The 48,302-nt window shown below is 63.2% G+C and carries 48 protein-coding genes, 6 pseudogenes and 1 other annotated feature; of the genes and pseudogenes, 33 read left to right on the top strand and 21 right to left on the bottom strand.

The genetic code is table 11. From position 1 onward, the window contains the following. Both N826_RS44490 and N826_RS32575 read left to right on the top strand, forming a co-directional pair. A partial coding sequence (locus N826_RS44490; protein ID WP_044435950.1) for a hypothetical protein occupies positions 1-251 on the top strand: 251 nt, incomplete at its 5' end. 194 nt (positions 252-445) lie between these two features. Continuing rightward, a complete protein-coding gene (locus tag N826_RS32575; RefSeq protein ID WP_044435949.1) occupies positions 446-1,873 on the top strand; it encodes a DUF7986 domain-containing protein in 1,428 nt (475 codons plus the stop codon). A gap of 52 nt (positions 1,874-1,925) precedes the next feature. Here N826_RS32575 and N826_RS32570 read toward each other — a convergent pair whose 3' ends face one another. The 7 genes from N826_RS32570 to N826_RS46075 form a co-directional block, all read right to left on the bottom strand. After that, positions 1,926-2,393, bottom strand: coding sequence for a Ros/MucR family transcriptional regulator (locus N826_RS32570; RefSeq protein WP_044435947.1), 468 nt, complete (start codon positions 2,391-2,393; stop codon positions 1,926-1,928). 76 nt (positions 2,394-2,469) lie between these two features. Next, complete coding sequence (locus N826_RS32565) at positions 2,470-2,970, bottom strand: hypothetical protein (RefSeq protein WP_044435945.1); 501 nt, start codon at positions 2,968-2,970, stop codon at positions 2,470-2,472. Positions 2,971-3,284: 314 nt separating this feature from the next. Further along, on the bottom strand, positions 3,285-3,563 hold the full coding sequence (locus tag N826_RS32560; protein WP_044435943.1) for an HU family DNA-binding protein: 279 nt from the start codon (positions 3,561-3,563) through the stop codon (positions 3,285-3,287). A gap of 404 nt (positions 3,564-3,967) precedes the next feature. Next, positions 3,968-4,273: a DUF4167 domain-containing protein gene (locus N826_RS43640; protein WP_147041191.1), complete on the bottom strand. Its 306-nt coding sequence runs from the start codon at positions 4,271-4,273 to the stop codon at positions 3,968-3,970. Positions 4,274-4,722: 449 nt separating this feature from the next. Further along, positions 4,723-5,136 (bottom strand): hypothetical protein, encoded by a 414-nt coding sequence (locus N826_RS32555; RefSeq protein ID WP_044435941.1) that lies wholly within the window; start codon positions 5,134-5,136, stop codon positions 4,723-4,725. 139 nt (positions 5,137-5,275) lie between these two features. Next, positions 5,276-7,255 carry an SF1B family DNA helicase RecD2 gene (gene recD2 / locus N826_RS32550; protein WP_373866652.1) on the bottom strand — a complete coding sequence of 660 codons (1,980 nt, stop codon included), beginning with the start codon at positions 7,253-7,255 and terminating at the stop codon, positions 5,276-5,278. Between the two features lie 24 nt (positions 7,256-7,279). Then, positions 7,280-7,480, bottom strand: coding sequence for a YrrC family ATP-dependent DNA helicase (locus tag N826_RS46075; RefSeq protein WP_373866651.1), 201 nt, complete (start codon positions 7,478-7,480; stop codon positions 7,280-7,282). Between the two features lie 975 nt (positions 7,481-8,455). Between N826_RS46075 and N826_RS32545 the strand changes: the two genes are divergently transcribed. The 7 genes from N826_RS32545 (at position 8,456) to N826_RS32515 (ending at position 12,883) form a co-directional block, all read left to right on the top strand. Continuing rightward, the gene (locus N826_RS32545) at positions 8,456-9,421 is read left to right on the top strand and encodes a hypothetical protein (RefSeq protein WP_044435940.1); all 966 of its coding nucleotides are present in this window, start codon (positions 8,456-8,458) and stop codon (positions 9,419-9,421) included. A 284-nt stretch (positions 9,422-9,705) separates the two neighbouring features. Continuing rightward, a complete protein-coding gene (locus N826_RS32540; protein ID WP_044435938.1) occupies positions 9,706-10,221 on the top strand; it encodes a hypothetical protein in 516 nt (171 codons plus the stop codon). A gap of 143 nt (positions 10,222-10,364) precedes the next feature. After that, entirely contained in the window at positions 10,365-11,414 is a 1,050-nt protein-coding gene (locus tag N826_RS32530; RefSeq protein WP_052832450.1) for an ArdC family protein, read from the top strand. 97 nt (positions 11,415-11,511) lie between these two features. Beyond that, the gene (locus tag N826_RS44485; RefSeq protein WP_169789452.1) at positions 11,512-11,661 is read left to right on the top strand and encodes a hypothetical protein; all 150 of its coding nucleotides are present in this window, start codon (positions 11,512-11,514) and stop codon (positions 11,659-11,661) included. Further along, complete coding sequence (locus N826_RS32525) at positions 11,624-11,974, top strand: hypothetical protein (RefSeq protein WP_147041190.1); 351 nt, start codon at positions 11,624-11,626, stop codon at positions 11,972-11,974. Before N826_RS44485 ends, N826_RS32525 begins: the two co-directional genes overlap by 38 nt. Positions 11,975-12,035: 61 nt before the next feature. Further along, a complete protein-coding gene (locus N826_RS32520; protein WP_044435931.1) occupies positions 12,036-12,533 on the top strand; it encodes a hypothetical protein in 498 nt (165 codons plus the stop codon). A gap of 170 nt (positions 12,534-12,703) precedes the next feature. Continuing rightward, a complete protein-coding gene (locus tag N826_RS32515; protein ID WP_044435929.1) occupies positions 12,704-12,883 on the top strand; it encodes a hypothetical protein in 180 nt (59 codons plus the stop codon). Positions 12,884-13,218: 335 nt separating this feature from the next. Here N826_RS32515 and N826_RS32510 read toward each other — a convergent pair whose 3' ends face one another. From N826_RS32510 to N826_RS32490, 5 genes are all read right to left on the bottom strand, one after another. Beyond that, the gene (locus tag N826_RS32510) at positions 13,219-14,217 is read right to left on the bottom strand and encodes an Rpn family recombination-promoting nuclease/putative transposase (protein WP_169789451.1); all 999 of its coding nucleotides are present in this window, start codon (positions 14,215-14,217) and stop codon (positions 13,219-13,221) included. 598 nt (positions 14,218-14,815) lie between these two features. Then, the gene (locus N826_RS32505) at positions 14,816-15,142 is read right to left on the bottom strand and encodes a hypothetical protein (RefSeq protein ID WP_044435925.1); all 327 of its coding nucleotides are present in this window, start codon (positions 15,140-15,142) and stop codon (positions 14,816-14,818) included. A gap of 207 nt (positions 15,143-15,349) precedes the next feature. Then, positions 15,350-15,826 (bottom strand): hypothetical protein, encoded by a 477-nt coding sequence (locus N826_RS32500; protein WP_044435923.1) that lies wholly within the window; start codon positions 15,824-15,826, stop codon positions 15,350-15,352. Further along, positions 15,823-16,581: a hypothetical protein gene (locus N826_RS32495; RefSeq protein ID WP_147041188.1), complete on the bottom strand. Its 759-nt coding sequence runs from the start codon at positions 16,579-16,581 to the stop codon at positions 15,823-15,825. Before N826_RS32495 ends, N826_RS32500 begins: the two co-directional genes overlap by 4 nt. Next, entirely contained in the window at positions 16,578-16,997 is a 420-nt protein-coding gene (locus N826_RS32490) for a hypothetical protein (protein ID WP_044435920.1), read from the bottom strand. The genes N826_RS32495 and N826_RS32490 overlap by 4 nt, the downstream gene beginning before the upstream one ends. A 570-nt stretch (positions 16,998-17,567) precedes the next feature. On the opposite strand from N826_RS32490, the gene N826_RS32485 reads away from it, so the two are divergent. The 16 genes from N826_RS32485 to N826_RS32415 all read left to right on the top strand — a co-directional run bounded on the left by N826_RS32485 (position 17,568) and on the right by N826_RS32415 (position 31,414). Continuing rightward, on the top strand, positions 17,568-18,446 hold the full coding sequence (locus N826_RS32485; RefSeq protein ID WP_147041187.1) for a hypothetical protein: 879 nt from the start codon (positions 17,568-17,570) through the stop codon (positions 18,444-18,446). Next, the gene (locus tag N826_RS32480; protein WP_044435917.1) at positions 18,443-18,832 is read left to right on the top strand and encodes a hypothetical protein; all 390 of its coding nucleotides are present in this window, start codon (positions 18,443-18,445) and stop codon (positions 18,830-18,832) included. Before N826_RS32485 ends, N826_RS32480 begins: the two co-directional genes overlap by 4 nt. Further along, on the top strand, positions 18,832-19,323 hold the full coding sequence (locus N826_RS32475) for a S26 family signal peptidase (protein WP_044435916.1): 492 nt from the start codon (positions 18,832-18,834) through the stop codon (positions 19,321-19,323). The genes N826_RS32480 and N826_RS32475 overlap by 1 nt, the downstream gene beginning before the upstream one ends. Next, positions 19,320-21,185 carry a type IV secretory system conjugative DNA transfer family protein gene (locus tag N826_RS32470; RefSeq protein ID WP_044435915.1) on the top strand — a complete coding sequence of 622 codons (1,866 nt, stop codon included), beginning with the start codon at positions 19,320-19,322 and terminating at the stop codon, positions 21,183-21,185. Before N826_RS32475 ends, N826_RS32470 begins: the two co-directional genes overlap by 4 nt. Then, on the top strand, positions 21,182-22,147 hold the full coding sequence (locus tag N826_RS32465; RefSeq protein WP_052832448.1) for an ATPase, T2SS/T4P/T4SS family: 966 nt from the start codon (positions 21,182-21,184) through the stop codon (positions 22,145-22,147). The genes N826_RS32470 and N826_RS32465 overlap by 4 nt, the downstream gene beginning before the upstream one ends. Positions 22,148-22,223: 76 nt before the next feature. Then, entirely contained in the window at positions 22,224-22,538 is a 315-nt protein-coding gene (locus N826_RS32460) for a TrbC/VirB2 family protein (protein WP_044435913.1), read from the top strand. Beyond that, on the top strand, positions 22,535-22,804 hold the full coding sequence (locus N826_RS43630; protein ID WP_147041186.1) for a VirB3 family type IV secretion system protein: 270 nt from the start codon (positions 22,535-22,537) through the stop codon (positions 22,802-22,804). The genes N826_RS32460 and N826_RS43630 overlap by 4 nt, the downstream gene beginning before the upstream one ends. A gap of 52 nt (positions 22,805-22,856) precedes the next feature. Continuing rightward, positions 22,857-25,349, top strand: a complete 2,493-nt coding sequence (locus N826_RS32455; protein WP_044435911.1) for a TraG/VirB4 family ATPase — start codon at positions 22,857-22,859, stop codon at positions 25,347-25,349. A gap of 55 nt (positions 25,350-25,404) precedes the next feature. Next, positions 25,405-25,869 carry a hypothetical protein gene (locus N826_RS32450; protein WP_044435909.1) on the top strand — a complete coding sequence of 155 codons (465 nt, stop codon included), beginning with the start codon at positions 25,405-25,407 and terminating at the stop codon, positions 25,867-25,869. Between the two features lie 98 nt (positions 25,870-25,967). Further along, complete coding sequence (locus N826_RS40800) at positions 25,968-26,564, top strand: hypothetical protein (protein WP_147041185.1); 597 nt, start codon at positions 25,968-25,970, stop codon at positions 26,562-26,564. Positions 26,565-26,566: 2 nt separating this feature from the next. Further along, entirely contained in the window at positions 26,567-26,851 is a 285-nt protein-coding gene (locus N826_RS32440; protein ID WP_044435907.1) for a hypothetical protein, read from the top strand. A 3-nt stretch (positions 26,852-26,854) separates the two neighbouring features. Continuing rightward, complete coding sequence (locus N826_RS32435; RefSeq protein ID WP_044435905.1) at positions 26,855-28,084, top strand: type IV secretion system protein; 1,230 nt, start codon at positions 26,855-26,857, stop codon at positions 28,082-28,084. Between the two features lie 9 nt (positions 28,085-28,093). Continuing rightward, positions 28,094-28,840 (top strand): VirB8 family type IV secretion system protein, encoded by a 747-nt coding sequence (locus tag N826_RS32430; protein ID WP_044435903.1) that lies wholly within the window; start codon positions 28,094-28,096, stop codon positions 28,838-28,840. Between the two features lie 65 nt (positions 28,841-28,905). Beyond that, positions 28,906-29,838 (top strand): TrbG/VirB9 family P-type conjugative transfer protein, encoded by a 933-nt coding sequence (locus tag N826_RS32425; protein WP_044435901.1) that lies wholly within the window; start codon positions 28,906-28,908, stop codon positions 29,836-29,838. Continuing rightward, positions 29,835-30,947 carry a TrbI/VirB10 family protein gene (locus tag N826_RS40795; RefSeq protein WP_052832445.1) on the top strand — a complete coding sequence of 371 codons (1,113 nt, stop codon included), beginning with the start codon at positions 29,835-29,837 and terminating at the stop codon, positions 30,945-30,947. Before N826_RS32425 ends, N826_RS40795 begins: the two co-directional genes overlap by 4 nt. A 53-nt stretch (positions 30,948-31,000) precedes the next feature. Continuing rightward, positions 31,001-31,414 (top strand): hypothetical protein, encoded by a 414-nt coding sequence (locus N826_RS32415; RefSeq protein WP_044435900.1) that lies wholly within the window; start codon positions 31,001-31,003, stop codon positions 31,412-31,414. Positions 31,415-32,236: 822 nt separating this feature from the next. Here N826_RS32415 and N826_RS32410 read toward each other — a convergent pair. Together N826_RS32410 and N826_RS43625 are read right to left on the bottom strand one after the other, a co-directional pair. Continuing rightward, a complete protein-coding gene (locus N826_RS32410; RefSeq protein WP_044435898.1) occupies positions 32,237-32,506 on the bottom strand; it encodes a hypothetical protein in 270 nt (89 codons plus the stop codon). Between the two features lie 712 nt (positions 32,507-33,218). Further along, a complete protein-coding gene (locus tag N826_RS43625) occupies positions 33,219-33,488 on the bottom strand; it encodes a hypothetical protein (RefSeq protein WP_147041184.1) in 270 nt (89 codons plus the stop codon). Between the two features lie 90 nt (positions 33,489-33,578). Here N826_RS43625 and N826_RS32400 point away from each other — a divergent pair, with 90 nt between their 5' ends. Then, positions 33,579-33,794 carry a hypothetical protein gene (locus tag N826_RS32400; protein WP_044435894.1) on the top strand — a complete coding sequence of 72 codons (216 nt, stop codon included), beginning with the start codon at positions 33,579-33,581 and terminating at the stop codon, positions 33,792-33,794. Positions 33,795-33,829: 35 nt separating this feature from the next. On the opposite strand, the gene N826_RS43620 is transcribed toward N826_RS32400, so the two are convergent. The 3 genes and pseudogenes from N826_RS43620 to N826_RS32395 form a co-directional block, all read right to left on the bottom strand. Then, complete coding sequence (locus tag N826_RS43620; protein WP_147041183.1) at positions 33,830-34,024, bottom strand: hypothetical protein; 195 nt, start codon at positions 34,022-34,024, stop codon at positions 33,830-33,832. A gap of 44 nt (positions 34,025-34,068) precedes the next feature. Continuing rightward, positions 34,069-34,386 (bottom strand): annotated as a pseudogene (locus tag N826_RS42230) (transposase family protein); the annotation flags it as partial. A gap of 321 nt (positions 34,387-34,707) precedes the next feature. Further along, entirely contained in the window at positions 34,708-35,619 is a 912-nt protein-coding gene (locus N826_RS32395; RefSeq protein WP_044435892.1) for a replication initiator protein A, read from the bottom strand. Positions 35,620-36,202: 583 nt separating this feature from the next. On the opposite strand from N826_RS32395, the pseudogene N826_RS42225 reads away from it, so the two are divergent. The 5 genes and pseudogenes from N826_RS42225 to N826_RS32375 all read left to right on the top strand — a co-directional run. Beyond that, positions 36,203-36,721: pseudogene (locus tag N826_RS42225) on the top strand (transposase); the annotation flags it as partial. Further along, positions 36,488-36,604, top strand: a sequence feature (AL1L pseudoknot). (Overlaps the previous pseudogene by 117 nt.) A 47-nt stretch (positions 36,722-36,768) precedes the next feature. Next, a pseudogene (locus tag N826_RS32385) lies at positions 36,769-38,179 on the top strand (IS30 family transposase). A gap of 10 nt (positions 38,180-38,189) precedes the next feature. Next, positions 38,190-38,522: pseudogene (locus N826_RS42220) on the top strand (integrase core domain-containing protein); the annotation flags it as partial. 390 nt (positions 38,523-38,912) lie between these two features. Further along, positions 38,913-40,130 carry a plasmid partitioning protein RepA gene (gene repA, locus N826_RS32380; RefSeq protein WP_052832444.1) on the top strand — a complete coding sequence of 406 codons (1,218 nt, stop codon included), beginning with the start codon at positions 38,913-38,915 and terminating at the stop codon, positions 40,128-40,130. Next, on the top strand, positions 40,127-41,263 hold the full coding sequence (locus tag N826_RS32375; RefSeq protein WP_044435889.1) for a ParB/RepB/Spo0J family partition protein: 1,137 nt from the start codon (positions 40,127-40,129) through the stop codon (positions 41,261-41,263). The genes repA and N826_RS32375 overlap by 4 nt, the downstream gene beginning before the upstream one ends. A gap of 721 nt (positions 41,264-41,984) precedes the next feature. Here the strand turns inward: N826_RS32375 and N826_RS46070 are convergent. From N826_RS46070 to N826_RS32370, 3 genes and pseudogenes are all read right to left on the bottom strand, one after another. Next, positions 41,985-42,151: pseudogene (locus tag N826_RS46070) on the bottom strand (IS256 family transposase); the annotation flags it as partial. A gap of 604 nt (positions 42,152-42,755) precedes the next feature. Then, positions 42,756-42,914 (bottom strand): hypothetical protein, encoded by a 159-nt coding sequence (locus N826_RS43615; protein ID WP_157599387.1) that lies wholly within the window; start codon positions 42,912-42,914, stop codon positions 42,756-42,758. A gap of 4 nt (positions 42,915-42,918) precedes the next feature. After that, positions 42,919-44,130 carry an IS4 family transposase gene (locus tag N826_RS32370; RefSeq protein WP_044435887.1) on the bottom strand — a complete coding sequence of 404 codons (1,212 nt, stop codon included), beginning with the start codon at positions 44,128-44,130 and terminating at the stop codon, positions 42,919-42,921. 409 nt (positions 44,131-44,539) lie between these two features. Between N826_RS32370 and N826_RS32365 the strand changes: the two genes are divergently transcribed. Together N826_RS32365 and N826_RS42215 are read left to right on the top strand one after the other, a co-directional pair. Continuing rightward, positions 44,540-44,923, top strand: coding sequence for a helix-turn-helix domain-containing protein (locus tag N826_RS32365; RefSeq protein WP_211099442.1), 384 nt, complete (start codon positions 44,540-44,542; stop codon positions 44,921-44,923). A 363-nt stretch (positions 44,924-45,286) separates the two neighbouring features. Beyond that, entirely contained in the window at positions 45,287-45,565 is a 279-nt protein-coding gene (locus N826_RS42215; RefSeq protein WP_084721368.1) for a hypothetical protein, read from the top strand. A 1,065-nt stretch (positions 45,566-46,630) separates the two neighbouring features. Here N826_RS42215 and N826_RS41330 read toward each other — a convergent pair. Continuing rightward, positions 46,631-47,776: pseudogene (locus tag N826_RS41330) on the bottom strand (ISL3 family transposase); the annotation flags it as partial. Between the last annotated feature and the right edge of the window lie 526 nt (positions 47,777-48,302).

The raw sequence follows: 48,302 nt of genomic DNA, 5'->3' as shown, positions 1-48,302 counted from the left end.
CCGGAAAGCGCCGCCGGCATGCCGCCGGACAGGGTGAGCCGCCGCCCGGCGCGCCGATGCGCTGGCGGCCGATCGAGACGGCGCCCCGGAACGGCCGGCGCGTCCTGGTCTGGGCCGGGCATCCGGTGATGGCCAGCCACGGCCGCATCGCCGGTCACGACGCGCCGGCGTGGCACGACGGACGCCGGATCCTGCGGCCGTCGCACTGGCTGCCGATAGCACCGCCGTCCAGCACCGGGAAGGGCGGGTGAGACGGCGGGGTTCAGGAGAGCGTCGAGCGGCCGCCGATGGCCGCGCCCGCAGTCCCCTGACAGAGCAGCTCAACGGCAGCTCCGGCCAAATCGTCGTCCCGCAGATACCTTGCCCTCAACTCTCCAGACACCTTTGCCGGACGGCTGTGGGTTCGCTACTGTTTCACCCGATGACCAATCGGCCAGGGGGAGACATGCGGATTTCAGCTCACGACAAGGCGATCGCCGCCGTCATGAAGTGGGCGCAGCGGGAGGAATGGCGTGACCGTCTCGATGCCATCGTTGCGGAGCACCTCGAACCGGCCTTCGACGAATTCGACCTCGAGCCGGACGAATTATTCGATCTGCTCGGACAGGGCGGTTATGCCCAGCTCATCGGCTGCGCCTTCGAGGACTTCGTGACCTGCGATTTCGAGCCCGACGGCCGGAACGTCATCGCCGATTATCTCAACCGTCGCGGCTGGAAGGAACCGGCGCCGGTCAGGCGCTACCTGGAAGCCCTGCGCCGCTCGGTCATGAGCCTCTACGAGGTGGTCGGCACAGCGCCAGGCCGACACTTCATGGCCCGGGATCTGATCCGCGGCGGTGAGCCGATCGAAGTCACGGACAAGCTGGCCTCCCAAAGCCTTGCCCATTGGGACCATATAGCTGCCCGGATGCTGCCGGTCGGCTCTGAAATGCACATGGCCGGCGGCGTTGTGCCGCTGACGTTCGAGGACAGCCGGGCCCTGCTCGACGAATTCGCCCGGGCCCGGAAAAGCTTTGTTCGCAGCGTTAAGCGGCGGGCCGAACAGCTAGGCGTTCCAGGCGGCGACGTCGATCACTATCCGGTGGAAGACGCCGTTCTCGGCGAGATGGCGCCGCTGTTCACCCAGGCCTGGCTGGCCAGGTCCCTGCGCAGCGTCCTGGGCCGGTCGATGCCCAATCTCGTCAACTTCGACGGTGACAGCCTGATCTTTTCGGAAACGCGATTTCCAGTTCAGGATCCCGCTCGGGCCGGCGAGATCGAGCGCCGCCTCGACGGCTTGCCGGATCTGGTCCGGGATGAGGGCGAGCCGCCGGCCTGGACGTGGCTGACCGACGCACCTCCGACCGGCGCTGTGCCGGGAGCCTCATCCGGTGCGGTGATGATCAAGACCTACGACGTGCAGGGTGGGCGGGTTCTCGGCTCGGTTCGGTTGGATCGGGCTGCCGTGGTGCTGCAGACCAACTCGGTCGAGCGGGCCGAACGGGGCCGAAGCTGGCTGGCCGAGGCGCTCGGCCCGCTGGTGACGGCGCCGCTGACCGCGCTGCAGACGCCCGAGCAGGCGATGGCCGAACGGGCAGCAGAAGGAAACGATCATCCCCCGCCCGAACTACCGCTGCCGCCGGAGGAAATGGCGGCGCTGCTGCGCGAGGTAGAGGACCGTCACTACCGCGAGATCCTGTCGCAGCCGATCCCGATGCTGGACGGCAAGAGCCCGAAGCAGGCCGCCCGGTCGAAGGCGGGACGTCGCAAGGTGGTGGAGTGGCTGAAGGTCCTGGAGAACGGCGCCGCGCGCCGCAGCCTGGCCCAGGGACACCCGGCCTATGATTTCAGCTGGATGTGGGACGCCCTCAAGGTCACCGACCTGCGTCACTGATCAAGGTCTTGTTCCCGATCACCAAGGGTGCAGGGAGTCGGGCGGCGTGCGATCAGGCTGTTGTCTTGGGACGGCCGCGCTTTTTTGGGACAGGAACCGGCTCCGGCGCCGGGCGGCGCCGGCCCAGGCCTCTCGCCCGGGCCAGCACACTGCGCGCCTCGGCGTAGGCTGGCGCCACCATCGGGTAATCGGCCGGCAGGTTCCACTTTGACCGGTACTGATCCGGCGTCAGGCCGTAGGTCGTGCGCAGATACCGCTTGAGCATTTTCATCTTCCTGCCGTCCTCCAGGCAGACGATGTACTCGGCCGTGACCGATCGGCGGATCGGTACCGCCGGCTTCCGGATTTCCTCCTGCTGCGGCACCGCTTGACCGAGCTGCAGGAGCGATCCGTGAACGATGGCGATCACGCCGGCGATGCCGGCCGCCGGCAGGGCGTTGCCGCGCAGGTAGGCGGCGGTGATCCGGCTGGTCAGGGCGACCATCTCTTCGGAAGAAACGGTGGAGCTGCTTGGGGTCATTGAACGTTCTCCATGTCGGGTGATGCGCTGTCCCGGCGCCGGTGCCGGGACAGGATGCCGGCCCGGCAGCGGCACTTCAGACTAGGCCGTCGAGAGCGCTTCTGTGCCGTGCCACCAGTCCAAGCGCCATCGTCAGCCAGTACAGTGTAATGACTTCGGCATCGGTCAGCGCCTCCGGTTTGTACCGCGTCCACAGATCGTCGCGCAGAGCGTCCATCCCAGCGTCCGTGACCGGCGTCGCGGCGGCGGTCGAGAGAACGAAGCCGCCGAACTCGAACAGCCGGGTGCCGAAGTTCATGCCCTGGCAAGCCGACTGTTCCAGCGCCTTGTTCATCAGCCAGAGCCCGGTCCATTCGAGCAGGAGGTCGTCGGCGTACCAGCCGGCTACCGGATGCCGCGAGGTGAGCCGGAGGATCGAGGACCATCTCCGGCTCAGAGGCCCGCTCAGCTCCCGGTCGAAGGCATCGAGCGATCCCGAAACCGCTCCGGCGTAGCGGTCGATCACCCGGGTCGATCCGGCGACGCGGGCGATCGACCGCGAGATCCGAGACCAGAGCCATCTCGTCGTCACCGGCATTGATGACCCCGCCCCTCAGCGTCAAACCGAGCCGCTTGGCGACACGTGCTATTGCGGCCCCAGCGACGTGACGGTCGAGCGCCCCTGATGGTGGCGGACAACGCCCGCCAGGATCCGGCGGTAGTCGGTGCGGGCCTGATCCCGATCCATCAAGGTCTTTCCCCACTCCTCCTGACGCGACGCGCCGATGCCGGTCAACGGCCACCGGGCCTGGGATCTGGCTGTGGGCGACTGTCACCCTCGTCGCCGTCCGAAAGCTTCAACCTTTGCGCACTCGGAGCGCCGACCGGACCGAGTGCGCCAGCCCGATAGACTCAGCCGCCGTTAAGCGCGTCCTTGACGCCTTTGCCGACCGTGAACTTGGCGGCCTTGGATGCCGCGATCGTGATCGGCGCACCGGTCTGAGGGTTGCGGCCCTGTCGCTCACCGCGCTCGGAGACGCCGAAGGTGCCGAAGCCGGCGATGCGGATCTCGTCGCCCTGCTTGAGCGTATCGGTGATCGTGCCGACCAGCGCCTCGACCGCCTTGCCAGCGTCGGCCTTTGTCAACCCGGCACGCTCCGCAACAGCGGCAATCAGTTCCGTCTGGTTCATTGTCAACCTCCCTCATACAGGCTGCCTCCATCGGCAGCGTCTCTCCGATTGCCACTGGTTCGACCGGGTGACAAGGCAAACGCGCTGGACAGCCCGCATTGCCGGCCGATTTTAAGGGTGTGGTTGCACCGGCGCTACACTCCACAGTCCATTTTGTCCGGAATGGAGGATGTGCCGGACCGGAGGTGGGAGCCAATCGGGGGAAGCGATTTGCCTGCAGCCGTGCTGATCGTCAAGGATCCGGCAGGCGACGCGGATGCCAGTTCCCGCTCATCGGTCCGTCGGGCCTGTCGGCGTCCTGTCGCGACGGCCGTTCAGTCCGTGACGGATCTGAAACGTCCAGCCGGGTTCCGCGCGATTGAGCCGGGGCAGACACCGTATGCCAGGACCACAACCCTATCGGCTCAGTCGGCGAGGCCCTCCCCTTCGCGTGCCATCCGTGGATCATCCCCGGTCCGTCGGTCAGCCATGGCCGTGCGGTACCAGTGTTCGGCATGCTGGAGGTTGTGCTGCATCGTCACCTCGTCGCCGGCCGTTCTGGCCTGCTGGGCAAGTTCCAGATAGCGGGTGTGCTTCGCCATGGCGCTCTCGCTGCCACCCCTGCCGCGCCCACTTTCAACACGACCAGCATCGCCATGCTGTGATGGCTGCTTAGGGCCGGCAGGAAACCTGTTCCGGGATCCTGATCGGTTCTGGTTGGGCGGTCTCACTGAACATCCTCGTCTTCTGCGTCTGGTTTGGGACGCTGTATAGCTGAAACCGGAGGCATATCATGCAGCTGTGGGAAGAGCTACGGAGCGATTTGCAGGATCCGGGGATCGTCGATACCTCTCGTCACCAGGACCTTCGGCGGCAGCAGCGAGGTGCGGGGATTTGCGGCCGAGCAAGGCAGGTTCAATAGCCATTTCGATCGGGATCGTCGCGCCGGCGCCCCCTGCCGCCGGAGGGGCAATCGCCTGGATCTTGATGGCGGGCGACGCCGCAGCGGGAGTGCCCGATCATTCCGGCCAGGCCCGAAGAGACCAAAAAACCTCTTCCGGCGTCCGCCTCGTCTCCATCCAGCAGATGCCCGTCATCCAAACCCTGTCAGTCGGCAATGGCCGGTATCTGGATCTTGGCAAATCTGGCACTCTGCCGGCGACCGCCCGTCCAGCATCGATCAGGACGGCTTGAGCAAACGCAGAGCCGTGATCTTCTCGATCACGTCCTCGGTACAAAGCACCACCTTGCCATCACGCAGGCGTTCCATGACGATCGGGTACTTGGGCCGGTTGGGCGCCAGCCCGACCAGGCAGTGCTCTTCGTGGTCGAGGATGACAACCCGGCCGAGATCGCCGGCTTCCAGACCATACATCGCGTGGTACTTGGCGAACTCCTCGACTTCTCGGCGAGCGGATTTGCCATCGCCGCCGATCACCGCCAGCTCGAGCTTGAGCTCGGCCGTGCTCTCCCTGAAGCGGGCCGTGCCGGCGCGGATCGTAATTCCATGCCTGCGGCCGAGGGCGGCAAGCGCCGCCTCGATCTCCGGCTGCAGTTTCCTGAGCACGACGGCATCGAATGCCTTAATCTTCATGGCAGCTTTCCCGACAACAAACGCACTCCTCCTCGGACGGGCACAATCATCCGCTTCGGCCCGGAGCTATAGCACAGCCCAGTTCCCGGTGCTGCAGACCCTCCAGTCGTGAAACCAGCCACGTCGGCGAGGCTTCTGCTCAAACCGGCCTGGCATAAATCTCACCCCACTCGAGCAGCTTGGTATAGCGGGGTTTGGTCATGGTGCCGTAAACCGCCACCGCGCAGGCCTTCTTCTCGCCGACCAGGATGACCAGCCGCTTGCCCCGGGTGACGCCGGTGTAAAGCAGGTTCCGGTGCAGCATGACCAGGTGCTGCAGCGTCATCGGGATCATCACGACCGGGTACTCCGAGCCCTGGCTCTTGTGGATCGTCGTGGCGTAGGCCAGCACCACCTGGTCCAGTTCATCGAAGCGGTAGGGGACGTCGCGCTCATCAAACCGGATCACCAGCTCCGCCTTGTCTGGATCAACCGACATGATCCGGCCGATGTCGCCGTTGTAGACCTCCTTGTCGTAGTCGTTGACGATCTGCATCACCTTGTCCCCGGCGCCGAAGGCAAAGCCGAACCGTTCGACCCGAACCGCACCGGGCGGGTTGATCGCCTTCTGCAGCTCGATGTTCAGGGAGCGTGCGCCCACCGACCCGACATTCATCGGGCACAGCACCTGGATGTCGCGGATTGGGTCGAACCCCTGGCTGCGCGGCAGGTGGCGGGCGACCAGATGGACGAGCGTGTCCACCAGCCGTTCGGGCGTGTTGGCGTCAACCCAGTGGAAGTCGCTGGTTTCTCCCCGGCCCGGCAGCAGCGGCAGCCTGCCTGTGTGGATGCGGTGGGCGTTGGTGATGATCCGGCTGCTGGCCGCCTGCCGGAACACCTCGGTCAGCCGCACCACCGGCACGAGGCCGCTGTCGATGATATCGCCCAGCACCCGTCCCGGTCCGACGCTGGGCAGCTGGTCGACGTCGCCGACCAGCAGCAGCGCCATTCCGGGCGGAACGGCCCTGAGCAGCGCGTACATCAGCGGGACGTCGACCATCGACGTTTCGTCCACCACCAGCAGGTCGCCCTCCAGCGGGTTCTGTTCCGAGCGCTTGAAGCCGCCGGTGCCGGGATCGACCTCGAGCAGCCGGTGCAGGGTCCTGGCCTCCAGCTCTGTTGCCTCGTTCATCCGTTTGGCCGCCCGACCGGTGGGCGCCGCCAGCAGGATGCCGACATGCTTGACCGCGAGTATTTTGATGATGCTGTTGACCAGCGTCGTCTTGCCGACACCGGGGCCGCCGGTGATGACCAGCACCTTGGCACGCAGCGCCTGGCGCAGTGCCGCCGCCTGGCTCGGCGCCAACGATATTCCGGCCCGTCCTTCGACCCAGGGGATGGCCCGGTCGGCATCGATCCCGGACCAGGGCGGCGGACCGCGGCCGAGGGCGCCCAGCCGCTCGGCAATGTTGCGCTCGGAGTGGAACAGCCAGCCCAGAAACACCGCCGGCCGGCCACCGATCGCATCCTCGACCAGCGTGCCCCCCGCCACCTCCTCGGCGATGGCCTGCTCGACCAACCCGGCCTCCACCTCCAGCACCTTTGCCGCGGCCTCGACCAGCTCGTCGCGCGGCAAGCCGCAGTGCCCCTCATCCATCGCTTCGGCCAGGACATGCGACAGGCCGGCCCGGATACGCAGCAGCGACTCCCAGGCAATGCCAAAGACGGCGGCGATCCGGTCGGCGGAGGCGAAGCCGATACCGCGCACGTCGCGGGCAAGCCGGTACGGGTTCTCGCTGATCAGGCGGATCGCATCGCTGCCGTAGAGCCGGTAGATCCGAACGCTCCGGGATGTGCTGATCTGATGGCCGTGCAGGAAGATCATGATCTCGCGGACGGCACGCTGCTCGGCCCAGCCCTCGATGATCTGGCGGGCCCGCTGCGGGCCGATGCCGGGCAGCGCGCGCAGCCGCTCGGGTTCCGCCTCGATGACCTCGAACACGGCATCGCCGAAGGCGGCGATCAGCTTGCGGGCGTAGATCGGGCCGATGCCGCGGATCAGGCCGGAGGACAGGTACTTCTCGATGCCCTCGGCAGAAGCGGGCGGTGCCGACTGGAGGAGGGAGGCGCGGAACTGCAGGCCGTGGCTGCGGTCGTTGACCCATTACCCGGTCGCCTGGATGCGCTCACCCGCGGTGATCGCCGCCGCCTGCCCGACCACGGTGGCCAGGTCGCGGCGCCCGCGCACCTGAACGCGCAGCACGCAGAAGCCGGTCTCCGGATTGTGGAAGGTCACCCGCTCGACCGTGCCGACCAGCATCTCACCGGCGTGCTGGCGTGCCAAGCCCTCCGGGGCAGTGGTCAAGACTTCAAAACTCCAACTCCTGCAGTTCGACCCCGGCTGACCAGCGCCAGGGTCAGCGCCGCCTTTATGACTTACCGGCTCGCCGCGTCAAACACCCGGTTGATATAGGAACGTAGCGATCAGAATTCCGCCAACCACCGAATATCGAATCGCTGACAGCACCGCTACTCCCTACCCATCCAGCCGATGGCTATACTCCAGCACCCGCAGCCCGCCCCGCGCAACACGCCGGCTGACCGTTTCCGCCAGGTCTCACACCGGCGCCTGATCGAAGCCCCCCTGTCCTGCATCGTGCGCGGCGGCATCGTCAGGCAGCGACCAGCGTGTCCCGGTCGTCACCGGTCTGTCGGAACTTCGCGACGCCGATCTCCGGCAAAGGGGAGCCTCGCCCCCGACCTGAAGACCAACTGTGCAAGTGACGATCCCCGACGCAGAGCGCATCGGGACGGCTGATGTGGTGAGAGGCAGGGCCGCGCCGGCCGCAGACGCAGGGCAGGGCCGCGCTCAAGAACGCAACCCGGCCCCGCGCCCGCGTCCGGACGCAACCCGGCCTCTCCTAGCACGTGCTCCCTCGGGGAAGAGCACGCCCTTCCCCGATCCCCATTCCCTGCTTCGTATAACTCTCTCTCTCGACACCGCCAGGGTAACCGAGGGGCCCCCGCGCGCCGTCAAGGGCTGCGCCATGCTCGGGCGGCGGCACCGCGCGGGTCCGCAAGGCGGAGGCCAGGCGCTATTCGACAAAGATCATTGACGCCGCCTCGCGTCCCGCGCAACGCCGCCGCCCTGCGCGTGGCTTGCGGCCTCCGGCCGGAGCTGCGCTCCCCCTGACACCGCTTCCCCTCGATTGCTCAGGACGCGTCGAGAGAGACGCGGGTCCAGCGTCTCGGACGACCCCGCGGCCCTCACCTCCGCCACCAGCGGCACAGGCAGCAAGGACCGCGCGATCCCGCAACAACCCCCCGATGGAGATCGACGATGGCAACCCTGAAGCTCAAGCTGTCTCCCCATGGCGAAGCCCTGCGCCGGCTCAACGACACTCTCCGCCTCAAGATCCGGCAGCAGCACGAGGAAGCCAAGCTGCGCGCCGAGGAGCTGGTCCGGCAGTCCAAACTGTGGATCGAGGCCAGGAACTATCCGGCCGAGGCTCCCGCCGGCGCGGTCCGGGCCGACGTGCTGGCGGGATGCCACGATGACGCCGCCAGGGGCATCCGGGCACGCGAGCTGCCGGACTGCCGGCACCGGCCGACCGGCTGCGGGACGACCGGCCAGACGCTCCCCGCCCCGGCCTTCTGGATCGTCTGGCAGGACGGCCGGCCGCAGCCGATGACGCCCGGCGAGATCCACCGCGAGAGCCTGCGCCTGATCAACCTCCACAACCTCGGCGAAATCCGGCGCTCGGAACTGGCCGACCGGCTGCGGCGGGCGCGCGAGGCGGCAACGCTGACCCTGACGCGCCACCGCCGGATCGATCCGCTGGTCCGGCACGCCGGCCTCGACGGCGAGGAGGCCGCCGAGCGCTTCGAGGCCCAGGTCAGGACCTTCCTGACCGACGCCAGCTTCGCCGACTGGGACGAGGCGCTCGCCTGGTGCCAGATCCAGACCGTCTACGGCGCCTGCCTCAACGCTTACAGCAACCTCAACACCACCGCCGACCAGATGGGGCGGCTGGCGGCCGAGGGCCGGGCGCTGCGGGCCGAACTCGGCAGCCGCGACGTCAGCGAGGACGATCTCGAGCGCCTGCGCGAGCGCTACCGCAAGCTGGACAAACAGCACGCCTTCTGGGAGTGGCGGCTCGAAGCCGCCTGCGAGGCCTACCGGCGCATCGTCGCAACTGTGCAGGTGACCGACAGCGGCGACATCGCCCTGTTCCGCTCCCTGCCCTCGGAATGGACCCCGCCGGCCTGTCGGGCGAGGCGGCCGGGCGCGCGGCGGCCGGCCTGACGCCGCCACAAAGGGGAGCTGGGGAAACCCAGCTCCCCGGTCCGCGTCGCCACCCTGCTCCGGCGCTCCCACGCGGCAGATCGCGCCGCACCTAACCTGGCACTGACCAGCCCCGGTGCTCTCCCCCTCCCCGCCTAAGCTTCGGCCCCGCAGCACCCTGTCCCGGCACGCTCCCGCCCGGCCGGCAGCCCTCCGGCTCCAGGGAAAAAGAGGTGATGGGCGTCTTTCAAAAAAGACAGTCAGCGCAACCAGCCCGCGCCCCGGCGCCAGAGGAGACCGTCGCCATGATCCCCGCCAATGCCCCCGCCTTCCGCCTGTTCTTCAACACCGGCAAGCGCGCCGTCGAGACCGGCGCCGCCTGGCCCAACCGCGCCGGCACCGGCTTCAACGTCCAGCTCGACAGCCTGTTCGGCAGCCGCCAGATGTTCATGGTCCCCAACCTGGACCGCGACGGCCAGCCAGCGGGTGCGGCTCCCTTCAGGATCCTCTACGCCACCGGGCGCATCCGGGCCGATGGCGGCCAGCACTCCCGCGTCTGCGGCGTCGCACATGTCAGCTGCGACGGCCAGGGCTACGACCTCTACGTTGCCGACCCGATCGCCTGCCTGCGCCTGACCCTGCGGCCTCCTACCGATCCGGTGCAGGCCGCCAACGACGCGCCCGCCGGCAACACCGGCGCGCAGGCCGTCAGCGTCGGCGGCACCCGCTACGACGCCGAAACTGGCGAAGTCGTTGAGGAAAGCGCGGCTCCGCCCGATGACGAGCGCCAGGCCGGGCGCCGGCGGGCGCGCAGCGCCTGAGACCCTGCCCCGTCGGGCTTGCCCCCGGCCCCCTCGACCGCAAAACGGCCGGGCGCCCCTGAACCGCGCCCGGCCGTCCCGCAGATCACCCCCGCGCCGCCGAGGGCTGTCGTCCCGGCGACTTTGCTCAAACAGGAGTTGTGATGAGCACGTTTCAGGAACATGTCAACATCCGCGCCGCCGCCGGCGCCGCGTCCGGCACAGCCGGTGGGCCCACCGGCCGGTTCGACTTGGCGGCCGAGGTCACCGGCCGCATCATCCGCGAACTCGAAGCCCTTGGCCCGCAGGCTCACTGGCGCTGCCCGTGGCACAAGGCCGGCGCCCTGCCGGTCAACGGCTTCACCGGCAAGGCCTATACCGGCACCAACACCCTGCTGTTCTGGCTGGAAGCGCGGCGGCACGGCTATGCCAGCCACCGCTGGCTGACCTTCGCCCAGATGCGCCAACTCGGCGGCCGGCTGTCCGACGAGACGCTGGCCAGGCCCAAGGGCCGGCGCGACTGCCTCGGTATCCGCTACGGCACCTTCGAGAAGAAGGTGCCGGCCTGGATCGACCCGGACGGCCACACCCGCGACACCGAGACGGTGCCCTACGCCAAGGCGTTTTGGGTCTTCAACCTCGACCAGATCATCGGGCTGCCCGACCGGCTGTACACCCCGCGCGTCGCCGACTATGGCTGCTCCACCCGCCAGCGCATCCGCGACTTCGTCGTCACCGCCGGGGTCAACCTCCGCCACGGCGGCGACGAGGCGTGGTATCACCCACCCAGCGACCAGGTCGCCATGCCGTTCCTGTCCCGCTTCGTCGAGCGCTCCGGCGACGCCGGGCCGGAGCACTACGACGCCACCCTGCTCCACGAGATCGTCCACTGGAGCGGCGGCCCCGGCCGTCTCGAGCGGCCCGACCTGACCGACCCCGGCCCGGACGCCGTGGCGCGCGAGGAGCTGTGCGCCGAGTTCGGCGCCGCCATCCTGTGCGCCTATTTCGGGGTGACCGGCAGGCTCCAGCACCCGGAATACATCGGCCACTGGCTGGCCCGGCTGCGCGCCGACAGCCGGGCCCTGTTCGCCGCCACCCGGCAGGCCCGACAGGCCTTCGGGTTCCTGCTCGAGCGCGGCGGCCTGCCCAGCCCCGACGAGCCGCCAGCCCCGGAATGCGCCGCCGCCCAGCCCGTCTGGAAAAGAGAGGGATGACGAGCTCTCAACAAGAGAGGCTTCGACACCATTCCCGCCGCACCCAACCCCGCCCCCGCCCTCCCGGCGGGGGCTTTTCCGTTCCGGAGGATCCCCCATGCCTGAATACCCGCTCAGCATGCTGCGTCCCAGCCCGCGTACCCTGTGCTCCGTCGGCAAGGACGACGGCCTCGATCTCGGGACGCCGACGCCGGAAAAGCTTGGCGGACTTGGATACCGTCGCCCCGCAGAGGAGACAACGTCATGACAGACCGCCTGACCTCCTGGCGGGAGCCGCCGTCCTGACGCCGCACGAGGCGGCGTATCTCGAGTTGACCGGCTTCCTCGTCGAGCTGGCCGGCCGGCTGGAGCGCGAGCACCACGATCTGATCTGGGATCGCCTGATCCGGATCGATCTCCGGCTCCGCGCCCTCCAGGCTCGCGAACCTCCGCCCCAAACCGCCGAACTCTGGCGCCGGCGGCACCGCGTCCTCCCCGGTCTTCCCGGACCCGTGGGTCCGGCGCCGGGAGCCGGCAAGCCGGGTGCGGGCGATGTTCCCCCGGACCGCAGATCGCGCTGACCCCTTCACCCCGGCCGGCCGTCCCAACCGGACGACCGTGCCCCCTTCAAGGAGACACGACATGCCTCACGACCTTACCCGCGCCCAGCGCTGCGTGCTGGCGGACTGCGTCCGCGTTTCCCTGGTCGGCTGGCTGGTGACCGATCCGGCCGTCGACCGCAAGGCCCGGCGCCTCGAAGCCCGAGCCACCGGCCTGCTCGGCTTCGGCTTCAGCCGCTTCGTGGCGATGGCAATGACCGAGTTCGGCGCCGGCTACCGACCAAAGAGCGCGCTTGACGGTACCCGGTTCCCGCTCAGCCTCCAGGAGACCGCCGCCCTCGCCAACGACATCGAGCTGGACATGGCGGGCGAAGACCAGATCGCCGCCGCCGGCCTGATCGCCGCCCACAGCCCCTACGGTCGGCCGGATGCTTGCTCGCGCGACTGGTGGACCTATCTCGCCCTGCTCGACGTCCTCGGCCTGACCGCCGGCAGCGATGCCGGCGACTGGCACGCCCTCATCCGCGAGCGCCTGCGCCCCTTCCGGCACGCCGTCTCCGGACCGGCCGTGGCGGAGTGATCCGCCCACTCCACCGGCAGGCGCCGCCTTTGTCTTCGGCGCCTGCACCTTCCGACGTCGAGGTGCGCCATGACGATCGCTCTTCACTGCCGCCCTGCCGCGGGCATTCCCGCCGCCGGCAACCCGCGCTCCGCTCGCCCGAATCCCGATGCCGCGGAGAGCCGGAAAAGATGAAACGGGCCCTGACTCTGACCGACAGCCTGCGCGCCCGCGCCTTCCTGGTCCGGGCCAGGCTGGACGACACCGATGTCGAGGCGCTGGCGGCCCACCTGGAAGAGGCCGCCAAGCGCATCGAGCAGCTCGAACGCCTGCTGGCGGCGGCGCCGGTCCGTACGCTGTGGCTGCACTGACCGCCCTGCCGCAGCGCGGTTCAACTTCCCTGTGCACCCAGCTCCTATACTTCGACGCCCGGCGGCAGCGGAGCCGAAGCGGCCATGCCTAGCGTTTTCTCAGAAGCGTCCAGCTTCCCCCGCGTCGATGCCGCTGACAAGCCCAACTGATATGCAACGGTGTCCAACGCCGTCAGACGACCTTGGACATTCCCCACGACACGGGCGCGGATCGCGCCTTGCACCTTCACGGCTGACGGAGGGCAGGTTTTGCAGGTTGACCCTGCTTCACCCACCGGTTCGCAGCCACAATACTCCGTAAATGCCTCACCGGGATGTGCGACCGACCGGCAGGATCAATGTGCGGTCGGTCTGCCAAAGACGCTCTCGATGCACTCCGCATCGAGCACAGCGTCGATCCAGGTGTCCAGCTGTTCCGTATTCGCAGCCAGAACTTGGGTCCGATAGTCCTCCGAAACACTGTGAAAGCGCCGATTAAGCAGCCGGAGCAGAGTCTCAGCCTTACCTTTGGCTTGGCCCTTGACCTCACCTTCAACTCTACCCTCAGCCCTGCCTTCGATACGTCCCTGTTCGCGTTCCTGCGCCATGACTGACATTACCGCCTCCCTCTGCTCATCCGGCGCCTGGGCCAGCGCCCCCTCGATTGCCTGCCGGTCGACCGCGTCGTAAGCCCAGTTGATGTATATAAACGCACTGACCAGAATTCCGCTACCCAGCAGATCGTCGACCGCCGCCAGCACCGCCGCCCCCTGCCCGTCCGGCCGGTGGCTGTACTTCAGCACCCGCAACCCACCCCGCGCAACACGCTGGCTGGACAGCTGATCGTCGGCCACCTGACCCAGATCGAGTAGAGAGTAGGTGAAGTCGGGCAGGTAAGGCCGCAGAGCCGGATCGGCCGCCACCGTCTCGCCGAACGACAGCGGCACGGTCCACTCGCGAGCGCCATGGTAGATCACCAGCGGCACGATCGGCGGCCGCTCGCTGCCGACCGCCCCGTCCTGCTCCAGCCGCTGCCGGTCCAGGCGGCGCCAGATCTCGGCCAGGTAGCCCAGCAGCTGGACCCCGACCTCCGGGTCCGGAGCACTCTTGTGCTCCAGCAGGACGTAGATGTAGACCTCGCCACCTGTCAGAGCACGGGCCTTGTAGAGCCGGTCGGCCTGACTGTGGCGCAGATGCGCCGCCACGAAGTGGGCGTCGAGCAGCTCCGGCGCGTCGGGCGCCAGCAGGGCCGCCACCTCGGCCGGCAGGTGCTCGCGCAGCAGCGCTGCGGCCACGCCGGGCTCGTCCATCAGCGCCCGGAAGAAGGCGTCATGCGTCACTGGTAAATTCTGCACGAACGGACTGCTCCTGGTTGCCGAAGTACTGATCATGCCGCGCCAGCTCCGGCGGCACCAGCTGTAAGTGCCGCCGGTACCATGCAGTATCTTCCAGCATCTCCAGTGCGGGCGAGATCCTGACGCCAACAGGTCTTTCGCCCCATCACTACTACGGTCCCGGACTCACCTCGCTGTCCCCGACTTCAAACGTCGATCAGGCTTCCTCCCAACTTGCACTCCGTCGCGGCTGCCGTGGAGGCAAGCGGCAAGCGGCAAGCGGCAAGCGGCAAGCGGCAAGCGGCAAGCGGCAAGCGGCAAGCGACCGATCCTCCGACCGGCCCGCCGCGACTACAAGCGGTTGCGCACCGACCCTCAACTGCCAATTCGGACTCTGCGCAGCAGGTATGTGATCCTAGGCAAACCATCACTCCTTCGATGACCGAAAAACGAACTGGAAGTTCCGCGTGGTTTCGAACAGCCAGCACGGAGCAGAGGCCTACTGCTCCATCTTCGTTTGCCCGCCCATGCTGATAATGACCGGCAGGAGGATCGCGCCGCCAAAGACGATGGCAGCGCCCGTACTTTTCAACGGTGAGACGGGCATGTCTATCCCCTCTCACCGGCCGATACCGAAGAACCGGCCGCGCTCCTGCCGCTTCATCTCGCAACCCCGTTCATCGAACTTTTCAGCCATCTCCCCGGCGGCGGTTTCGCGCGCTCGGTCATGAGAAATACCGTCGTTCGCCAGTCTGGCGTAACGGTCGATGGCGCGCTCAGCCACCCTGGCGGCGGCGTCGACGCGCGCCCGGCCCTCGTCCGCCGCAATGGCCGAGGCGGCGTAGACCGTCGTCGCCCGCGCCGTATCGTGGTCCATGTGGTTCACGTTGCGCCGGTAGCTGTCGATGACGTCGCGGCAGTAGCACTCAACATTCAAGTCGGCCATGAGACGATCCTTTCCGCAAAACGAGCATCTCATTGATAAAATTCATAGATACCCGCAAAATAAGCCCCCATAAACTTCGGCTATCGCACTGATTTTTTCGTTTTCTCCCAAGTAGAAATCCAGAGACCTGATTTTTGCAGGGCTTTATTTTTGCTGGTTTGGCGATTTAACCCCGGTTGCCCTTTCGTCGGAGTTCAGGCTGGATCCTCAACGCCTGACCCAGACCGGCGGCAGATCGCAGGCAACACCACCCTTTTCCTGCCGCTGCGTCCGGCGGCACTTGTCGGCCAGCACACGCGCATCGTTGAGCGCTGCAACCTGCGCCAGGAACGTGGCTCCCTCAAGCGCGGCAGCACCCTGCCGCGCTCCGTCCCAGCGTCCGACCCCATAGCCGGCGCCCGCCAGCACCAAGCCGGCCATGGCCAGCATCGCCGCCGTCGTGAAGCTGGACCGCCGCACGATCCGGTCCGCCTCCCGCTGGGTGGCAAAGGTCGCCGCCTGGGCAACGCGGTGGATCAGTTCGGCCTCGCCTTCCGGCGTCAGGCCCCGCGCCCCGCCCCTAACCGCTTCGCTGGCGGTTTCCGCCGTTTGCATGACGGTGACCAGTGCCAGGCGCAACGGGCTGCCCTCCTCCATGCCGGCATTGGCGCAGAAGGTTTCGACGCGCTTGACCCCGCCGCTCACGGCAGCCAGCCCGCCTGGGCTACCCGCTCGCTCTCGAGGTCACGCAGCCATTTCCGAACCATGAAGGCGTAAGTCGGATCAAGCGGCTTGCCGGAGACACCCTTCGCTCCCGCCGCGGCACCATAGAAACCGAGGCCCGACTTGCGGACCTGGTCCATGCAGGCCAGCCGCTTCATCAGGACCGGCACCGCCCCGGCGGCAATCATCCCGGCCACACCGGGATCGCCCAGCGTCGGCCCGAACGCGCCCGCCATCGTCCGGCCCTCGCGGATCACACCCTCGTTCATTACCAGAAAGGTCCGCTTCGGCCGATAGTACCCCGCCTCCCAAATGGACAGGACGTGCTTCAGGTCCTCCTCCTCCGGGCCGAGGAAGTACAGCGCCAGCGGCTCGATGCCGTACTCCCCGCAGAACTCGACCAGCAGCAGGTCGCGGCCATACTCCTGAAGCACCCGGTCGCCGCCGCCGAGGTCAAGCACAGCCGAGCGTCGCTCCTCGACCATGCGGTTCAGGATGCCGGACAACCACTCCTTGACGTCCGGCAACTCGTCGGTCGCCGGGGAGACCGCCTCGGGGAACATGCCGGCCAGCGTCCTGGATCGTGCGTCGCCGTCGGCCACGATGACGTCGCGACCCTGGTCTCGTGCCCGCCACACCAGTTCGGATAGTCCGGTCGACTTGCCGCCGAAACCACGCCCCAGCCCGACCGCGAGAACCGGAGCGGGCGCCATCTCCCCATCACCCTTCGCCATCATGGTTTCCTTCCCGATCGTTCATCGATCTTCGCCCTGAAGCGCGCCAGCACCTCATCGGCGTTGCTTGACTCTGGCGTTGTCTGTTTCGTCACGACGGCCGGCGCACCGGTGACGGGTTTCGCCACAAACCTGGGTTCGGTGCCAGCCTGTGCTCTCCCGTGCCGCCGCCGGACCCGGAGCCACAGCTTGCGAACCGTTTCGCGCCGGAGTGGCCTGCCATCCGGACCGGTGAAGCCACGCTCGCTCAGCACCGCCGTCACCCGTTGCCAGTTCGGACGCACCTCGGAGAGCATCTCAAGCAGCGCATCATGGTTGCGGTACATCCACTGGAACAAAGGCGACCGCATGCCGCCGCCCTGTGCTTCCAGTGCTGCCCTGAAGTCGGACAAGCCGTCAGTTTCGTCAGGATTCAGCATCAGGACATCGTCTCCAGCCCTGGGCATGGAGCGGGCACGTCTCCGGGTAGCCTTGCGGGCGTGGAACGGGCATGTATTCGGCCCGCTCTCCGGAAACTTCCGGGCATCCGACGGGTATAAAGCGGGTAATGAACGGGCGTCTCAGGGGCATTTATCGGGTGTGCTACGGGCATGTCGCCGGGAACCCTTCCGGGCACTAAGCGGACATGAGGCGGGCAACAACCGTCACCCGATGCCAAGCCGATGGCCAACTCAGCGCTCCTCACTCCCCCAACGGCAGGCTGTGAACGTGTCTCCCGGCTTCGTTCAGGCTGAACTTCAGGCATTTCAGAGCTCCGTGTGTTCGGTGTTGCGGTGTATTGTTGGTGAGTAATGCAACTTCGATAGCAAGAAAAAGCCTCGCGGGGTGTTCAGGGTCAAGTTACTGCATGACATCGTCTTTTTGCGCGGCGGTTGCCGACTTCGTGCAGCATTTGCGCCGCAAGTTGGTGCAGCGGTAGCGCAGTGCTTCAATTCAGACCCTCCCTGGTGTATCGTGTTAATTAATAACACTACCGCATGGGGGTTGAGATGCCAAGCACCAGGCCGATCAGGGCCACCCGATTCGACCGGGAAAGACTGAAGCCGCAAATGAGCGCCAAGGCCGGGCCGACACCCAGTGCTGCCGGCGCCAAGGTTTTGCAGGGTCGCGGCTGCACAGCACGGATCGGGATTTCGGCCCGGTCCAGCCGTCTGTCGATGCAACGCACGGTCGTGAAGCTGTCGTACCACCCGGTGGATGGCGTTCGTGGTCTGGTGTGCTATGCGGCCCATGGAGGATTGGATAAGGACGGCAACGAGCAGGAACCTGTCGTTGGCTACTCCGAAACCGAAGATGCCGTGGACGGTCACGCGGTCACGGCAGCTTGGGCCAGCGCAAACGATCCACGGTACTTCCACATGATCGTTTCGCCGGAGAACGGTGACCGGATTGCCGACACCAGGGCGATGATCCGCGCCGGAATGGAACAGCTTCAAAAGGACTGGGGCACCCATGTCGAGTGGATCGCCTATCAGCACGATCGGGACCAGGACGGCGCCGGCCGTCACGTCCACTTCCTTATGCGCGGGGTCGATTGCAACGGTGACGAGCTGCTGATTGCGCCCAGCTATGTCCGAGATGGACTGATCTATCGCTGGTCGGAACAGGTTACCAAGGAACTTGGTCCCAGGTCTGAACGTGAGATCCGAGCCGGCCTGGAGCAGTCAGCACGCCTGCGCGAGCACAAGCTGGAGAAAGACCGGCTGGTCGAACAGGCGGTCGAGCTGGGAGTCATGACTCGGAAACAGGCCAGCACGATCAACCGGCAATACGTGAAATCCGGGCAGAACGGCAAGGAACAGCTCACCCAGCAGGTGCGTAACGCCATCGATCGGCAGCGTTCCCAGGAACCGGAGATGACACCGTGAGACGGGAAAAGAGGACGGTCTACCTGATGCCGGATCTGGCGCAGCGGGTGGACGAGACGGCTGCCGGGGGCGGTATAAGTCCCAGTGCCATCGTTGAGACGGCGCTGGACGAGCACTTCACCCGAGAGTCGATGTATCTGGCGATCGAGGCTTTGACGCGGCGCGTCAGCGAGCTGGACGAACGCCTCGCTGCCCAGCAGGCGATGCTGGCCAGGATTGATACTGCGATCGGCGCCGTGGGGCGCGGCCTGGTTGTCATTCGCGACATTGTGAAGCCACCGGCAGCTCCGGCCGAACAGCCGCCGCAGCCGGTGGTGCAGGACCGTGATTCAGGATCGACACCAGCGGGTCGCCCTGCGGGCTGGCTTAGATTGGGTCGCCGGTAATGCGGCGGCGCCTAGTCCTGGCCGGTCTGCTGGCGGTGACGGTACTGGGCATTGGTGCTGCCATCGGCACCATTTCGTCGGCGCCGCTGATGGTGGTCTACAACCCGTCGCCGTCGATGCCGATGGGCTGGTACCTGCGCGTTCCGCTGGAGCCGGCGCTTGGCCGGATCGTCGTGATCGATCCGCCGCTGGGTGCCCAGGCTGCCGGCTGGCCGGCTAACGTGCGGCTAATCAAGCCAATTGCCGCAGTCGGTGGTGACCATGTGTGTGTCGCCAGCCGTACCGAGGTAACGATCAACGGTCAGCCGGTGGCGCCCGTGCTGCCCTATCCGGCACCGCGCTGGGAAGGATGCCGCACGCTGGAGCCTGACGAGATCTTCCTGATCGCACCGCACCGGCCCGACAGCATTGATGGCCGGATCCATGGCCCTGTCAGCCGGCGCGACGTGCTGGGCGTGTTCGTTCCCCTTTGGACTGAGGAAGGACCATGAAGACGATCAAGGCACTGGTTGCCGGCCTGTCGTTAATGCTGACCGGTCTGCTGGCGGCGACCTTCCATATGGGCTGGCGCTGCGGCCAGCTCGCGGGTTGGCCGTTCCAGTTTCATCACTGGTATCTGCACTGCGCTGCTGCGGCGCCGGAATACCAGTTCCATTCCATGATGATCTTTTTGACCTTCTCGCTGGCCGGAGGTTTAGCCGGTGCCTTCTTTCAACGCCAGCCGAGGATCAGGACAGAGTTTGGGGCGTCGAAGTGGGCGACCCTGGAGGACGTCAAGGCTGCCGGTCTGATCATGCAACCTGGGCAGCGCTCCAGGCTGATCCACGTGCTGGGCAAGTTCGCCGGTCAGTTCCTGACCTATACAGGTGACACGCACCTGCTGATCTGCGGTGGCAACCGATCGGGCAAAGGTCGTAGCTCAGGCATTCCGACCCTGCTGTCGCTCGCGTCCAGCATCGTCGTCCATGACAGCAAGGGTGAGCTGTTCTTTGGCAACCCCAGGCACAGCTTCGTCGGTACGGCCGGCTTTCGGGCAAAGCTGCTGGGCCAGCGGGTGATCTACTTCAACCCGAAGGACCGGAAGAGTGCCCGGTACAATCCGCTGATGATGATCCGCAGGGGCGACAACGAAGTCGCCGACATGCAGCGGCTTATCCTCATTCTGTTCGGTCGGGCGCCGAAAGACTTCTGGGAAAAGGGCGGTGGTCGCATGCTGCTGGCGATCGGCCTGCATGTTCTCCACGGGGAACCGGACAGCGAGAAGTCACTGACCGGCATGTCGCGCCTGCTAGACCGTGGCGATGAAGGCCTGGAGCGGATCATCAGCGCCAGTGCACACCCGTTGGCGGTTCGCGCTGCCAGAGGTTTCTTTCCAGGCGGCGTTGGCAGCAGGGACTCGGACAGGACCAGGGGCATGCGGGCCGGCCTCAACTTCACGGCCCGCGACTTCCTGTCCTTCTACGACGATCCAGTCGCCGAGTTCGTTACATCCGGCCTGTGCGATTTTGAACCGGCAGATCTGGTGCGCCACGACAACGGCACCAGTCTGTACCTTGTACCGCCACCGGACGACCAGGACCGTGCCGCACCGCTGCTGAACCTGATCGTCAGTCAGATCCTAGCCGATCTGGTATCCCACGAGCACGGCCGGCTGGACAGGACCGCGACCGGTCACCCGAAAAACCATCACACCGTGCTGTTCCTGGACGAGATGGCAGGGCTGGGCCGGATGGACGATCTGGTCAAAAAACTGCCGCAGATGCCGGGTTACGGTGTCACGGCCATGATGTTCATCCAGTCGATCAGCCAGTTGGATGAGGTTTACACGCCGAACATCGCCAGCACGATCATCGACAACTGCGGCGTATCGGTCTGGTATGCCGCTGCCGATCCCAGGACCGGGCAGCGCATTTCCAGCATGATCGGCAACGCCACAGAGATCGAGAAGACAGTCAGCACCAGCCGACCGGCCAGCGCGATCGTCGGTGGCATTACTACCTTGGGCGAGCGCGAGATCCACCGGCCCGTGATGGATGCCGGCGCCGTGCGCGAGCTGCCCGGAGACACCGAACTGGTGTTCGTGAACGGCGCCAGGCCGATCAAGGCGCGAAAGCTGCAATACGACAGAGAACCGACCTTTACAGCCCGTCTGTTCCCGGCACCGCCGATCGGCAATGGCAAGGGCAACTATCCTGGTCTGACACCGATCCCAAGCCCGTGGTCAGGCCTGTTCGTGCCGGAAGCACCTCAGGCACCAGCAGACCAGCCTGAGCGGGCCGACCAGGGCCCTGACCCTGAAGACCTGACCTTTGAACCCGATGACTGGATGGCAGAACTGGAGGCAACACGATGACTGAGACGGCAACCAACCTGACGATGATCGAGATCGAGCTGGACCGTAAGGTCCGACTGATCAACCACCTGCTGGGCGACCGGATACGGGAAGCACTGGCCGACCCGGATGTGACGGAAGTTTACTGCAACCACGACGGCATCCTGCGGACCAACGGCACCGGGGGCCGCAAACGGCTGGATCAGCGCATTTCGCGCGACACGGTGAACAACATCCTGTCGGTGCTGGCCGACTTCGTTGGCCGGCGCCTGGGCGGCAGCGTCACGTCGATCGCTGCGACCCTACCCAGCGGCGAGCGCGTCCACGGCATGATTCCGCCCTCGGTTCCGGGACCGACCTTCTCAATCCGGGTACCGCCCAAGCGGATCTATACGCTGGATGAGTATGTCGAGGCCGGCATCGCCACCCAGTCCCAAATAGATGAAATCCGCAAGGCCATCCGGGAGCGCCGGAACATCTTCGTGATCGGCGGGACATCGAGCGGCAAGACCACGCTGCTGAACGCCATCCTGGCTGAGGAGACTTATCGCAACGCGCGTCAGATCATCGTTCAGAACGTGCCGGAACTGAAAACCAGTGCCGAGGATGTCGAGTACTTCTTTAGCGACCCCAGGACCATCATGGAGCTTCTGGAAGACGGCATGCGGATGAACCCGGATCAGGTGATCGTGGGTGAGGTGCGCGGGCCGGAAGCCTGGGACACACTGCAAGCCCTGAACACCGGCCACGAAGGCAGCGTCGGCACCTTCCACGCCAACGACCCGGAAAGCGCCATGCTGCGCTATCAGGGTCTTTGTGCTGCCGGCGGTAAGAAGGTCATGCCGGGTGAACTGATATCGGCCCTGCACATCATCGTCTGGATCACCCACGACCCTGAAAGCGGCCGAGTAATCAAACAGGTGGCCAGACCGGTCGGGTACGACAGCGAAACTGGCCTCTACACATGCGCAGTGCTGGCGTAGCTGATTTGTTTGTGTTAAAAATAAACACATGGGCTCGCACATGGTGCCCAGCAACCCAGGAAATGGACATCGAACCATGAAGCGCATTTCTCCTGCCGTCGCCTCTGCCGCTGTCCTGGCGCCCAGTTATGCGTTTGCCGGTGCCGGCAAGTATCCGTTCGTGAAGAACCTGGCCGATCTGATGGCCGATATTACCGGACCGATCGGCGGCATCGCCATCGCCATCGGCTGCGCCCTGATCGGCATTCTGGTGATGATGCGAGGTGGTGGCGCCGCGATTGCGTCGGGCGTCACCTTCGTGCTGGGCGCCGGTATCATTGCGTGGTCAGCAACCTCGCCCACGACCTTTGGCATGGCAGCCGGCGCTGTGCTGCCGCTGAGCGGTCCGTGAGTAGTGATTTGGAGCCGGAGGGCTGGCGGGCGGAATGCTGGTCAGCTCTCTACAGACCAACCATGATTGTCGGGGTGCCGTGGCGCATGGCGTCGATCCAGATGGTTTGCTGGGTCTCGCTGGGTTTCGGCACCCACAACATCATCATCTGCTTCCTGCTCTCAATCTTCAGTCACTGGTGCCTGAAGAAATTGCACGAAAACGATGATGAAAAACTGTCGGTTACCTTTCGCGCAGCAAAATTCGTGAGGCATTTACGTGTTTGACATTGGCGCTTTTCGTACCGAACACCGGAACATCCTTGCCAAAGCATGGCGCATGCTCTGGCCGCTGGGTCACTACCCTGACGACGGCATGCTGCGCTCCGTCATGCCTTGGACATTCCCCCTGGATGACGATGGAACGATCCTGACCAAGTGGGGCGGCGTCCAACAGTCGATCGCTTTTCGCGGTCTGGACGATCAGTCCAGCAGCCGTCAGGTCCAGGCTGATTTCGACAGCCGGATCAACAACGTGCTTAAGAGGCTCCAGGGCGGCACGGCGCTCTGGGTCGATGCGTGCCGCCAGCGCTCAAAGCCGCTGGTTGTTCCGACCCGCGAGGAATGGCCGGGTGATGATGCCAGCTGGATGATCGAGGCCGAGCGGGTCGCCACCTATAACCGGGCCGGTTCTCACCTGGAGACGAGCTGCTACATTACTCACGCGCGGGCATTGCCGACCGACCGGCAGGGTCGCTTTCAGCATCTCTGGATGCGTAACGTACCCAAGGGTCTGGTCGGCAACTATCGCGAGTTCGTGCGGCAGTACCGCCAGGAGATGGAAGGCTTTGCCCTGGCGCTGCGCCACACCGGCATGCCGCAGGTCGATCTGCTGAACACCGACGAAACTCTGACCTATCTGCATTCCTGTGTCTCCAACCGGCACCACCCGGTGACGACGCTGGACTGGGGCATGCCGATCGACGACATGCTGACCGACTGCGACCTGATACCCGGCATGGCGCCGATGTTGGGCGACCATCACCTGCGCGTCGTTTCCGTCCTGACATACCCGTCGCACACATACCCGATCCTGCTGAACCACCTGGACGATCTGGGGATCGAGTACCGGGCCTGCTGGCGCTGGGTGCCGTTCGACAGCAGCGAGACGGACACCTTTCTGGATGCCACGGCCGACCGCTGGAAGCGAGCCCGCAAGGGTCTGCGAGCGATCCTGCACGAGGCCTGGAACAAGACACCGGCAACCGACCTAGACGGCACGGCGATCGAGCGCGGCGGTGAAGTGGATGCCGCCGCGTCGGCAGTTCGCAACGACCTGATTTCACTGGGCCGGCTGAACCTGACCGTTACCGTCATGGATAAGGACGAGACAATTGCCGACGAGATGGCGGCAGCCGTGCGGGAAGCCATCAACGGCAGGACGATGACGGCAATTGTGGAAACCCATAACACGGTCGATGCGTGGCTCGGCAGTATCCCTGGGCATCCGTTCGCCAACATCAGGCGGCGAGTGGTGACCAGCATGAACCTGTCGCACCTGATCCGCACGACGACCAAATGGGGTGGGCCAGTTGGGAACAGCGCAATCAAGCGCGAGGATGGAACCGACAGTGCGCCACTGATCGCATGCTCGACCGGCAACAACGACCCGTTCCGCTACAACCCATGGGTCGGTGACAGCGGCATGGTCAACATTGTCGGGCCAAACGGCAGCGGCAAGTCAGCCCTGGAAGCATTGTCGGCCAACCAGCTCTTTCGGTACAGGAATGCCCATGTGCGGATCTTTGAACAGGGCAAATCGGCGCGCATTCCTACCCTGTGCGCAGGCGGTACCTATTACAGCCTGGACGCCAAATCGCTGGCTTTCCAGCCGCTGCGGCACGTCGATGATTATCCGGAAAAAGTCTGGGCACGTGACTGGCTGTGCGACCGGATCGAACAGGCCGGTGTGAAAGTCGTGCCGAGCATCCAGAAACGGGTCTGGGAAGCGGTGCAGGCGGTTGCCGCAATCGATGACCCGGACCTACGAACCATGACGGCGTTTCTCCAGCTTTACCGAACCGATCAGTTCGATGATCCGGTCAAGCTGGCGCTGGAGGATTTCACAACGGGCGCTTATGGCCATCTGCTCAACGGTGATCAGGATCATCTGGATCTGAACAGCCGCTGGGTGACTTTCGAGATGGGCGAGCTGCTGAAGTCGCCCAGGGCATCCGGCGCCGTGCTGTCGTATATCTTCCACCGGCTGGAAGGCATGTTTGACGGTCGGCCGACCCTGATTATCCTGGATGAGGGTTGGCAGTTCCTGCTGGTCGGCGAGTTCGCCAGAAAGATCAAGGCATGGCTCAAGACCCTGCGCAAGCGCCGGGTTGCCATCCACTTCGCCAGTCAGGAAATCGCCGACAGTGTCAACTCGGATCAGGCATCGACGCTAATTTCGGAGTGCCTGACCAAAGTATTCCTGGCCAATGACGAGGCGCGCGGATCGATCATCCGGAGCTATTACCAGGAACTGGGCCTGCGGGATGATGAGATCGACATAATCGCTGCCATGACGCGAAAACGCGACTACTATGTGCGCAGCAGCCTGGGCAGCCGGGTATTCGATCTGGGCCTGTACGACACGCCAGTTGGCCGGTCTGTCTGCGGTTCCAGTAGCGATGAGGATCACGCCAAGGCCGACCGGGTACTGGCGGAATACGGCGCCGACCGTTTTTTCGAGGGCTGGCTGGAAGTGAACGGTTTTCACCAGGAGGCCGAGACGCTGCGGAAGATCAACGGGATCGGCGCATTCCGGTTCGCAGCACAGTGATTTGTTCCGTCAAGCGTGTTAAAACATAACACTGAACGACCGTGGAGGTCTGGAAATGAGCGATTTCAAGGTGCATCCGGTTCTGAAGTCGCCTGCCGTGGCGGCTGTGTTCTTTGGCATTGTGGCGTCGGGGCTGTTCAATGTCGGCATTGCTGATGGTCTGCGCGCTGCCGGGCAAAGCCAGATAACGGTCGAGGATTGGGCAGCGCTCAATCAAGCGCGCTACATCGTTGAGCTGATGACCGCTGGCTTAGCTGGCTTTTCGTGGTGGCTTTTCAGGATCAGGCGCGACCAGATCAAGGTTCCTGCTGCTGGTGTCGCACTAGGCCTTTTCGGTTTCGTGTTTGCCTCCGTCCTGATCTGGTCGCTGCTGACTTCTTTTGACTCGCCCGACTACGCGGCTGCCGCCGACATCACGTGGCGCTTTGCCTATCTGTGGTCAGCCTTGGCGGTGCTGAGCCTTGCGGCGTGTGTTCGCCTTGCGCTCTGGTCTTATCAGGCCATGCGGGGTGCCGCGTGACACGGGCGGTTGCCCTGATGGTGGCGGCAGGGATGGCTGGGGCGTCTCTTGCCCCGGCCCCAGCCCATGCCATCGCTTATGCCCTGGAGCCAACCCAGTTGATGGTGCTGGCCAAGGAAATTGAAACCGTCATCAACACGGTGCGCCAGCTCGAATATCAGGCGCGCATGCTGTCGAGCCTGAGCATGAACAGCAGCGATGATGTCGTCCGCAGCATGCAGCAGGTACGGGCCATCCTGGGCGTGCTCAATCCTGCGATCGAGAGTATCAACGCCAGCGACGATCTGTTTCGGCGCTGCTTTCCCGAGGAATACCAGAAAGGCATCAGCCAGCGCGAGCTGGCTGGCAAGGTGCAGGACTGGCGCCGGGTGTCGGAAGGTGCGTTGCAGGAAAGCTGGCGGGTCGAGGCGGCTGCCGTGGCGGAACAGGAAGCATCGGCGCGGCGCGTCGGCACCCTGGTTGCGGCCTCCCAGGCGGCGCCGGGGCAGACAGCGGCGATCCAAGCTGGTAACCAGCTACTTGCCAGTCTCAGCGGTCAGATCGCCAACATGCAGAGTACGACAATGGCGCACCAGCGGGCGGTCGAGACCGTGATGGCCGCTGAAACCAGCGACATCGACCGTCAGCGAGCCATGGGTGAGGCGCTGGTAAAAGACTCGCCCGGTTGGGCACGAATCAGCAAGGGGAGGAAATGACAATGGGCCACGCGACCATGGTGAAAAACGTCCTACTGGCAATCCTGGTGTTCCATCTGATCAGCTTCCTGACCGGCTGCAAACCGGAAGAGGAAGAAGAAGCGCGCCGCACCGGGGACCGGCTCACCAGCGATTCGGCCGGCTGGGAGCGGCTTCGTCAACAAGATGCCCTGCCACCGGAACTGAAAGACAAACGAACCGGGCCGACCGCACCGATTGGGCCGGTCAGTCGAGAGTGGCGGGTTAAGAAGGACGACCCGACCGCACAGACTCGCTCGGGGAATTAAGGCATGGGTGATACGGGCGACAAATTCCTTGCGGCGATCTTGGGACTGGTCGAAACCGGTTTCGGGACACTCCAGGGGGACGTGTTCGGACTGACTAGCATCATGATCATGGTCACCTTCGGGATACTGGGCATAAAGTTCGTGATGTCAGGGGAGGAAGGCAAAGCCGTCATCGGCCAGTTCTTTATGACGGTGTTCTACGTCGGGTTCCTGACCTTCGTTATCAAAAACTGGCCGACCTTTTACGAGCAGGTCGGCGGCTACTTTCAGCAGCTTGGCGGCGTGGCCGGCGGAGTGGCCGACGCGGGCGATATCATGCACCATCCGAGCCGGGTCCTGGACAGCTTGGACCTAGCCAAGGCTCCAATCGAGCGGACCATTGATGAACTGATGGCAGGGACTGGATCGTTCTGGAACATGGGCAAGGTCGGAAGCCTTTGGCTGGCGCAGGGGCTGCTGGAATTTGCCTTTATCGTCCTATACCTGAACGTCTTCTTTTCGATTGTTGAATTCCATCTGGTCAGTCTAGCGGCCTGGCCATTCCTGGCCTTTGCAGCCTTCAGGGGATCGGCGTTTCTAGCCGAAAGGCCGCTGGGGTTCGTCTTCGCTGCCGGGGCAAAGCTATTCGTCATGTCGATGGTCCTGGGATTCAGCATCAACTATTTTGATGCGTCCCTGCCGGCGGGCACAGATGAACTGACGATAAACGGGGCTCTGGGCTCGGCGATTATGGCGCTCCTCTTGCTAGTCTTCGGACTAGCAGTTCCCGTTGTCGCGGCGGCGCTGATTTCCGGCGGTCCAGGTCTTTCCGCAGCCCTGCCGATGATGACCACGATCGGCGCGGCCATGGCGATCAAGGAAGGTGTCGCGGCGGCACGTCAGGGAGTTACCAGCGTTCCAGTAAGGGCGATCGGATCGGCGACGGCGACGGCGGCAGGTCGCGCAGCCAACAGCTTTAACCAGTCCTTCGCACCAGGTGGAGCTGCTAATATGGCCCAGTCGGCGATGCGGGGCGGCAATGCTGCGCGAGCCGCGGTGGCACCGGTAGCCAGTGCGGCCGATCGTGGCTCCAGCGCTGTGGTCGGCATGAAGTCGGCTTATAACCGTGGACCCAGCCGATCCGGCGGGAGTGGCCACAAGACAGATTTTCTTCAGCGCGTTCGCAGCGCAATCCCCCCAGGCACCGACGGGCAGACATCCGGCAACGCACCCAGTCTTTCCCGCGATCTTTGAGGTGTCGAGATGACCATCATCAGCGGCAAGAGCAAAGACATGATCGGATCGGCGACCCGAATGCCCGACTTCGGCGGTGCCGAACCACGCACATCGATGTGGGATCGTAACTTCTGGAAGATCGGCGGCATTGCCGGTGTCGGTTATGCCTATGGCCGGATCGGCTTGATGGTCGGCCTGATCGGCGCCAGCTACGGAGCATGGCGCGATCATCAGTACGACTGGTTGGTCGCCAATCGTCCGGTGCAGGTTTTCGTCGGCGAGCGTGACGCCAACGGCATCATCAAGCCTATGTTCGGATCTGATCGGCCGTACTCACCGGGGATGGCCGACATCGACTCTTTTCTGCGCCAGTGGATCAGGAATGCCCGCTGGATCAGTCCCGACAAGGTCTTGATGGGCAACAACGTGACCCAGGCATTCAACAGCCTGGACGATGTGCCCAAAGCCCGGCTTACCGAATATTACACGATCAATTTTCCCAACGATCAGGCGGATCAGGGGATTTCGCGGTCGATCGAACCGCTGGGCGCCCGGCTGGTGTCGCCAAACTCCAGCACCTTTACCCTCGATTGGATCGAGTACGAAATCCAGGGAACTCAGACGCTGGTGCCTGTCCGCCGCACCGGCAACTTCGTGGTGATCCACCGGCAGCCGATGGATCAGGCCGAGTTCAACAAAAACCCTTCCGGCCTCTGGATCACCCACGTGGACAGCGAAGTGTTCCGTATTCCGGCCGGCCTGGTAAAGCCCTGACCTTTCGGTTGAAGCCTGATCGTGTTAATTTATAACACGTTATCTCTGATAGCAGGGAAGACCCGATGAACCACAGCCTGATGATCCTGCTGTCATCCACCACCATCCTGGGAGCCTGCGCCGCGGGACTGTCAGGCGGTGGTGAAACAGTTATCCAGGGGGCACCGGAACCTGCAACCCGCACTGTCGAAGTGCCTGTCTACGTCCAGGTTCCAGAAGTCAACCCGCCGAAGGACCTCCCACGGATAAAGCGTGACCCGCTGAAGGCGCTGGCCGAGGTCAACCAGCGCAGTACCCGCATTCCCGACCCTGACGATTATATCGGCGCGACCTACACGGTACCGACCATCCCCGGGATCCTGTACCAGATCTACATGGCCGAGGGTCAGCCGACCACGATCGACCTGCCACCGGGACAGGTGTATCGGGCCGGCAGTATCAGCAATCCCAGCAAGTGGGAGCGGGCCGACCTGGGCATCAGCACCAACGACGCTGGCGAGTCCATCCAAACGCTGCTGATCCGGCCCTACGAGGGTGGTCTGAAAAACCAGACCTTGACGATCAAGACGGACAAGACCGAGCTGATCTACAAGATCAACACCTACAAAAGCATCTTCCACCATGCTGTGGTGATGAAGGCGCCGCTGAAGGGTCTGGAGTTCGCAGCAAGCGATGCCCTGCCGGGTATCGAGCCGTTCGGATCGGAACCGGGCATACCCGTCGATGTCGCTGATTACGGCTACACCATCGGCCAGAGCAAAGAGCACTGGCGACCCAGTGCCGTATTCACGCACGCCGGCAAGACCTGGATCGAGCTGCCGGTCGACGCTGGCAAGGTGGTGCCGCCCAAGGTGGTTGATACCAGCACCGGCACTGATCGACCCGTCAACGCCTACGTGAGCCACAAGCGGTACCTGGTCATTCCCGACCAGGTGCTGGCTAAGGCGGAACTTCGCTGGGGCACTACAGCAATCAAGATCGAGAGGAGCAAGGAATGACGTTCGACCCGGAAACTCTGTATGCGAAACCAAAGCCGGGGCGGGGCATTCGCCCTGCCGTCTTCGTGGCCGGTGGCCTTGCCCTGGCCGGGACTGTCCTGGGCATCGTGACACGGCCCTATTGGTGGCCTGATATCCCGTCACAGTCTGGCCAGGAGCAGGAGATCAGGTCGAGCAACTCCAACACGCCGGCCCCGCCGCTGAACTTCCAGGCACACTACGCACCAGCGGTTTACCCGCCACCGGCCGGTAAGTCTGAGCCGGAGAAGGAACCGGGCGCAATCCCGTCTCCGCACCTGGCGCCGACACCGCGCACCGCTGGATCTTACGGCCCAACGAACAAAAAGGGCGTTCCCGAGGAAGAACGGATGTCCAGCGTCATTACCGGCACCACGCAGGCTGACATGTCGGCGCAGGGCGACTCCCAGCAGCGCGGATACCAGCAGGTAGCCGACAATCGGGGTGGTAGGCAGGGGTTCTATGGTGCAGCCGGCGCCAGCAGTGACGCATTCAGGCCGACCGGCATAGTCGGGCAATTGGGCCGGTGTGCTGTGCGTCCTGGCTCTTACCTCTGGATCAGTGCTGAAGGCGTCATCTCCAGTGCCACGCCGGGGCAGGTGACGGCCAGGACAACGCGGCCGATCTATGCCGGCCCGCGCGGTGACTGCTACGCTTCGCCGGCAGGGGCAACACTGGTTGGAGCCTATAACGCCGATACAGCTTATGGCGACGAACGGCTGCAAGTAGCGTGGACAGCACTGATTCTGCCCAATGGCCGGATGATCGATCTGGGTGGGATGCCTGGGGCCGGTGGCGATGGCGCGGCGGGCCTTCCTGCCGACGTGAACAACCACATCGGTGCCCTGGCGGGCGCTGTCCTGGCTGGCACTGCCGTCGATGTTGTTCGGGGGCTGGCATCGTTTGGCGGTGGCGGAAATGGCCGCGACGTGGTGATCAACATGGGCGGTGCCCTGGCTGATCGCAGCGCCAGTGTCGCGGAACGGCTGGTCGATCGGGAGCTGAACCGGAAACCCACGTTGACGGCCACGCCCGAAGAGTTGACCGTGCATGTCACCCGACCTATTGAGCTGGATCCGTATAAAGAATGACCCAATCATTTTAATTTGTGTTAAACAATAACATTGCAGGATGACCGAGAGTTATGCTTCAAGACCCGTACAGCGAGTCAATCATGCCGCGACTTACAGCCGGTGACAAAAAATTGAGAGAAGGCAATTCAGTTTCGGTTTACCCGATCACGCGGCAGCAATGGGATGCATTGCAAACCGTGGCGTCCGGGCGCGGGGAAACACGGTCCGACCTGTTCCGCGACGCCATTGGCCAGCTCCTGGACAATCGTGATAACGGCGAGCTGGTGACCTATACAGCCGCCCCCAGGCTGCACCCTGGCGAGAAGGCCGGGACTAAACCCAGGATCGTCTGGCTCAAGCCGCCACTGTCTGACCGGTTCCGCGACCGCTGCGAGGTCGACCGGATATCACAATCCGAATTCGTCCTTGAAGCGCTGCGCCGGTATCTGAAAACCGAGAAAATCGCCATCGATCCAGCCATTTAAAGGAAAGCCGCAACTGCGCGGCTTTTTTCCTTCCCGTGTTGTGTTAAATTGAAACACGTAACGACTTCTCTGGAGGAAGCCATGAGACGACGAAACGGTATCGCTTTTCTGGGTGGCGCCATGTTGTTTTGTGGAGCACTGCCGGCCGCTGCCGAAACGAGGAGCACTGACCACACGCGGCCAGACATCGATAGCGCCAGGATCACCGCGGACATCAGGTCTCTGCGCACCACCGGCCTGAGTGATACGGCAATCCAGTATGTCTTTCGGCTCGATGGCCTGGATGTTCCGACCACCGTTATTGCTGGCCGCAGGAGCGTTCAGGATGCCGTGGATGATGGGTCGATCAGGCGACAGTCAGTTCCATCAAGCCCTCTACCGCCACCCATGACGCCAACACCGGAACCGAACCTGAAACCGGAGGGCAGTAGTGCATCGGGGTGGCAGCCGCCGGGTGTGACAGTCCCATCGATCGACACCATGCGGCGGTCGGTTATGAGCACCACGAAGCCACCCAGATGCTGAGACTCCAGCAAACAAGCGGCCCGTTAATCACCAACTGACAACCAGGATCCCCATTTTGGGCGAGCGGTTGACTGCTCCTTGCGTCTGGATCAGCGTCCAAGCGTGGGCCATGAGCTGAGGCGGCTCAAACTGTTGACTTTTCGAGTATGTAGGGCTCTCAGGATGACCCTCCATCGGCGTCGACGGAAGGCCACCTCATGAAGCGATATTTACACGATAAATCAACGCGGTAGGTGTGGTACGGTCATGATCTGAGCCTGGGCACCGATCCGCATTCGTCAGTGATGCCGAGGGCGCTCATTTCGCCACCTCACCGGCCAGCTTGATGGCGTCTTCGGCAAGGCGGTGGAAGATGAAAAGTTCACTGTCCTGTTCTGCCATAATCTCAACCAGCGCCGTCATCTTTGCGGCGAAATCTGTCAGCGTGGTAGGCTGCTCGAACACAAGATCGTCCAGAGCCAGGCCGCGAGCGACAGCAGCGCGGTCCCAGGCATCGGCATCGACAGAGTGGTCGATTTCTTCCAGGGCGGTGTTCAGGTGCTGGAAATCGGCAATCAGGCCAGCCATCCGGGGAGACAAACCAGCGCCAGCGGAACCGGGGACATGGTGTGATCGGTACATAATCAAACCTCTTCGCTGGACAGGAGAACCGGGAGGACATGCTTCGGCTTGAACGGCTGAGCCGGCATTGGCGCGGACCGCGGATAAGTGATCCCGGCCGAGCGGAGAGCGGCGGTGACCACCTGCCACAGGTCTGTTGCATCTTCGTCCGGGGGGAGGTAAATGACAGCGTTCTTTTTCATCGGGGAACCTCGTTTCGGCGAGGCTGGGAGGGTGTTCGAGCATCCCCCCAGCGTCGGATGCTTAGGTTACTCGTCAGCTACGGCGTAGATGCTCATCAGCTCACGATCGTCGGCTGTTCCGAAATCGCAGGGTGAGGTCGATCCTGTGAGCGAGGCAGAAGGTGTGGCGGGTTAAGTGAGAGACCCGCGAAGATACTCTGCCGCTCCGACACTGACACCCGTTACTGTGGTGCTGCGACCGTCACGATACCGTTTAATCCATCATTATTGAACCCTTTGCTGATGGTTGTGCTGGTGGGTATGCGGTCGAAAGCGCAGCAGATCGTCCACATATCCACCGGTATTGCGCCTTTTTAGACTTGCCGTGGTGTCCGGGAGTTGTATGTCTGATGAGAGTGTTCTCCATTGTAGAGAGGCAGCCACGCTCCAATCCCAGATTTCCAGGAACCAGCTCAGAGGTCGGCCGGAAGGCTGTACTAGTCGTCACCGGGAGAAGCCTTTGCGGCGTATTGCAGACCGACTGCGCCATTTTCCTCGTCTTCTTCCTCGACTACTTCATATCCGATTTCCCCAAAGAGATACTGATCGCTGAAGGTGTTGTACTCGACGCGGGTGCAGACCGGTTCGACCATCGGACCAAGCCGGCGAAAGCTCAGTTCCGCGAAGAGGGGCTTCACCGCCGACGGGTGAGAGGACGGGGGCAGGGTTGGCGACGGGAGAAGTTGATGTGCTGAGAAGGTGAGCATTTTACCCTCTGTCGTGTATGTTGTTCTCTGTATCTGTGAGTGTCGTCATTGTTCATCACGGTGATAAGCAAAACACAGAAGAGAGTAACAATGATATACGAAGAGGTGGTAGTGGTGAGCAAAGAGGGTGTTGGACCCAAGCGGACCTGGACGCCGATCTCCATTCGGTTTGAAGCCGATATCAAAGCGACGATTGAGCGGCTGGCGAAGGCGGACAGACGGCCTGTCGCTTCATGGGTCGAGAAATTCGTGATCGACAACATGCAGGAGAAAGGACTGCTACCGAAAGACGAGGACGCACAATGATTGGCGGCGGGCAGGATCACCCGCCCGGTTAACTCTCACTCGCTCTCTGTATTGTCGGAGTCAGCAGGGCGTTGATCGAAGCCAGCAAGGGGGAGCATCACGACGAGACCTGGCATTCCGTGGTCCAGCTCGCCCAGGATCTGATCGGAACTATCGAGAGATAATCCGCCGGTCGGCAATCCAGTCAATTTAATCAACTGTTTTGGCCCAACTCCTGTGCTGAATGCCATTCGAACAGCTCCAGTTACGGCGGCAGGGGGCCGGATCCTGGCCGTCGATCAGTCTGGCGCGCCCGGGTCTGGCCGACGCCGGGCAGCGGTTCGGCGAAGGTCCGGCGAGGGCAAGCGGGCGCGGCACACCGGAACCGACGAACCCGGACGAGCAGAAATGTCGGGTGGCGGAAACAGGCGACGTCGCCGCGGCTGCGCCAGTAGGCGCCGTGGACCCGCCGGGACGGGGTTCTGCACGCGGGACAGGATGCCGAGACTGCGGTCGTCTGCGTGCGCACCGTCACCCAGCGGGCGCCATGGTCGATCTGGTCAGTGATCTGGAGGGTGGACGGGAAGCCGATTGAATGCAGGGAGATGCTCAAGAACGATACCGTATCGAAGGATGCTTTTTTCTATATGGCGATCCTTCACGGCCATGCCGCGCGTCGGGCTCAACCCACGAAGACGTTCAATCCAGCGTCATCCACATAAAACTTCCAAGAACCTGAAAATGACATTGTGCTTGCGATCACTCATGTTGATGGTCGCTCTGCCGGTCTGAATGCGGGACCACCGGCTCCCCTTCGGTTGCGAGGGCGATTGCGACGAAATGGCATTACCGGCCGGACAATGATCGCCGGACCAATTCCTTGCAGTACACCGTCAATGAGAGAGAGGTGAACGGACTAGGCCGGACAGGTTCGTTACTCGACGAGATCCAAGGTGTCGGCGTTGTTCAGGGTTTCCATGATGCTGGCATCTTGGCGGTAGAATACGACCATAGTGCGTTTAGCCGGTCGGCCGCGCCGCGGGGCCGTGTTGAGCACTTGGCGATCGATCAGGGTAAAAGCGTAGCCGGGCAAAGGCTTTTTGCGATCTGAAATTTGCTTGAGGTTCATCCGAAACTTGCGCTGAGTATCTTCGGATCCTACTCGTACCTGAAGCTTATCCAGCCACATTCTAAACCCGCCTCGGCCGCAGTGCGCCCGGGCTATTTCGTAGAGACGCTTTTCCAGGGGACGCAACTCAAAAAATTTTGGATCGTAGACGAACTTAGCGTCATCGATCTTGATCGCACGCCAGAGCCACTCGCAGAGCGTAACAGTGATCTTCTCCATGCGCTCGATTATCTCGCCATCTTTGTCTTTGCGTTTGCGATACGTCACCTTTGCGCTATCCAGCCAAGAGAACCATTCTCGGGTTCTCTCCCCGCCGGTCACTATATTTGTTCGGATCTGAGTGCCCTGAAGGCGACCCAGCGCTCCCTCGATTCGCTCATACGAGCCGGATCCATCCGATAAGCCGGCAACCCGGAAGAAATCGCCCGCAGTGAATGAGAACTGCCGACCGACATCCTCGCCGCGCTCGACCCGTTGAGACATCAAACTTACAACGTAAATTAGTATTTCCTTGTCATAGATCGTCGCGATGTCCTCTCCTCTAACCTCGATGGCTACCTTGCCGTCGTCGTAGCGTATCGGATGCGGCTTGGCTTCCTTCGACAAAGGGAAGAAATTGTAGGCCATCACGTGCCGGTCATTTTTCACCTGACCCAGAAGCGGACTGTCAATGCCAGGCAGGCTAAGCTGGTCGGCGGGAGTTGTGTTCCTGTTCATCAGCTCGGCTCGTCTGGAGGAGTGTCTCTCCAGGCATGATGAAGAAAAGCACGCGCGAGTCCATCAGGAAGCTTAATTACGTTCCCGATCCACAGGCATTTTTGCCAACGTGAGGAGCTTGCATTCAAGAAAGACCCAGCGGAGGGCCGATTTTAGAGCGTAGACTCCACGGATTAGGAACGTAATTCCGACGAACGGGAACGTTAATCGAAACCCCGCTGATTTAGAGCCTTTATCCACATGATGAACGCGAACAAATAAAAATGCCTCGATTATCAGGAACGTATTTCCTGCTTTTCTCGACCACACTTCCGTAGGATCGGGTACAGAAGACTCTGATGACCGAGAACAAAGTTCCTGCTTATCAGGAACGAAACTCATCGATAAGTTGCTGATATGATTACGAGAATTCGGATCGATACTCTTAAACCTCCGAACCCATGAACCTCTGGTTCATTCTGGGATAGCGAGTTGGCGTGATGAGATGGACGGCCCCGCATCGAACACGGCAGTGCCACATGAACGGTAGGTGAACTGTACCGGGTTTACCGGAGGTCCCATTCCTTGAGAGACTGGGGTCATCATGACGAAGCAACCATCACCAAAATACGCCCCTGAAGTCCGCGAGCGCGCGGTGCGCATGGTGTTGGAGCACGAAGGGGAACACGCCTCGTAGTGGGCGGCGATCAGCTCGATCGCGGCGAAGATCGGCTGCACTGCGGAGACGCTGCGGGGTTGGATCCGGCAAGCGGAGCGCGATCAGGGCAAGCGGCCCGGCCCGACGACGGAGGATCGGGAGCGGATCAAGGCGTTGGAGCGCGAGGTTCGGGAACTTCGCCTGAGCGAACGAAATCCTGCGCAAGGCGTCAGCGTATTTCGCCCAGGCGGAGCTCGACCGCCCGTTCCGGAAATGATCGCCTTCATCGACGAGCATCGCGCCGTCCACGGGGTCGAGCCGATCTGCAAAGTGCTGCCGATCGCCCAGTCCAGCTACCACGACCACAGTGCCAAACGGGCCGATCCCGAAAAGCTGTCGGCGCGGGCGAAGCGGGACCTGATGCTGAAGCCGGAGATCGAGCGCGTCTTTACCGGGAACTTTGAGGGGCGGATTCAAGCGGTCGTCGCAACACCCTGATGAAGGAGGTTGCGATGAAGAAGCAGAAGCGGCGGTCGGATCGATCTGGACGGGCTCCTCTGCAGTCACCTGGCCGGCCCCGCGGCGCACCGTGAAGAGCGCCGGCAGTTCTGGTCGGCGATCACGACGGGACAAACGAGCGAGGATGCGGCATCTGTGGCCGGAGTGTCGCCCGCGGTGGGGACACGTTGGTTCCGAGAGGCGGGCGGCATGCCACCAGCGGGGTTTGCATTATCGGCGAAGCCGCCTTCGGGGCGGTACCTGCTGTTCGCGGAGCGGGAGGAAATTGCTCTCTTGTGGGCCCAGGGGGGTCCAGGGGCATGGCGTGCGGGAGATCGCCCGCCGCCTGGAGCGGACCGCATCAACCATCTTTCGGGAGCTGCGGCGCAACGCGGCTACCTGCGGAGGCGGTCTGGAGTATCGGGCAACAACCGCACAGTGGCGCGCCTCCCAAAGCTGGCCAAACTGGCGGTCAACCCAGCGTTGCGGCAGTACGTGCAGGATCGCCTGGCAGGCACGGTTATCGCTCCGGACGGGGCGGCGGTTCACGGGCCGGCCGTGACATGGAAGGGCCGCCGTCACGGACCTCGGCAGGACCGACGATGGGCCAAGGCGTGGAGCCCGGAACAGATCGCTCGCCGCCTGCGGCTCGACTTTCCCGAGGACCAGACGATGCGCATCAGCCATGAGGCCATCTATCAGGCGCTGTTCAATCAAGGCCGCGGAGCCTTGCGCCGTGACCTGACCGCCTGCCTGCGGAGCGGGCGGGCTATGCGCGTCCCGAGGGCCCGCACCCGCAGGCGAGGCAAGTCCTTCATCGCCCCGGAGATCATGATCAGCCAGCGCCCGGCGGCGGTGGCTGACCAGGCGGTGCCGGGGCACTGGGAGGGCGACCTCATCATCGGCTTGGGAGGATCGGCGATCGGCACCTTGGTGGAGAGGACGATGCGGTTCACGATGCTTCTCCATCTGCCCCCGATACCGAGTCACGCCAGCGGGCCGCGTGTCAAGAACGGGCCGGCGCTCGCCGGCCTTGGCGCCGAAGCGGTCCACGACGCCATCACGCGCACGATCACCACCTTGCCCGAGCACCTGCGGCAGTCGCTGACCTGGGATCAGGGCGCCGAGATGGCACAACACGCCCATCTGCGGATCGCCACAGGGATCCAGGTCTACTTCTGTGACCCTCCCAGCCCCTGGCAGCACGGCACGAACGAGAACACCAGCGGGCTGCTGCGCCAGTACTTTCCCAAGGGAACCGACCTCTGCGTGCATGATGCCGACACCCTGGCAGCCATCGCGCTCGCCCTCAACACCAGGCCCCGCAAAACGCTTGACTGGAAAACGCCTGCCGAGGCCCTGGACGAATCCCTCAGGGCCATCCATAAAGAGAAGCAGACAGAGGGCGTTGCGACGACCGCTTGAATCCGCCCACTATGTCAGCATGCGCTACACCGAGCGCTCGGTCCAGGCCGGCGTCGAACCGTCCGTCGGCAGCGTCGGCGACAGTTACGGAGCTTCAGCTAACGCCGAAGGCTATACGAAGGCTATACAATGCTCTCGCCGAGCGCGATCAACGGCCTCTACAAAGCCGAGGTCATACACCGGCGTGGACCATGGCGCAGCTTCGAGGATGTCGAATTCGCAACATTAACCTGGGTCGATTGGTTCAACAATCGCCGACTGCTGAAGCCCATCGGCAACATTCCGCCGGCCGAAGCCGAGGAACGCTATTATGCCATGCTGAGAGCAGGCCATCGCAGCGTGACTCAAACCAAACGGTCTCCGGCAAACTCGTTGCGGTTCACAGCGAGACGTCCAGGCCTACATAGAGTTCCATCATGGTAGCTCTCTCGATCGGTGTTGACGTCAGGCTGAACACATCACACCTCGTTCCGATCGCCGGGGAGCTACCGCCCCCTTCCCGATTACGCCATATCCCGATCATGCCAGCATCAGTTCGCTATCCCGGAGCACAATTAGGAACATCGAATTTCATGGGTTGAAGGAGAAAAAAACGATGGTGCACCAGCTTGGCTTATGAAATCCAATTGCCAGCTACGATGTAGACATTCAATACCTTCGGAGCATTTCCGGCTTGCTTGCCGCAAATCAGCCGTCCATCATCCTGTGGGGCGTATAGTAGCGAGGGCGGTTCGTGATCGACATAGAGCAAATGTTCAGGGGGTTCGCCGATGTGTGCACGGAAGTGCAGAGGCGGGCCGTCGAGTTGGAAAACGAGCCGGATCGGCGCAAGCGGCTGAGACCATTCTCCTTGAAGGAGACGGCAGACATCCTCGGCGTCTCGCAAAGCCACCTGCGCAACTTGCTCCGGGAGAATACCGAATTTCCGCAGGGCAAATCCGGCGAGTCAGGCCGAAGGACATTCAGCATCCATGAGATCCACGCGGCTCGCGAATGGTTGCTGAACTCGACCGGGAATGCGCGTTACCGAACGCACAGGACCGACGGCGAAGGCGAGAAACTCCAAATCGTCTCGTTCGTCAATTTCAAGGGTGGCAGCGGGAAGACGACCAGCTCCACTCATTTTGCCCAGTACCTAGCCTTGCACGGATATCGCGTCTTGATGGTAGACCTTGATCCGCAGGCATCGGCTACTGCCCTTTTCGGAATACACCCGGATACGGAGGTCAACGAGGACGAGACCTTCGCCGGATGGGTACGCCGGGATGATCTAGGACGTGACGCCGGCGATATCGCGAAAGGGATGATAAGAGACACCTACTGGCCGGGGTTGTCCCTTGTCCCGGCGAGCATTGCCCTGCAGAGCGCAGAGTACGAACTGATCGGCCGGGTACGGGATGAGCGTCCGTTCTTCCGCGAGTTGCAAGCCTTCCTGTCCAAGGTGGGTGGAGATTACGACGTCGTCGTCTGCGACTGCCGGCCGGACGTCGGCATGCTCACCATCAATGCGCTCGTCGCAGCATCCGGCCTTGTCGTGCCGATCCCGCCGCAGATGATCGATTTCGCCAGTTCAGGCGAATTCTTCCGCTTCATGAGCGAGATCGCCCGCGACTTCCGGACATCGGTTTCCAGGGACATGCTGAATTACGATTTCGTGCGTATTCTGACGACGAAGTACAAGCCGTCGGACCGGAGCCAAACGACCATCGTGCACTGGGAGCGAGCGCTCTTCGCCGAGGCCGCCCTCGAACATTCGATGGTGGAAACAGCCATGATGGACAGCGCCGGCATCCTAAAGGAAACCTTGTACGAGTACGAACCGGTCGGGAACCGAAGAACCTACGAGCGTGCTATCGAAGCGATGAACGAGGTGAACGCATTGATCGAAGCTGAATTGCTGCGTATCTGGGGGCGCGGTCGGTTGCGCTTGCGCGACTTGGAGGTCGCATGAGCGTCGCGGGCAGACCGAAGCCGGTCAACAAGAGAACGGCACTGACGGACATGGTGTTCGGGCTGGCGGAAAAACGCAGCAGCTTGGAGGAGAAGACCTTGGAGATGCAGGAAAGGGTCCCTCATGACGAACAAGGGCCGGCATCGTCGGCGGCCGGCCGCGGCATTGTCGGCCGCTCGCTCGGCCAGTATTCCGAGGCTGTAGAGGAGAAGCTTCGACGCATTGAGAAGGAACTCGAAGAGGCCCGCGAGCGCGGCGACTCACTCATCGCCCTATCACCCGATGAGGTCGACGACCCGCTCCCCGCCGATCGAGACCCGCGCGCCTTCACAGACGACGCCTTCACAGCCTTGACCGTGTCGATCAGCACGAATGGGCAAGACCAACCGATCTTGGTGCGCCGGGCTCGAGATGACAGCGGGCGTTACGAACTGGCTGCCGGACGTCGGCGGTTGGCAGCATGCCGAAATTTGGGCATCCCCGTTTTGGCACGGGTGCGTCCCCTCACCGACTCTCAGATGCTTGAGGCTCAGTGGCGCGAGAACTCAGAGCGCGAGGACGTCAGCCTGTTCGAGCGGTGCCGCTGGATTGCCCGACTTTCGGACGGCCAAGGCTTAAGCACGGCCCAGTTGGGTAAGATGATGGGCGTTTCTCAGCCGACCGTGGTGGAATGGCGCAAAATGGGCCGTCTACCCGATAGCCTGATCGACCGGCTGGACGATCCAAGGCAGCTCGGACGCAACGATGCGATGCGGCTTCATGCGTCTATGCGGAAGCATCATGCCGGTATGGGCAAAGAGGAGATATCGTCAGACCCTGATCTGGAACTCCTAGAACGGATGGTGTCGGCGGTCTCGACACAAATGGGAAGAGGAACCCGGACACAGATCGCAGCGGCGCTGCGCGCCGTGACGCAAGCCCCTAACCTGCCGTCTAAGAACCTGGTTCTCGCAAGGCAGGATGGAGGCAAGCTGGCAACTCTCACGCGTTCCGGCCGCCAGTCTCTGTTGCGCTTCGACCCAGCGTTGGATCAGGCTGTTATCGAGGAGGTGGCGCGCAGGCTTCCGGGACTTGTTGCTGAGGTGGAGAGCATCCTTGGGGTCTCGCAAAGAACGAAGAAGACAAAGGACTGACCAGAACAGGCTGAACATCCTATGGATGTGAATGAGGGGGCTTTGCGGGTCGGCTTGATAGCGGTACCTCGATGCTCTTCGATCGTGCTTCAGGCATATGGCGGGACACAGCATCGTACCACGCCGCTCTGCCTCGCCTCTCTCTCCGGCGGGTCACGGTATCCACAGGCAAGGAGGTTCCTGCCAGCGCGAAGGCGGCAGCGACGGCGATGGCCCAGACTCCGTGACCGGTCGTAGAACCAGCCCGTGCCGGCATGCAGGCCATGAGCATCCGTCTAGAGCGCCGGGCGCTCACATTCGTGATCATGGCAAGCGGTTGGCTTCGAAGCTGTTTAGTTTCAGGATCGTGTCGGGGAACGAGGTGGCACGACGGCCGAGGAGCTCCAGAAGGAAACACAAGTCGTGCTGGCCGTCGATGCCGGCTTCTTCGACACGACCGGATACTGGACATTCTGAAGCCGACTGGCCTGCGGATCGTCGAGAATCTGAAACTGTACGGCCATTGGCGGACTATCTCGCAGGAAGAGAACCGGAAGGGTGGTGGCGCTCTCGTTATAGAGGACGAAGGTTTCCGGATCGTGCTGGATTATGACTTTCACAAAGTGAAAGTAAGGTATGCTGTGCAGTCCTCGCCTATCCTGACAAAATACGGCGGCCGGTGAGGCGGCATCGGCAAAAATCATATCCGTAGCCGACGAACTGCCGTCTGTATAGAGGATGACGGTTTAGTCCGCTCATCACGCCTGCGGTTCAATGCCAGTGCTATTTCGCTCTCCAGCATTGCCTCGATGAACGAACGGATTCGCAGCCGTACCCCGACTTCTAGTGAATCGAACCAGTCGTCGCCAACAATCGAACCGGAGTGTCGCTGGATGTAGTCTTTTCCAGGATGTAATCTCTTGCAGCGGTGACAAGCCCGCCGGTGTTGGTTCCTCAACCTCAGGAGATTACGCCACCAGCCAATTTCCTACCAACCTTCGGACAAGACCTGCGGAAGAACCCGAAATCAGAAGGGGGGGAAGGATTCAGCCGAAGTATGCATCCGATTGAGGTCCCAAGGAGCTGGCCGATCTAAGATGCCATCCTGGCAGTGCCGAGGACAACGATGGAGGCAAGAAACCAAGCTCCCTGAAACACCTACCTGGGCAAAGGTCATCCCTCTCGTTTTGTCCTGCGCTGAACAATCAAGGACCCATTCCCGGACGGTTTCAGAACGATGGCGGACATCGGCTGACGATGAGATCAGAAAAATTGCAGGTCCGTGCTTATCGGCTTGGAGCCCAGGTCTATCTGCTGCTCTGCATGTTCAAGGTGGTTGATCCGGGTCAAGTTCGAGAATCTTCTGAACAATCGCCTTCAGTGCCAGGACATTGTGCTCATCCTAAGCATCCATGATGATCATCCCGGTGCAGCCGGTGCAGCCGGTGTCGCCTTAAAGGAGCGTCGGCAGTATCTTGACGCGCCGCATAGTCCCGCCTAGCGTCAATGCTGTTCACTTTAGGATTCTTATTGCGGCTTCGTAATCGATGCGGGTGATTGGCTGCGGGGTGCGCGGGCGCAACGGGTAGTTGCTCATCTTCCGCTTGACCCCGCGCGGCACCAGCCGGCCGCGACCACTCACCGCACGCTCCTCCAGGATCTCGTCCAGCACCGCCTTATGCAGGGCACGCCTGCGCCGAGGGGGAAAGCGCCGCGAAGTGCGGGATCTTTCGGCGGAGGACGTGCACGGCGTGCGAGAAGGATAGCCGGTCAGGGTCCTCGTTGGCCTGCAGGGCGGCTTCGTGCATCAGCCCACGCACGGCGAAATGCGCCAGCAGCAGGCCCCAGACCTCCTGGCGCACCAGCGCCAGGGTCTCGGAGCGTAGCACCACCCGTGCGCCCCGGAGCTGCGTCTTCAGCTCGGCCAAGGCGACCTCGATCTCCCACCTCTCGTGGTACAGCGCCGCCAGCTCCGCCCCCAGGGCGCGCTGCGGGTCGAGGATGCTGGTCACCACGCGATAGAGTGGCTCGGCATCGGCGATGCCCGCCAGCCGGTACTCCACCACCCGCAGCCGCAGGCCGTTGCTGCGGTGCCGGCGATCCGTCTCGCTCGGGTAGACCGTGCTCAGATAGGAGCCATCCGGCAGCACCTGCTCGCGCGGCAGCCGCAGGTTGCTTTTGACGCGCCAGAGCAGGTCGGCGCCGGTGCTCACCGCCCGGCTCCAGAGCGCGTGGCCGAAGAACTGCCGGTCCGCCAGGCACAGCATGTCGGGCCGCAGCGCGCCCAGCACGGCGTGCGCCAGCGGCGTCTCGCCTTCGGCGCAGCGACCCAGCCGGGCGCCGAACAGCACATGCGTGCCGTTCTCGACCAGCGCTACGAGCCGCACCTGCGGGAAGGCGCTCTCCCCCCAACTGACCCCAGGCAGGCCAAACTTCGACCGGTTCTCCTCCGTGTAAGCCACGTCCAGGCAGGTGCCGTCGAGGCTGGTCAGCCGCCAGCCACGGTATCGCGCTCCCTTGGTGGCCGGGGTGGCAATCGGCTGCACCAGCTCCTCGTAGAGCCGCTGCAGCGGCGCTTCTCCGAGCCAGCTACGGGCCTGCGAGATGCCGCTCTTGCCAGCAACCCGGACCGCCTCCGCACCCCAAAGCCAGCGTAGGCCCTCGAGCAGACAGCGCAGCACCTCGCGCGTGCTCGAGCCCATGTAGAGCGCCATGGCAATGACGTAGTAGACCATCACCGACGCCGGCAGATCGCGCTCGCTCGCCCGGCCGGTCTCGGCCAGGATCTTGCGCACCCGCGCCAATGGCACAGCCCCGGCGATCACCCCGAGGCTGATGTGGTCGCTCAGACGAATGCCGGCCGGAAGGCCAACAGGAACACCAGCCATGGCTGCCGATCCTGCATCACCAAGGGGGCACCATCATAGCCGTCTTACCGCTCAAAGTGAACAGCATTGCGCCTAGCGTCGTTATCAGGAGGTGAGCCGTGATGACGACCGCGAGGGGGGCGGCGATTGCCTCGTCACCCCAGTCCGCGTTAGCGGCTAGCAGGATCTGCGCCCGCTTGATCTTGCGCACTGCCTGCTGGCCCCGCTGACCAAGGCCTGCAACTCGGTCGGCTCGGCGTCGCTCAGGTCCACGCAGTAGGGGGATGTCCCGCTTGATGCTGCAAATCTGAGATCGGCGCTGCTCCCCTGAGCCGGGTAGGCTCGGGGTGCTGAATCCACGTAGAGGAGGGCCATGACGCCTTGATTGCGGGACCTGACGGATGATAAGCGGGCGGAAGTTCAGCGGATCATGCGGTCACACACGCTTGGGACTGCCTTTGTCCGCCGCGCCCAGATTGTCGTCCATGCCATGAGCGGCCTGAAGGCGGAGGAGATCGCCGGCCGGATGGACTTGTGCGGCAACACGGTTCGCTACTGGATCAACCGCTTCAATGCGCGCGCTCTGGACGGGCTGGAAGAGGATGTGCACACCGGACGGCCGCCGACATATTCTGCCGAGCAGCGCAGTGCCGTCATCACCGCAGCCTTGACCCACCCCACTGAGCTGGGTTTGCCCTTCGCCTGCTGGACCCTGAATCGGCTGGTGGCTTATCTCTCTGACCAGGGCACCGCCATGCGCCGCAGCCGGATCAGCGAGATCTTCATCCGCGAAGGCCTGGGAATGGCGTCATGAGGAAACTTGGTTTGGTGAACGGGTCGTTCTCGACTTTGCCAAAAAAAGGGGTCATTGAGCACCCCTACACGGCGGCGCCGGTCGGCAGCATAGTGGTTTGCCTGGACAAGATGGGGCCGCAGGCGGCCAGGAGCTTTCCAGGCCAGCAACTCGTCACGCCGGCAGCGCCTAAGGCCGAGCGGGCCAAACAGGAGATCGACTATGGCCGACGCGGTCGCGGCTATGTCTCTTGTCGCATCTCTACGATCGCCGCACCACGACCAACTGGGTTGATTTCTTCGGCGAGGTCGAGGCCTGGATCGATCCCACTGTCGAGCAGATTTATGCCGTAGTGACAATCTCAGCACTCACAGCGAGCCCGACATGCTGCTGTTCAGCCTGCTTCATCCACGCTGGGAGTTCGTCTTCCAGCCCAAGTACGCTGCCTACCTCAACCTGATCGAGCCGTGGTGGAAGGTGCTGCGCTCCCTGGCCTTGGAAGGACGACGCTTCGAGACCTGGGCCGAGATCGAACAGGCGGTTGAACGCACCACCGCCTGCTGGAATGAGCACAAGCATCCATTCATCCGGGGACGCCGGCGGCACCATCGCCAAGTCCGCCGGCTTGGCGTCGCGGCTCTCCCAACTATTTCACTGATTTAGCGGACGAACCACAGGAGCAATCGAGCCAAGTCTGAGATACGCCACCCCCATTACCGCAGTGATGGCCTTTGCCTCAACCGACAGCCGTCGACCCCATCACTGCAGTGATATCCTCGGTACTGTCAGGTTGGTGGACGGAAGCCGAAAAGCTATATGAGCTTGACGGCGAACAGGGGTGGTACTGTGGCGAATTCCTAAGCTGGACTTCGCACATTCAGTGGGATTGAGGGACATCAGGCGTTGGTCCAGAAGAAGCTCGCGATGACGATAAACCGGAGAGCCTGATCGAGGGGCATGACAACGGGACCGAAGTCATACGGAGCAGTCCAAGCGGTTTTCTGCCACCACATCACCTAAGCCCTGTCGCCGTCGCCGGTTAAGCGCTGGCGGGCAACCGGACCATCGGTGCGCCGACTGTAGCAGGACTTCGATCGTGATCTGCGTCATATCCCACCCTCCTGTCCCACGTCGGATTCACTGCAGTATCATCGCCTGGGCTGACACCATTGTGATAGAAGGGACTGCCGCGCTATTGAGAGCAAGCTGCCATAGCCGTTCCGGAGCTGGATTGGTGTCGAACAGCTGTCCGAAGCCGGGGCCGAACTTGCCGTTGAGGACGGCACAGCGGACTTGGAGTAGGAGATCGACGTCGTGGCGGGACCAGTGCATCTGCTGCGATTTGTTAATGCGGCGGTTGACTAGGAGTAAGGAGATCACATTGCTGCGATCACCTCCCCTAAGAACCGGGCGTGCGGTAGAGTAGGGCGTCGGCGAGTGAACCGCCCCGCGTTTGTCGGAGGCTGGTTGATTTGAGTCACGCCGCCCTGGCGACATGCTCAGTTTGAGCATAGTAGCGTGCTTCGGCCTTGGTGGGTGGAAGGCGTTGTCACAGGAACTTGGCCGACGCGCGGTAGTCCTGAGTCTCTGGCAACTCTCAGGCAGCCGCCGCCGCAGCATCCCAATCGGGCCTGGCCTGGGCCCGGAAAGTGCGCAGTGTCAACCGACGTCAGGATAGGGTCCATCCGCAAACTCGGTGCAATGGTATCGGTGTGGACCACCACCATTTCAGGCGGCTTCAAGAACGCGGTGACGCAGCAGATCGAACTTGGCGCGACCAGACATGGTTCGCTTGATTGTCTTCAGGCGGCAGATCTGCCCTTCCACCGGGCCGGTACTCCATGGCAGCGACAGGGCCGCCCGGATCGCGGCGAGATCGCGGACAAGGCCATCGGCGAACCCGGCGAGGGCGGTCTCCTTGGCCGTTACCAGCCAAGAGTCCAGGCGCTCCGCCTGCTGGTATCGCACCATGGCATTGAACACGCGCGCCAGTTCGATAATCCGGCCAAGTTCCGCCGAGCCGGCGATCAGCGCATCGACGAACCCCTGATCGGTGGCGTCGATTGTCTCGGGATCAGCCACCACGAGCCATGCGGCCCGGCGTTTCGACGGCATCTTCCACGCTCTCCCGAATGGACCTGTTCCGGGTGATGACGGCTCAGCGTCCCGAAGGTGTCTGACCCAGCGCTGCACGGTCCGGAGCTGCCCTCGAAAGCCGCGCCCGCGGATCTCGTCCCACAGCTGTGCCGCGTTGTGGCAGCCCTCGTTCCAGCGCTGGTGCAGATACTCGGCGTGGACGTCGACCGTACTGCCGCGGGACCGCTGGTCCCAGGTCGGCAGCTGACCCGATCGCAGCCATCGGCGCACCGTCTTCAGATTGAGGTCGAGGGTTCGGGCAATGCGTTTGATGGGCCAGTTCCTGTGATGCAGCGCCATCACCTCGTCGAAGCGGGCGCGGCGGACGGCATGCCGATTCGGGTGCAACAGCTCGGGAACTGGTGTGGAGAGCACCTCAGGTGCGGCAGGCGCCGATGCCGGTACGCCAGGAGCCTGACTTGTTGCCGCCGCTGTTGCTGCATGCAGGTCACGGTGATGCCAGTCGAAAGCCCGCGCCACGGCATCGTTGAGGTTGCGCAGGAGATGCCACCGATCGCTGACCTGGATGGCATCCGGAGCGCCGGTTCGGAGACCGTCGGCATAGCCGCCGGCGCGATCTCGGGCAACGATTTCAGTGCCGGGATGATCCTTCAGCCAGGCGGCAACCGTATCACCTTGGCGGTCCGGCAGCAGGTCGATCGGCCGATTGCGTTCCAGATCGACGATGATCGTGCCGTAGCGCTGGCCCTTGCGCCAAGCCCAATCATCGACGCCGATGACGCGCGCTGGCGAAGCTGGTTTAATCGGCACTGATCCATGCCGGTGCTTCCCCACAGCCCATCGCAGCGCGTCACTGGATCGCTCCTGGCATAGATCGAACAGGTGACATTGAACGCCACGCCCCTCGCGGATGAAAAGCCCCTCGCTGATTAAGAAGTGCTGGTTGCCAGCCAGGGCGGCGTCGAGGCGGCCACCGGCAACCTCCTCGAGCGCCGCAACGATCTCCGCCTAGTAAGATCGGGTCGGCCATCATCCCTCCATGATGGGTGGGCCATCGGCCCTCCTCCGAGCCGGTCCGGGATGAACTTCCGTCCGCAGCACGGCAATGGTCGGTACACTGACCGCCAGCATCGTCTAAAAATGACAATTGTTCATTTAAATACAGTGGGTTGTCCTTTAGAACGAAGTTAAAAAGCATATAGATTGATAGTTCTGTATTTTCATCGCCCTCCACCATAACTTCCGATAACCCCCCATTATCGGAAGTAAGTTTGTCGTTGTCGGGTAGTTCGTGTGAAAAGCC

The organism is Skermanella aerolata KACC 11604 (assembly GCF_000936425.1).
Lineage (GTDB): Bacteria > Pseudomonadota > Alphaproteobacteria > Azospirillales > Azospirillaceae > Skermanella > Skermanella aerolata.
Note: the sequence above shows the minus strand (reverse complement) of the source record. Positions and strands in the feature narration are given on the sequence as shown.

Coding starts and splice junctions, on each gene's coding strand:
- N826_RS43620 (WP_147041183.1), bottom strand. CDS start 34,024: ATGGCATTCAGCACAGGAGTTGGGCCAAAACAGTTGATTAAATTGACT.
- N826_RS43625 (WP_147041184.1), bottom strand. CDS start 33,488: ATGCTCACCTTCTCAGCACATCAACTTCTCCCGTCGCCAACCCTGCCC.
- N826_RS32400 (WP_044435894.1), top strand. CDS start 33,579: ATGATATACGAAGAGGTGGTAGTGGTGAGCAAAGAGGGTGTTGGACCC.
- N826_RS32415 (WP_044435900.1), top strand. CDS start 31,001: ATGCTTCAAGACCCGTACAGCGAGTCAATCATGCCGCGACTTACAGCC.
- N826_RS32465 (WP_052832448.1), top strand. CDS start 21,182: ATGACTGAGACGGCAACCAACCTGACGATGATCGAGATCGAGCTGGAC.
- N826_RS32470 (WP_044435915.1), top strand. CDS start 19,320: ATGAAGACGATCAAGGCACTGGTTGCCGGCCTGTCGTTAATGCTGACC.
- N826_RS32435 (WP_044435905.1), top strand. CDS start 26,855: ATGGGTGATACGGGCGACAAATTCCTTGCGGCGATCTTGGGACTGGTC.
- N826_RS32560 (WP_044435943.1), bottom strand. CDS start 3,563: ATGAACCAGACGGAACTGATTGCCGCTGTTGCGGAGCGTGCCGGGTTG.
- N826_RS44485 (WP_169789452.1), top strand. CDS start 11,512: ATGCCTGAATACCCGCTCAGCATGCTGCGTCCCAGCCCGCGTACCCTG.
- N826_RS32425 (WP_044435901.1), top strand. CDS start 28,906: ATGAACCACAGCCTGATGATCCTGCTGTCATCCACCACCATCCTGGGA.
- N826_RS32450 (WP_044435909.1), top strand. CDS start 25,405: ATGAGCGATTTCAAGGTGCATCCGGTTCTGAAGTCGCCTGCCGTGGCG.
- N826_RS32505 (WP_044435925.1), bottom strand. CDS start 15,142: ATGGCCGACTTGAATGTTGAGTGCTACTGCCGCGACGTCATCGACAGC.
- N826_RS32555 (WP_044435941.1), bottom strand. CDS start 5,136: ATGAAGATTAAGGCATTCGATGCCGTCGTGCTCAGGAAACTGCAGCCG.
- N826_RS32365 (WP_211099442.1), top strand. CDS start 44,540: ATGCGGTCACACACGCTTGGGACTGCCTTTGTCCGCCGCGCCCAGATT.
- N826_RS32375 (WP_044435889.1), top strand. CDS start 40,127: ATGAGCGTCGCGGGCAGACCGAAGCCGGTCAACAAGAGAACGGCACTG.
- N826_RS42215 (WP_084721368.1), top strand. CDS start 45,287: ATGCTGCTGTTCAGCCTGCTTCATCCACGCTGGGAGTTCGTCTTCCAG.
- N826_RS32455 (WP_044435911.1), top strand. CDS start 22,857: ATGCTCTGGCCGCTGGGTCACTACCCTGACGACGGCATGCTGCGCTCC.
- N826_RS32495 (WP_147041188.1), bottom strand. CDS start 16,581: ATGATGGCGAAGGGTGATGGGGAGATGGCGCCCGCTCCGGTTCTCGCG.
- N826_RS32370 (WP_044435887.1), bottom strand. CDS start 44,130: ATGGCTGGTGTTCCTGTTGGCCTTCCGGCCGGCATTCGTCTGAGCGAC.
- N826_RS32485 (WP_147041187.1), top strand. CDS start 17,568: ATGCCAAGCACCAGGCCGATCAGGGCCACCCGATTCGACCGGGAAAGA.
- N826_RS32575 (WP_044435949.1), top strand. CDS start 446: ATGCGGATTTCAGCTCACGACAAGGCGATCGCCGCCGTCATGAAGTGG.
- N826_RS32545 (WP_044435940.1), top strand. CDS start 8,456: ATGGCAACCCTGAAGCTCAAGCTGTCTCCCCATGGCGAAGCCCTGCGC.
- N826_RS32490 (WP_044435920.1), bottom strand. CDS start 16,997: ATGCTGAATCCTGACGAAACTGACGGCTTGTCCGACTTCAGGGCAGCA.
- N826_RS32515 (WP_044435929.1), top strand. CDS start 12,704: ATGAAACGGGCCCTGACTCTGACCGACAGCCTGCGCGCCCGCGCCTTC.
- N826_RS32530 (WP_052832450.1), top strand. CDS start 10,365: ATGAGCACGTTTCAGGAACATGTCAACATCCGCGCCGCCGCCGGCGCC.
- N826_RS32540 (WP_044435938.1), top strand. CDS start 9,706: ATGATCCCCGCCAATGCCCCCGCCTTCCGCCTGTTCTTCAACACCGGC.
- N826_RS32440 (WP_044435907.1), top strand. CDS start 26,567: ATGGGCCACGCGACCATGGTGAAAAACGTCCTACTGGCAATCCTGGTG.
- N826_RS32430 (WP_044435903.1), top strand. CDS start 28,094: ATGACCATCATCAGCGGCAAGAGCAAAGACATGATCGGATCGGCGACC.
- N826_RS32410 (WP_044435898.1), bottom strand. CDS start 32,506: ATGGCTGGCCTGATTGCCGATTTCCAGCACCTGAACACCGCCCTGGAA.
- N826_RS32475 (WP_044435916.1), top strand. CDS start 18,832: ATGCGGCGGCGCCTAGTCCTGGCCGGTCTGCTGGCGGTGACGGTACTG.
- N826_RS32395 (WP_044435892.1), bottom strand. CDS start 35,619: ATGAACAGGAACACAACTCCCGCCGACCAGCTTAGCCTGCCTGGCATT.
- N826_RS32460 (WP_044435913.1), top strand. CDS start 22,224: ATGAAGCGCATTTCTCCTGCCGTCGCCTCTGCCGCTGTCCTGGCGCCC.
- N826_RS32570 (WP_044435947.1), bottom strand. CDS start 2,393: ATGACCCCAAGCAGCTCCACCGTTTCTTCCGAAGAGATGGTCGCCCTG.
- N826_RS40795 (WP_052832445.1), top strand. CDS start 29,835: ATGACGTTCGACCCGGAAACTCTGTATGCGAAACCAAAGCCGGGGCGG.
- N826_RS32520 (WP_044435931.1), top strand. CDS start 12,036: ATGCCTCACGACCTTACCCGCGCCCAGCGCTGCGTGCTGGCGGACTGC.
- N826_RS32565 (WP_044435945.1), bottom strand. CDS start 2,970: ATGCCGGTGACGACGAGATGGCTCTGGTCTCGGATCTCGCGGTCGATC.